Raw genomic sequence first — 57139 nt, 5'->3', positions numbered from 1 at the left:
GTCCACCGATTCGTCCGCCGCCGTTCTGCCGGCCGGTGCGACATCGCCGCCCGCGCGCCTCGTGCTCTCCCCACGCCCGGGGGTCGAAGCCTCCGACGGTGTCTGGTGGCCGCGAACGATCGACCTCGCGACCGAGGTGCCCCTGCTGGACGTCGCGGTCCAGGAGCGCGTGCATGCCCGCATCGCCCGGATCGGCTACGAGCGATCCCACTGGAGCGCGGCACCCGGCCGGATCCGCACGTCGCTCGGCATCACCCACCTGGGCTGGTTCGAGCACAGCCGCTACCCCGACCAGATCCTGCTGTCGCTGAGCAACTACCAGCGTCTCGTCCTCACGGTCCTGCTCCCGGGCTCCGACGAGGTCACCGCGAACGCCGCCCTCGAGTCGGCCTCGGACTAGCCGTCGCTCGTCGCGGCCGGGGGCGGCCGTAGCCCGGTCGCGGCGGCCGTCAGCCTCCAGATCCGGAGCCGCCGATGCCGGCCACGAGGTTGATGGTCGAGGCGATGATGATCGTGCCGTAGAGGTAGGCGAGCAGCGTGTGGCCGAGCACCACCCGCCGGATGTCGGAGGTCTTGAGGTCGGTGTCCGAGACCTGGTAGGCCATGCCGAGGTTGAAGGAGAAGTAGGCGAAGTCCGAGAAGGTCGGGTCCTCGTCCTGGTTGAAGTCGATGGGCGGGCGAGGGCTCGCGTAGTAGACGCGGGCGTAGCGCAGCACATAGACGGTGTGGACGCAGAGCCAGCCGACCGCGACCGCGCCCACGCCCACGAGGGCGTCGATGACCTGCGCGACGCCCTTGGACTGGCTGCCGACGAGGAGGACCGCCACCCCGGTGAGGCTGGCCAGCCCGACGACGATCACGACGACGTCGTACCAGGCGGCGTCGCCGTCGCGGCCCATCACCTTGGCCCGCGTGGACGGTGCGTCATGACCGAGGACGTGCACGAGGAGCGGCACGGCGAAGGACAGGCCGCCGGCGACGAACCCGGTCAGCAGGTGGGTCAGCAGCTCGCCGCCCGGTCCCAGTGGCACGAACAGGCCGACGAGGACACCGACGACTACGGCAACGGCGAGACGCCGACGAATGGTGGACACGTCCGGAGGCTACCTCCGTGGGGAGCGCGATGGCTGGGTCCCGGCTGGGGGTGCGCTGGTGGTCGGCTGCATGCGGGGTGCGGGTATGTCACCGGTCAGGCCGAGCTCCACGGCCCCCTCCCCTCATGCCCTGAGCCCTAGGATCCCCCACATGCCTGACACCCCCAGCGCTCGTCGCAGCCTCACCGTCGTCTACAACCCGGTCAAGGTGGACGACCTCGACGCGGCCAAGGAGCTCGTGGCCAAGGCGGCGGCGCAGCACGGCTGGGAGGACCCGAGCTGGATCGCGACGACCGAGGACGAGACCGGCGAGAAGCAGGGCCGCGAGGCGGTCCGGGCCGGCGCCGACGTCGTCGCGTCCCTGGGCGGAGACGGCACGGTCCGCGCCGTGGCCTCGGCGCTCGTCGGCACCGACGTCGCCCTCGGCCTGCTGCCGGGCGGCACCGGCAACCTCCTCGCCCGCAACCTCAAGCTGCCCGTCGACTCCCTCGAGGACGCTGTCGAGGCGATGCTCGGCGGCGCCGACCGCCGCATCGACGTGGGTCTGGTCCGGGTGGCGGACCAGCCGATCCGGCCGCGCGAGAGCCACGGCACCCACGACGGTGGCTCTCAGGTCGACGACGACGAGGAGGTCTTCCTCGTCATGGCCGGGCTCGGCCTCGACGGTCAGGTCATGGCCGGCACCAACGAGAAGGTCAAGGCCGCCGTCGGCTGGGTCGCCTACGTCTTCAGCGGCCTGCGCCAGGTCTTCAGCCGCGGCTTCCGCGTCGACGTCAGATCCACGGGCAGCTCCGGGGTCACCGGCCAGCACGGCGACCACGAGCGCGAGCACGACGAGGCGAGCGGGGCCGTCAGCCGCCATGCCCGCACCGTCGTCATCGGCAACTGCGGCACGCTCCAGGGCGGTCTCGAGCTGATGCCCGAGGCGAAGCTCGACGACGGCGTGCTCGATGCCGTCGTCGTCGCGCCCAAGGGTGCGATCGGGTGGATCTCGGTCATCTCCGACCTCGTGACCCGCCACCGCGCCGGACACCGGCGTCTCGACCGCCTGCGGGGTCGGGAGTTCAGTGTGACCGCCGGCCGCCCGGTCGAGGCCGAGATCGACGGCGACCCGATCGGCGAGCACGTCTCCCTCGGCATTCGGGTGCTGCCCGACTCGCTGGTGGTCCGCGTTGGGTGACCGACGGCGAGGTGTGCCCCGACCCGCGGGTCGGGGCCGCCGCCTGCTCAGGGCCGTCGGCTACGGGCTGGCCTTCGCCGTCCCCGTCACGATCCTTGCGTTCGTCGTGCGTGAGAAGTTCCTGCCCGTCATAGACCTCGACCAGCGGCTCACCATCGCCGCGACCGACATCACCCGCGACAACCCGTGGCTGAGGTCGACCCTGCTCGTGTGGCAGGAGATCACGCAGCCCGTCTGGGTCTACATCGCCTCCTCGGCCGTCTGCCTCGTGCTGTGGCGCCGGCACCGCGAGCTGGCCACCCGCTGCCTCTGGGCGTTCGTCACGCTCATGGTGTCGTGGAACCTCCAGCTCGACCTCAAGGCGATCGTGCGCCGGGCCCGCCCCGTCATCAGCGACCCGGTCTCCCACGCCCCCGGCTACAGCTTCCCGTCCGGGCACGTGGCCTGTGCCGCCGCGATCGCGACCATCATGACGCTGCTGCTCTGGCCGGTGCTCACGCCGGTGGCGCGCCGGTGGCTCGTCGGCGGCCTGGCGGCATACGTCCTCCTCACCGCGCTCGACCGGGTCTTCCTCGGCGTGCACTTCCCCTCAGACGTCCTCGCCGGAGTGATCTTCGGCGTCGGACTGGGCACGGCGTCCTACGCCGGCTACCTCGGGTGGAACCCCAAAGGTCCGGACGACTCCCCTCCGCCGGAGGGGGAGTCCGGGCCCGAGTCATCGAAAGGCAGCTCGTGAACCACACCTTCGTCCACCGCTACGAGATCGACTCCTCACGACCCAGCGTCGGGTCGGCCCTGCGTGACTTCGCGCTGCGGGTGTTCGCGCCCGCCGTCATCCTGTTCGCGGCGATCGTCGGTCTCGGCTTCCTCATCATGGGCCCGCTGGGTGGTCTCCCCTCCGAGGAGAGCATCAGCAGGTCCCTCGCCGCCGGCCGCACGTCGACGATGAACTCGATCACCGCCGTGTGGTCGCACATCGGCAACACCGAGATCGTCATCGGCGTCTGCGTCATTGCCGTGGCCCTCATCTGGTGGCGCACCAAGCAGTGGTGGTATGCCGTCATCCCCGCCATCGCGATCGCCATGCAGGCCAGCGTGTTCGTGGCCGCCACGACCATCGCCGACCGCAAGCGCCCGCAGGTCCCGCACCTCGACCCGGCGCCGCCGACCTCGAGCTACCCCAGCGGTCACATGGGTGCCTCGACGGCGCTCTACCTGACGTTCGCGCTCATGGCGCAGCGCATCGAGACGGTGTGGCTGCGTCGCCTCGTCACGGTGGCCTTCGCCGTCATCCCGCTCCTCGTCGGCTACGCCCGTCTCTACCGCGGCATGCACCACCTCGTCGACGTGCTCGTCGGCATGGTCAACGGCATCGTGTGCGCGCTGCTCGCCTGGCACTACCTGCGTCGCAAGACCGGTGGCGGCCGAGTCACCGGTGCGGCTCGCGAGGCCGTGTCGCGCTGACAGCCGGCGCACCAGTGGACGGCGAACGGCCGGGAACCCTTGGGGTTCCCGGCCGTTCGCGATCGTGGAGCGAGCGTCAGACGTCCGCGTGCCGGGCCCGACCGAAGCAGTAGACGCCGAAGGCGACGAGGCCGAGGGCCACGAGGGCGAGCAGCACCGGGCCGCCGGGGGCGCCGAGCAGGTTGCGCAGGGCGCCGTCGAGGCCGCGGGCCTCGCTCGGCTTGTGGCGCACGGCGGCGAGCACGAAGAGGCCGCCCACGATGGCGAGCGCGATGCCCTTGGCGATGTAGCCGACGCGGCCGGCCTTGACGATCCACTGGCCGGGGTGGGTCTCGAGGTCCTGAAGGAACTTCTTCTTCCAGCCCTTGACGACGTGGTAGACGCCGACGCCGATGACGGCGAGGCCGACGAGCGCGACGAGCCACTGGCCCGCGGGCTGCTTCATGAGGCTGGCCGTGAAGTCGGTCGTCTGGCTCTTGCTCGACGTGCCCTTGCCGCTGGCGAACTTGAAGGCTGTCCACGACAGTGCGAGGTAGACCACGGCCTTGGCCGCGGCCTTGGCGCGGTCGCTCGTGTCCCAGCCGCCCGAGATCGCCTCGGTGACCTGCCACAGCGCGAGGCCGAGCCAGGCGACGACGGCGACCCAGAGCATGAAGAGCCCGAAGCCGTTGTCGGCCATGGAGCCCAACGCGCCGGACTGGTCGGCGCTCTTGCCCTTCGACCCGAAGGCGAGCTGGAGGGCGATGATGCCGATGACGATGTGGAGCACGCCGTTGACGGCATAGCCGACGCGCGCGGCGGTCTCGAGGGCGGGATGGTCACCGGCGCGCCGTGAGGCGGCGGTGACGTCTGTGGCGTCCATGCTGTCGATCCTGTCGGTCGAGGGGTCCCCGATGTGGGCACTGGGGAACATACCCGCGCGGGGCCCTCTCGTGGCGCTCAGAGGAGATCGAGCACGCGCCGGATCTCGGGCCAGGCCCGGTCGCCGAGGGCACGGTCGGCCGTCTCGGTGCCGCCGCGCGCCATCACCTGGCCGCCGGACACGACGGTCTCGCCGGGCAGCACGACACGGTGTCCGGCGTCCGGGTGGGTGACGAGCGTCGTCGGCAGGTCGAGGGCGGCCCGTCGCGCCTGGACGGCGCGGGCGAAGGACAGCGCGGGCCAGACCTGGTCGTCGCCTCCCGCGACGAGCAGCACGTCGCCGAAGAAGCGCTCGACGGGGATCGTGGCTGCCGCCACGCGGTCCGCCCGTGTGCGCAGGCTCTGCGCATAGACGGGGGCGTATGCCGGGGGCTGCCCGGGTGCCTCCGCGTCGTCGTCGTAGGGGACGAAGGGGACGGGCTCGCCGCCACGGCTCCACGAGGAGTGCTGCGGCCGCAGCTCGCCGTCGGGTCCGGGTCCGACGTTGGCCCACGCGACGTGGCTAGGCGCGAGCGCGACGACGGCGTCGACGGCGGGGTCGCCCACGGCATACAGCAGGAAGGCCTCGGCCGTCTTCGAGGTGCCCAGGAGCACGACGCGGTCGCACCGCTCGGCGAGCGAGGCGACAGCGGGTGCGAAGGCCTCGAGGGGGTACTCCCAGAGGCCGGCCGGCTGTCCGGGGCCGCCGAACCAGCGGTAGGTGAGGGCTGCTGACACGCCGGCGTCGGCCAGCAGTCGCGCGCGGTCGCGCTCGACGCGACCGCTCGAGCCCGAGAGCACCAGGACGCCGGTACCGTTCCCGCCGTCCTCGGGCTCGACGAGCACGCCGTCGTGCTCGCGAGGAGTCTCGACCAGCCTCACGGTCAGCCGCCCAGGCGCTCGAAGCCGGTGACGGTCAGCACGGCGGCACCGACGTCGTCGCTGGCGGCCAGGTCGACGACGGCCGAGATGCCCCAGTCCAGGTCGCCGTCGGGGTCGACGACGACCTGGCGCAGGCGCCACTCGGTCGGCGTGCGCTCGACCTGGAGCAGCGCGGGGGAGCGGGCGCCCTGGTCGGTGGCGATGGCGTCGTGGTCGTCGTAGTAGGCGCCGAGGGCGTCATTCCAGGCCTGCGCGTCCATGAGGACCTTCTGCGGCGGGTCGGTCAGCTCGGCGATGCGCGCCTCGAGCTCGCCGAGCGCCTCCCACTCGTCGCGCGAGGCGAGCTCGACGCGGTGGAACATCGCGTTGCGGATCATCACGGTGAAGGCCCGCTCGTTGGCGGTGAGGGGACGGGCCGGCGGGGCGACCTCGCTCTGCTGGGTCACGTCGTCCGAGGGGTTGACGAGGTCCTCCCACTCGTCGAGCAGGCTCGAGTCGGTCTGGCGCACCAGCTCGCCCAGCCACTCGATGATGTCCTCGAGCTCCTCCGTGCGGTGGCTCTCGGGCACGGTGCGGCTCAGGGCGCGGTAGGCGTCGGTGAGGTAGCGCAGGACGAGCCCTTCGGAGCGAGAAAGGCCGTAGTACGAGACGAACTCGTTGAACGTCATGCCGCGTTCGTACATCTCTCGCACGACCGACTTGGGCGACAGCGCATCCGGCGAGATCCACGGGTGGGTCTGCCGGTAGGCGGCGAGGGTCACCTCGAGCAGGTCGGCGAGCGGCTTGGGCCAGGAGACCTCCTCGAGCCGCTCCATGCGCTCCTCGTACTCGATCCCGTCCAGCTTCATCGCGCCGACGGCCTCGCCGCGCGCCTTGAACTGCTGGGCCCACAGGACCTGGCGCGGGTCCTCGAGGATCGCCTCGATGACGGAGACGAGATCCTTTGCGTACGAGTCGGACTCGGGGTCGAGGGTGTCCATGACGGCCAGCGCGAAGGGCGCCAGGGGCTGGTTGAGCGCGAAGTCGCGCTGCAGGTCGATCGTCAGCGCGTGACGGCGGCCGGACTCCTCGGCCGTGGCGAGCCGCTCGACGACACCCGAGGTGAGCAGCTCCTTGGCGAGCACGAGCGCGTGGCGCTGCAGGCGCCGCTGGTCCTTCGGCTCGTGGTGGTTGTCGGAGAGCAGGCGCATCGCGTGGGCGACCGGGTTGCCCTCCCGCGCCAGGATGTTGACGAGCATCGAGTGCGAGACCTTGAGGCGCGGCTGGAGCGGCTCGGGCTCGGCGGCGATGAGCCGCTCGAACGTCTCCTCCGACCAGTTGACGAAGCCGTCGGGTGCCTTCTTGCGCTGGATCTTCTTCTGCTTCTTGGGGTCGTGGCCCGCCTTCTCGGCGGCGCGCAGGTTGTCGATGACGTGCTCCGGTGCCTGGGCCACGACCCAGCCGCGGGAGTCGAAGCCGGCGCGTCCGGCCCGTCCGACGATCTGGTGGAACTCGCGCGCCTTGAGGGTGCGCTGCTTCGTCCCGTCGAACTTCGTCAGGCCGGTGAGCAGGACCGTGCGGATCGGGACGTTGATGCCGACCCCCAGGGTGTCCGTGCCGCAGATGACCTTGAGCAGTCCGTCCTGGGCGAGCTGCTCCACGAGGCGGCGGTACTTCGGCAGCATGCCGGCGTGGTGCACGCCGATGCCGTGCCGCACGAGCCTCGAGAGGGTGCGGCCGAAGCCGGCCCCGAAGCGGAACGCGCCGATGCGCGCGGCGATGGCTTCGCGCTCCTCGCGGGTCGTGATCTTGACAGCCATGAGGCTCTGCGCGCGCTCGAGCGCGGCCGCCTGCGTGAAGTGGACGACGTAGACGGGGGCGCGGTCCTTCTCGAGGAGTTCCTCGATGGTCTCGTGGAGGGGCGTCACGGCATACGAGAACTCGAGGGGGACGGGGCGCTCGGTGCCCGTGATGACGGCGGTCGAGCGGCCGGTGCGACGGGTCAGGTCGTCCTTGAACATCGTGACGTCGCCGAGCGTGGCCGACATGAGCACGAACTGTGCCTGCGGCAGCTCGAGGATGGGCACCTGCCACGCCCAGCCGCGGTCGGGCTCGGAGTAGAAGTGGAACTCGTCCATGACGACGAGCCCGATGTCGGCCGAGCTGCCCTCTCGCAGAGCGAGGTTCGCGAGGATCTCGGCAGTGCAGCAGATGATGGGCGCGTCGGCGTTGACCGACGCGTCACCGGTGATCATGCCGACGTTGTCGGCGCCGAACTGCTCGCAGAGGGCGAAGAACTTCTCGGAGACGAGAGCCTTGATCGGCGCGGTGTAGAAGCTGACGCGGTCCTCGGCGAGGGCCGTGAGGTGCGCGGCGGTGGCGACGAGCGACTTCCCGGAGCCGGTCGGCGTGGACAGGATGAGGTTGCTGCCGCCCAGGATCTCGAGGAACGCCTCCTCCTGGTGCGGGTAGAGCGTGAGCCCACGCTCGGTCGTCCACTCGGTGAAGACCTCGTAGAGGCCGTCGGGATCGGGATCCCGCGGGATGCGCTCGCTGAGGTTCTTCGTCACCTCGTGAGTATGCCGTCCGCGCACCACGTGCTCCCAATGCGGCCGTGGGTGACCCGGCCGCCTGTGCCCGCAGACCGCGTGACGGGGCTCAGGCGTCGGGCCCGGGGGGCCGGTCCGGGACGAGGAGCAGCACGACCGCTCCGACGAGCGCGCCGAGCACCGTCTCGAGGAGCCGGTCGCGCAGCAGCGGACCGACCGGCGCCTCGTGGGCGAGCTGCCCCATGAGCAGCGCGAGCGGCGTGATGAAGAGCAGCGCCACGGCGTAGTTGCGACCGACGAAGAGCTCGGTCAGGACCTGGAGCACGACGATGACGAGCACCGCCGTCACCCCCTGCGGGTGCCAGGCGAGGACCAACGCGGCCACCCCGAGGCCGAGCAGGGTGCCGACGACGCGCTGGACCCCACGGGTCAGGCGCGAGAGCAGGTCCGGACCCGAGAGGACCACGACGGCCGCGACCATCGCCCAGTAGGGGTGCTGCCAGTCGAGGGCGGTCGCCACGCCCCCGGCGACCGACAGCGCCAGCACGTGGCGCAGCAGGTGGGTCACGGCGCCCTGCGGCGCAAGGGCGTCCCGGAACCGTGGCGCGGGCAGCACCGGCGGCGCCCACGACGCCGGCTCACGCAGCACCCCGACCTGGGCGACGGCCAGGGAGAAGAGGGCGCTGAGGGCGGCGACGCCGGCTGCCACGGGCAGCGTCGCCGCCGTGGCAGGCACCATGGCGCTCACGGCGAAGCCGAAGACGAGGAAGAGCGGCCCCGGTGGGTGCCAGCCGTAGGCGTCGGACGCGAGCGAACCGCCGGCGGCGAGCAGCGCGCCCACGGGGACCACGAGCCAGCGTGAGTCCGGAGCGAGGGAGACGAGGACGCCGAGCGTCACCGACAGCGTGAGGAACCCGCCAGCCACGACCTGCATCCCGGCGCGCTCGGCGCGGGCGTGGTTGCGGCCGTACAACGAGGTGAAGGCGCCGAACGCGGCATACGCCGTCCACTCGACGCGGCCCGCGAGGACGAGCACCAGCAGCGGCATGAGCACCGACAGCCCTGCCCGGAGGGCGACGCGATGGGCGCCCCGGTGCGGGCCCAGCGCGACCAGGCCCCGGGTCACGGCCCTGGCGCCGCGCGGGCGACCGCCGGGTCCGCGGTCGGCTGTGGGTTCCGGCTCGCTCGTCATCTGCGGTCGAGTCTAGCCAGCGGGGGAGAGCGACTGTGAGTGGCGACGCCCGAGTGGGTAATGCTCCTATGGCGTCTCCCAGACAGTCGTGCTGTCATGGTCCCGTCGCCCAGTCCAGAGAGGTGCAGCGGTGGATCCCAAGAAGACGTTCTTGTCCTGGCCGGTCGTCCGGCAGGTGCGCTCCGGCGACTTCCTCGGTCGCGGTCCGGCCGTCACCTCCGCCCACACGCGTGAGCTGACGCCCCGCACCGCGACGGCCGACAAGGTCGTCCAGAGCGTGTGCCCGTACTGCGCCGTCGGCTGCGGTCAGCGCGTCTTCGTCAAGGACGGCCGCGTCGTCCAGATCGAGGGAGACCCGGACTCGCCGGTGTCGCGAGGCCGTCTGTGCCCCAAGGGATCCGCGAGCGAGCAGCTCGTCAACAACCCCGGGCGCCAGCGCAAGGCGCTCTACCGCCGACCCGGCGGCACCGACTGGGAGTCGATCGAGCTGTCGACCGCCGTCGAGATGGTCGCGCAGCGGTTCGTCGAGTCGCGGCGCCGCACCTGGCAGGACCACGACGAGCACGGGCGCCCGCTGCGGCGCACCATGGGGATCGCCTCGTTGGGCGGAGCGACGCTCGACAACGAGGAGAACTACCTCATCAAGAAGCTGTTCACCGCCGCAGGCGCCATCCAGATCGAGAACCAAGCGCGTATTTGACACAGCTCCACGGTCCCCAGTCTGGGGTCCTCGTTCGGGCGCGGCGGCGCCACGCAGTACGTGCAGGACCTGTCCAACGCCGACTGCATCGTCATCCAGGGATCGAACATGGCCGAGTGCCATCCGGTCGCCTACCAGTGGGTGACGGAGGCGCGGCTGAAGGGCGCCCGGGTCATCCACGTCGACCCGCGGTTCACGCGCACGTCGGCCACCGCCGACAAGCACATCCCGATCCGCGCCGGCAGCGACGTCGTGCTGCTCGGCGCCCTCATCAAGTTCATCCTCGACAACGACCTGTACTTCAAGGACTACGTCGTGGCGTACACCAACGCGGCCACGATCGTCAGCGACAAGTTCCAGGACACCGAGGACCTCGACGGCCTCTTCTCGGGCTACGACGACGAGAAGGGCAACTACTCCCAGGAGACGTGGGCCTACGCCAGCAGCGACGGCGAGGACGACGAGACGCCCGGCACCATCGGGGGTCCCGCGGCCGTCCACGAGCACGGCCACACCCAGTCCGAGCGGTCCGCCGGTGACCAGCACGGCTCCGGTGGTCCGGCGCTCGAGCACGCCCGGGTGCTGCGGGACGAGACGCTGCAGGACCCCAACACGGTCTTCCAGATCCTGAAGCGGCACTACGCCCGCTACACCCCGGAGATGGTGGCCGACACGTGCGGCATAAGCGTCGAGGACTTCGACTACCTCGCGCGCTCCGTCACCGAGAACAGTGGCCGGGAGCGCACGACGGCCTTCGTGTATGCCGTGGGCTGGACCCAGCACACGCTCGGTGCGCAGTTCATCCGCACCGCCGCCATCGTGCAGCTGCTGCTCGGCAACATGGGCCGCCCGGGCGGCGGCATCATGGCGCTGCGCGGACACGCGAGCATCCAGGGCTCGACCGACATCCCGACGCTCTACAACATCCTCCCGGGCTACCTCGCGATGCCCGTCGCGGGCCTGCACGACACGTGGGACGACTACCTCGGGGCGATCGGCAACAAGGAGCAGAAGGGCTTCTGGGCCAACGCCGACACGTATGCCGTGAGCCTGCTCAAGGCGTGGTGGGGCAAGGCCGCGACCGCCGAGAACGACTGGTGCTTCGACTACCTGCCGAGGCTGACCGGCGCGCACGGCACCTATCAGACGACGATGGCAATGCTCGACGACCAGGTCGAGGGCTACTTCCTGCTCGGCCAGAACCCCGCCGTCGGCTCGGCGCACGGCCGCATGCAGCGCCAGGCCATGTCGCACCTCAAGTGGCTCGTCGTGCGCGACTTCAACATGATCGAGTCCGCGACCTTCTGGAAGGACGGCCCCGAGATCGCGTCCGGCGAGCTGAAGACGGAGGACATCGAGACCGAGGTCTTCTTCCTGCCCGCGGCCGCGCACACCGAGAAGAGCGGGTCGTTCACCCAGACCCAGCGGATGCTCCAGTGGCACCACCAGGCGGTCCAGCCCGAGGGCGACTGCCAGAGCGAGCTGCAGTTCTTCTACGAGCTCGGGCGTCGGGTGCGCGAGCTGCTCGCCGACTCCACCGACGAGCGGGACCGCCCGCTGCTCGACCTGACGTGGGACTACCCCACCGACGAGCACGGCGACCCCGACGCCGAGGCGGTGCTCGCCGAGATCAACGGCCGCCACCTGACCGGTGACAAGGCGGGTCAGCCGCTCTCGGCCTACACCGAGATGAAGGCCGACGGCTCCACCGACGGCGGCTGCTGGATCTACACCGGCGTCTACGCCGACGGCAAGAACCACGCGGCCGACCGCAAGCCGGGCCGCGAGCAGGACCTCACGGCCCTCGACTGGGGCTGGGCGTGGCCGGCGAACCGCCGCATCCTCTACAACCGTGCCTCGGCCGACCCCGAGGGCAACCCGTGGAGCGAGCGCAAGCGCTACGTCTGGTGGGACGCCGAGGCCGGGAAGTGGACCGGTCACGACGTGCCGGACTTCGTGCCCGACAAGGCACCGTCCTACCGACCCGAGCCCGGGACGGGCGGCCCGGCCGGTCTCGCCGGTGACGACCCGTTCGTCATGCAGGCCGACGGCAAGGGGTGGCTCTTTGCCCCCAAGGGCATGCTCGACGGGCCGCTGCCGACCCACTACGAGCCGCAGGAGTCCCCGGTCAGCAACCCGCTCTACACCCAGCAGTCCAACCCGGCGCGCAAGGTGTTCCCGCGCAAGGACAACCTGTGGAGCCCGTCCGGCAACGCGCCGGGTGCCGACGTCTACCCGTACGTCTTCACGACCTACCGGCTGACCGAGCACCACACGGCCGGCGGCATGAGCCGGTGGCTGCCCTACCTGTCCGAGCTCCAGCCGGAGTTCTTCTGCGAGGTCTCGCCGGAGCTGGCGGCCGAGCGGGGCCTCGAGAACGGCGGTTGGGCGACCATCGTGTCGGCACGAGCCGCCATCGAGGCCCGCGTCATGGTGACCGAGCGCATGACGCCGCTGGTGATCCGGGGCCGCACGATCCACCAGATCGGGCTGCCCTACCACTGGGGCGTCGGCAGCAACGCGATCGTGAGCGGCGACGCCGCCAACGACCTGCTCGGTGTCGCGCTCGACCCGAACGTGCAGATCCAGGAGAGCAAGGCCGGCTCCTGCGACATCACTCCCGGTCGCCGCCCGGCGGGCGAGGAGCTGCTGCGCCTCGTCGCCGAGTACCAGTCGCGCGCCGGCAGCACCGTCATGACGAGCAACGAGCTGCGCACCGGGCACCCGGAGTCCACCCCCGACACGAGAGGAGGCTGACGATGGGCTTCTGGCGCAACCAGCTCTCCGGCCCCACCGACCCGGCGGCCGACGCCGCGTGGGAGACGCACGAGCCACGCAAGGGCTTCTTCACCGACACCTCGATCTGCATCGGCTGCAAGGCGTGCGAGGTGGCCTGCAAGGAGTGGAACGGCATCCCCGAGGACGGCCTCGACCTGCTGAGCCAGTCCTACGACAACACCGGCGCCCTCGGCGCCAGCACGTGGCGCCACGTCGCCTTCGTCGAGCAGACGAGCGACCGCATCGAGCAGGCCCGCGAGTCCGGACGCAAGCTCGTCTCCCTCGGTATGCCGTCGGTGCGCTCGGGTGAGGAGCCCGCCCTCGCGGGTGGCGGGGGCACGGCGACCGCGACGCTCACGGACACGCTCACGGACACCCCGGTGCCGGACGTGCGCTGGCTCATGGCCTCCGACGTCTGCAAGCACTGCACGCACGCGGCCTGCCTCGACGTGTGCCCCACCGGTGCCCTCTTCCGCACCGAGTTCGGCACCGTCGTCGTGCAGGACGACGTGTGCAACGGCTGCGGCTACTGCGTCGCCGCCTGTCCCTTCGGCGTCATCGAGCGCCGGAGCGGCAACGAGGGCCACGAGAAGGGCCCGCAGTCCCACGGCATCAGCATCAAGGGGTCCGGGAGCAGCGGGTCGGCGGGAAACGCGGGCGGTGGCTCGCACCAGAACCCGCCGTCGCACGCCGAGACCAACGGCGAGGTCAAGAACGTCGGCATCGCCCAGAAGTGCACCCTCTGCTACGACCGGCTCGGCGCCGGCCAGACCCCGGCGTGCGCCCAGGCCTGCCCCACGACGTCGATCAAGTTCGGCGACCTCGACGAGATGCGGGCCACGGCCCGCGCCCGTGTCGCGCAGCTGCACGAGCTCGGCTACAGCGAGGCGCGCCTCTACGGCGTCGACGACAACGACGGGGTCGGTGGCACGGGCTCGACCTTCCTGCTCCTCGACGAGCCCGAGGTCTACGGCCTGCCGCCGGACCCGCGCGTCACCACGGCCGACCTGCCCGACATGTTCCGCAAGGCCGGCTACGCGGGGCTGACCATGCTCGCCATGGCGGCAGCCTCCTTCGTCGGGAGGCGAAAGTGACGACCAACCCCTTCGACGCAGACCGCCCGCCGGAGCGCCGGAAGCGCCGGCGTGACGAGTCCGGACCCGACGGTCCGGGCGGTGGTCAGGACGCCGGGCGCCGACGCCGCGACGAGTCGCTCATGGTCCCCGACGTCAGCTTCGACAGCTACTACGGGCGCCACATCGTCAAGCCCGCGCCCTGGGAGAAGGAGGTCGCGGCATACCTCTTCCTCGGCGGTATCGCGGGCGGCTCTGCGCTGCTCGGCGCCGGCGGCAGGGCCCGCGGCTTCCCCGCGCTGCAGCGCGCCGGACGCATCGGTGCCGTGGCCGGGGCGGCCCTCGGTGGAGCGGCGCTCGCCAAGGACCTCGGCAAGCCGAGCCGTGCCCTCAACATGATGCGCACCGTCAAGCTCACCTCGCCCATGTCGGTCGGCTCGTGGATCCTCACCGCCTTCGGCAGCTTCACGGGCGCGGCGCTCGCGATCGAGCTCGGCCGCCCGATGCTCGAGCGACGTTCTCGCGCCAACGGTTCCGGCGCCGTCGCCCTCCTGTCCAAGGCGCTGGAGCTCGCCGACGGCCCGGCCACCGTGGGCTCGGCGTTCTTCGCGCCCCCACTCGCCGCCTACACCGCGGTGCTGCTCGCCGACACCGCCACCCCGACGTGGCACGAGTCCTACCGCGAGCTGCCCTTCGTCTTCGTCAGCTCCGCCAACCTCGCGGCCTCCGGCCTCGCGCTCGTCACCGTCCCGTCCCGCGAGAACGGTCCGGCGCGCAAGCTCGCCGCCGTCAGCGCGCTCGCCGAGCTGGTGGCCTTCGAGCGCATGCAGGACCAGCTCGGCCCGATCCTCTCGGAGCCGCTGCGGACCGGCAAGGCCGGACGCCTGCTCAAGGCGAGCCGTGCCCTGACGATCGGCGGCGCCCTCGGCGCCGTCGCTCTCGGCGGCAACCGCGTCGCGGCGGCCCTGAGCGGGGCGGCACTCATGGCGGCCTCCGTGTGCACCCGCTTCGGCGTCTTCGAGGCTGGCATGGTCTCGGCGATCGACCCGAAGTACACCGTCGAGCCGCAGCGTGAGCGGCTGGAGAAGCGCCGGGCTGCCGGCGTCGTCGACGACTCCATCACCACGGCGCGCTGACGCGCCAATCCACCTGCACCACCAGGACGAGAAGGGGAGCCTCATGAGCACCAGTGCGGTTCGGAACGACACCACCGCCTCACCGGGCGGCAACCGGTGGCTCATCCTCGTGGCCGGGGTGCTCGTGCAGCTCGCCATCGGGGCCGTCTACGCCTGGAGCGTCTTCGCCAAGGCGATCCAGAGCCACGACGCGTTCGGGTGGTCCAAGGCGCAGGCCTCGGTGCCGTTCGAGGTCGCCATCGGCATGATCTTCATCGGCAGCTACATCGGCGGCCGCATCCAGGACCGCCGCGGTCCGCGCACCGTCGCCCTGACCGGCGGCGTCATCTACAGCCTCGGCGTCATCCTGGCCTCGTTCGCCGGCAAGGACCAGTTCTGGCTGCTCATCCTCGGCTACGGCATCCTCGGCGGCTTCGGGCTCGGCATGGCCTACATCGTCCCGATCGCCATGCTGCAGAAGTGGTTCCCGGACAAGCCGGGCCTGATCACCGGCATCGCGGTGGCAGGCTTCGGCTTCGGCGCCGTCATCACGGCGCCCCTCGGCCAGCGCCTCATCGCGGCCGACCCGTCAGTGCCCACCAAGGCGTTCCTGCCGCTCGGCATCGGCTACCTCGTCGCGGTCGTCATCGGCGCGAGCCTCTTCCGCAACCCGCCGGCCGGCTACGTCCCGCCGGGCATGGTGGCCGCGGACGCCGACCACGCCGTCGAGGCCCACACCAAGGACGCCGCCCCCGAGGCCGACTTCACGGCCGCGGAGGCCCTCGGCACCCGCCAGTGGTACTTCCTCACCGCCATCCTCACGCTCAGCGTGACGGCCGGCATCTCGCTCATCTCGGTCGCCGCCGGCAGTGCGAGCGACGTCGCCGGCTACTCCGCCGCGGCCGCCGCCAGCCTCGTCGGCGTGCTCGGCCTCTTCAACGGTGGCGGACGCATCCTCTGGGGCTGGCTCTCGGACCGCATCGGCAAGATGCCGGCTTTCATGGGCATCCTCGGCATCCAGGGCGTGTGCCTGCTGCTCATCCCGCACGTCGCGTCGCCCATCCTCTTCGCCGTGCTGGCCGCGCTCGTCTACACCTGCTACGGCGGTGCGTTCGGCACGATGCCCTCGACGGCGGGGCGCTTCTTCGGCGTCCGCAACGCCGGCGCCATCTACGGCCTCATGCTCATCGGCTGGAGCCTCGGCGGCATCGTCGGGCCCCTGCTCATCTCCTCGCTCATCGGCGAGCAGAAGGCCTACACGCTCGGCTTCACCGTCGTCGGCATCATCGCGCTCGTCGGCATGGCGCTGCCGCTCATCACGAAGAAGCCGGCGCCCAGGACCGGGACGTCGTCGGCGTCCGGAGCTCCCACCGCGCCGGCGGGTCGCCACTGACCGACCGTCCCGTCGCCGTATGCCGTATGCCGTATGCCGTGGGTCCGGGGGAGCCGGTCAGCGCACCTGCATGATGTGCTCGCCCCGGGGGACGAGCTCACCGATGACCGTGCCACCGGGCACCTCGCCGGCGACGAGCAGGCCACCGCTCGTCTGGGCGTCGGCGAGCAGCAGCAGCTCGTCGTGGTCGACGGTGGCGGCCAGGTGCGGGCTGACCCAGTCGAGGTTGCGCTGGCTGCCGCCGGGCACGAAACCGGCCGCCAGCGACGCGCGTGCCCCGTCGAGGTAGGGGACCGCAGCCGCGTCGACGACGGCGGTGACGCCCGAGGCGCGGGCCATCTTGTAGAGGTGCCCGAGCAGCCCGAAGCCCGTGACGTCGGTGGCGGCCCGGATGTCGCGCGCGACGGCGTCCCGGCTCGCGACGTCGTTGAGGGCGACCATCGACGCGACGGCCTCGGGGAAGACCTCGCCGGTCGCCTTGTGCCGGTTGTTGAGGATGCCGACCCCCAGTGGCTTGGTCAGGCTGAGCGGCAGACCAGCCGCGGCAGAGTCGTTGCGCAGCAGGCGGTTCGGGTCGGCGACACCGGTCACGGCCATGCCGTACTTCGGCTCGGGATCGTCGATGCTGTGGCCGCCGGCGACCGGGCAGCCGGCGAGGCGGGCGACGTCGAGACCCCCGCGCAGGACCTCCGCGGCCAGCTCGGGCGGCAGGACGTCACGAGGCCAGCCGAGCAGGTTGACGGCGAGCACCGGACGCCCGCCCATGGCATAGATGTCGGAGAGCGCGTTCGCGGCCGCGATGCGGCCCCAGTCGTAGGCGTCGTCGACGACCGGGGTGAAGAAGTCGGCCGTCGCGAGCACGGCGAGCCCGTCGGCGACCATGACGGCCGCCGCGTCGTCGCCGTCGTCGAGGCCGACGAGCAGATCGGCGTCGGCGATCCCCGTGAGGCCGCGCACCATCTCCTCGAGCTCGCCGGGAGGGATCTTGCACGCACAGCCGCCGCCGTGCGCGTACTGGGTCAGTCGCACCGTGTCCACGCCAGCAGTCTTACCCCACCCACCCCGGGCCTATGCCGTCCGCCCCCTCGGGCCCCCTGCGACCCGCGGGCGCGCGGTGGGTACGGTGGGCCGTGGAGGTGTCTGGGCACCTGGTGGTCCCCCCGGTCTTCAACACCGGTGAGGCCGAGTATCTCGGCCTGGCGGGTTCGATTCCCGTCCACCTCCGCCAAGCCCGTGTGAGAGAGGACCTCGGTGTGGCGCAGTCGGATCCGCGGCGGGCGGTGCCTCGCACCGACGTCCTGATGGCCCACCCCGACCTCGTCGCCGCCGCGGCGCGTCACGGCGTCGCGACGGTCAAGGCGGCGGTGCGCTCGGCGCAGTCGCGGGCCCGCAGCGGCGAGATCGCACCGGATGACGTCGTCACCGCTGCGCGGGCGGCCCTGCCGGCGCGGAGCACGTCCCTCCGGCCGTTGCTCAACGCCACGGGTGTCGTCGTGCACACCAACATCGGGCGGGCGCCCCTCTCGGACGCTGCCGTCGACGCGGTCGTGGCGGCGGCGGCATACGTCGACGTGGAGTACGACACCGCCACGGGGGCCAGGGCCCGGCGTGGGCGGGGGACGCTCGAGGCGCTCCGCGCGGCCGTGCCCGCGGCGGGGGACGCGCTGGTCGTCAACAACGGCGCTGCGGCGCTCGTGCTCGCCACGACGGCGCTGGCGGCCAGCCGTGAGGTCCTCGTCAGCCGGGGCGAGATGGTCGAGATCGGGGACGGCTTCCGCCTGCCCGACCTCATCGCCTCCACCGGGGCTCGCCTGCGCGAGGTGGGCACGACGAACCGCACCCGGCTCGCCGACTACGCCGACGCGCTCGGCCCCGACACCGGCTGCATCCTCAAGGTGCACCCGAGCAACTTCCGCGTCGAGGGCTTCACGAGCGCCGCGTCGGTCCGGGAGCTGGCGAGCCTCGGCGCGCCGCTCGTCGTCGACATCGGCAGCGGGCTGCTGCGTCCCGACCCCGTGCTCCCGGACGAGCCTGACGCGACGACGGCGCTCACCGACGGCGCCACCGTCGTCACGGCGAGCGGCGACAAGCTGCTCGGTGGTCCGCAGGCCGGTCTGGTCCTCGGCGAGGGCGCCACGGTCGAGCGGCTGCGACGTCATCCGCTCGCCCGCGCGCTGCGCGTCGACAAGCTGACCCTCGCGGCCCTGGAGGCGACCCTGCGCGGACCCGTGCCGCCGGTCACCGACTACCTCCACGTGGACCTCGACCGGTTGCGGGCCCGCACCGAACGCCTGGCCGCCGCGGTGGGCGGCGAGGTCGTCGCGGTCGAGGGACGCGTCGGCGGTGGCGGTGCCCCGGGGCTGCCGCTGCCCGGCTGGGCCGTCGCGCTGCCGGAGGAGTGTGCCGAGCGACTCAGGCAGGGCGAGCCCGGCGTCGTCGCCCGCGTCGAGCGCGGCCGCTGCCTCGTCGACCTGCGCTGCGTCCCCCCGGGGCGCGACGTCGACGTCGAGCGGGCCGTCCTCGCGGCCCGCGGCGCCGACCTGCCGAGCGGCGACTGACCGTGCACGTCATCGCGACGGCCGGTCACGTCGACCACGGCAAGTCCACGCTGGTGCGGGCCCTGACCGGGATCGAGCCTGACCGGTGGGCCGAGGAGCGTCGCCGGGGGATGACGATCGACCTCGGGTATGCGTGGACGTCCCTCGCGTCGGGCGCCGACGTCGCGTTCGTCGACGTTCCCGGACACCAGCGCTTCATCGGCAACATGCTCGCCGGGCTGGGGCCGGCCCCGGCGGTCGTGCTCGTCGTCGCCGCCGACGAGGGATGGCGCCCCCAGTCGGCCGAGCACCTCGCGGCCGTCGACGCGCTGGGCATCTCGCGCGGGCTCGTCGTCGTGACGCGCAGCGACCTCGCCGACCCCGGACCCGCCATGGCCGAGGCGCTCGACCACGTCTCCCGCACCAGCCTCGCCGGCAGTGTGGCGCTGGCCGTCTCGGCGCGCACCGGTCAGGGTCTCGACGACCTGCGCACCGCCCTCGACGACCTCGTCGCCTCCCTGCCTGCTCCCGATCCCGATGCCCGGCTGCGCCTCTGGGTCGACCGCTCGTTCTCGGTGCGTGGCAGCGGCACCGTCGTAACGGGCACGCTCGGCGCCGGGACGGTCCGCGTCGGCGACGAGCTCGTCGTGCACCGCACCGACGGCACGTCGCAGTCGGTCGCCGTCCGCGGCCTGCAGAGCCTCGGTCGCGCCCGCGACGACGTGACGGCCGTCGCGCGCGTCGCGGTCAACCTGCGCGGGGTCGGCGTCGACGACGTGGCGCGGGGCGACGTCCTGCTGACCACCCGGGCCTGGCGCGTGACGACGACGCTCGACGCGCGGATCGTCGGCACCGTCGGCGACGAGGGCCTCGGCGCGGGTGCTGCAGGTCCCGACGCGCTGCCGTCGCACGTCATGCTCCACCTCGGCACGCTCGCCGTCGAGGCCCGCGTGCGCCCGCTCGGGCCGGGGGCCGTCCGGCTCGCGCTGCCGTCGGCGCTGCCCGTCGTCGCCGGCGACCGCGTCCTGCTGCGCGACCCCGGCTCGCGTCGGGTCGTGGGTGCCGTCGTCGTCGACGCCGACCCACCGGTGCTCGAACGCCGCGGCTCGGCCGCCCGGCGTGCCGAGGTCGTCCGAGCGTTGGAGGGCGCGCCCGACCTCGGTCGGGAGGTCGCACGCCGCGGGTGCATGCGTCAGGCCGAGGCCGAGGCCCTCGGGATCGTCGTGCCGGCCGGCGCGCGACCGGCCGCGACCGTCGCGAGACGGGGTGCCTGGCTCGTCGACGACGACGCCTGGGCCGCTGCGGCGGTCCGGCTCCGCACGGCGGTCCAGGCGCGGGCCGACTCCGCCCCGATCGACCCGGTGCTCGCCCTCGAGGCGGCGCGGGCCGCGGCCGGCGTGCCCGACCGTGCGCTCGTCACGGACCTCGCCGCGACCGCCGGGCTCGAGGTCCGTGACGGTCGCGTCGGACTCCCGGGACGCGCGGCCGTCCTGTCGACCGCGGCCGAGGCCGGTCTGAGCAGGATCGAGGAGCGCCTGCGGCAGCACCCGTTCACGGCCCCGGAGCAGCACGAGCTCGACGCCGCCGGGCTCGGGCCGCGTGAGCTGGCGGCCGCAGAGGGGACCGGCCGGATCCTGCGCCTTCCCGGCGACGTGGTCCTGCTGCCCAACGCCCCGGCGCTCGCGATGCGCGAGCTGGCCGCGCTGCCGCAGCCGTTCACGACGAGCGACGCCCGGCAGGCCCTCGACAGCACGCGCCGGATCGTCATCCCGCTGCTCGAGCACCTCGACCGGCGGGGGTGGACTCGCCGCGTCGACGGCTCGCACCGCGAGGTGAGGCGCTGAGCCCACACGGCATACAAGCCCGTATGCCGTGGCGCGCAGGGGACCAACGGCCCTTCCCGGTCGCCTCCCGGCCCACGACGCTGGAGGGAGACGAGAGGACGCGGACGATGACCGAGGGCACGGCGCAGCAGGGCGAGACGAAGCAGGACGTAACCCACGCCCCGGCGCCGGGACGCATCGTCGTGGGGGTCGACGGGTCCGAGTCCTCGAAGCAGGCGCTGCGCTGGGCGGCCCGCCTGTCCGCCGCCGACGGGAGCCGGATCCAGGCCGTCACCGCCTGGGAGTACCCCCAGGTCTTCAACGCCCCGGTGGACGTCAGCTGGCGCCCCGACGTCGACGCCGACACCGTGCTGAGGGAGACGCTCGACGAGGTGTTCGGCGGCGACCGTCCCGAGGGGCTCGAGCCGGTCGTCGTGCACGGACCCGCGCGCACGGCGCTCATCGAGGCGAGTCGCGGGGCGTCGCTGCTCGTCGTGGGCAGCCGCGGGCACGGGGGCTTCGCGGGGCTCCTGCTGGGCTCCGTCAGCTCGGCGTGCTCGGAGCACGCGCACTGCCCGGTGCTCGTCTTCCACGACCGGGACTGAGCCGGGACCGAGGCGGACCGAGGGCTCGCCCTCCGGTGGCGCCGGTGGCGCGCCGGTGGCGCCGGTGGCGCGCCGGTGGCGCCGGTGGCGCGCCGGTGGCGCCGGTGGGTGATGTCGGTGCGGGGTGGCAGGCTGGCCCCGATGGCAAAGGGCAAGCAGTCCGACGTGCTCGATCGCTTCTCCCCGGCGACGGCGGCCTGGTTCCGGGGCAGCTTCAGCGCGCCCACGACCGCCCAGGCAGGCGCGTGGGACGCCATCAGCTCGGGTCACCACACCGTCGTCGTCGCCCCCACCGGCTCGGGCAAGACGCTGTCTGCCTTCTTGTGGGCCATCGACCGGATGGCGAGCGAGCCGGTGCCCGAGGAGCGGCTCGAGCGGTGCCGCGTGCTCTACATCTCGCCGATGAAGGCGCTCGCGGTCGACGTCGAGCGCAACCTCCGGGCCCCGCTCGTCGGCATCGGCCACGCCGCCGCCCGGCTCGAGCTGGCGCCGCCCGACATCACCGTCAGCGTCCGGTCGGGTGACACCCCGGCCAACGAGCGCCGCGCCTTCGCCCGCACGCCCACCGACATCCTCATCACGACGCCCGAGTCGCTCTTCCTCATGCTCACCTCGTCGGTGCGCGAGGCGCTCAAGGGCGTCGAGACCGTCATCCTCGACGAGGTCCACGCCGTCGCCGGCACCAAGCGCGGCGCGCACCTCGCGCTCAGCCTCGAGCGGCTCGACGCCCTGCTGCCCAAGCCCGCCCAGCGCGTCGGGCTGTCGGCGACGGTGCGCCCGGTCGAGGAGGTCGCGCGCTACCTCGCCGGCGGTCGCCCGGTCGAGATCGTGCAGCCCGAGTCGACCAAGCAGTGGGACCTCGACGTCGTCGTGCCCGTGCCCGACATGGGCGAGCTCGGCAGCTCGCCTGCGGAGATCTCGCCGGGGGTGCCCGACCTGTCGGGGCCCGCCGCGGGGCAGGCGCCGCAGGCGAGCATCTGGCCGCACGTCGAGGAGCGCATCGTCGATCTCATCGCCGACCACCGCTCGACCCTCGTCTTCGCCAACTCGCGTCGGCTCGCCGAGCGGCTGACCTCGCGGCTCAACGAGATCTGGGAGGAGCGGCTCGCCGAGGAGGAGGGCCTGCCGGTCCCGAGCCTCGCGGCCCTCTCGACCCAGCCGCCCGCGCAGGTGATGGCCCAGGCTGGAGCCTCGCGGGGCGCCCCCGCGGTGCTGGCCCGCGCCCACCACGGCTCGGTCAGCAAGGAGCACCGCGCCACCATCGAGGAGGACCTCAAGGCGGGGCGGCTGCCCGCCGTCGTCGCGACGAGCAGCCTCGAGCTCGGCATCGACATGGGCGCCGTCGACCTCGTCATCCAGGTCGAGAGCCCGCCGTCGGTCGCGAGCGGCCTCCAGCGCGTCGGCCGCGCCGGCCACCAGGTCGGGGCGGTCAGCCAGGGCGTGCTCTTCCCCAAGTTCCGCGGCGACCTCGTGCAGACGGCGGTCGTCGTCGAGCGCATGCGCGCCGGGGCGATCGAGTCGCTCCGCATCCCCGCCAACCCCGTCGACGTGCTCGCGCAGCAGGTCGTCGCGATGTGCGCCATGGACGACTGGTCGGTCGCCGACGTCGAGGCCCTCGTGCACCGGTCGGCGAGCTTCGCCTCGCTGCCGCGGTCGGTCCTCGAGGCCACCCTCGACATGCTCGCGGGCCGCTACCCGTCCGACGAGTTCGCCGAGCTGCGCCCCCGCATCGTCTGGGACCGCGTCACCGACACGCTCTCCGGGCGTCGCGGTGCCCAGCGCCTCGCCGTGACGAGCGGCGGCACCATCCCCGACCGGGGGTTGTATGCCGTGTTCCTCGCCTCCGGCGAGGGGCCCGGCCGCCGGGTCGGCGAGCTCGACGAGGAGATGGTCTACGAGTCGCGCGTCGGTGACGTCTTCACCCTCGGCACGTCGACGTGGCGCATCGAGGACATCACCCACGACCGCGTGCTCGTCACCCCGGCGCCGGGGCAGGCGGGCAAGCTGCCGTTCTGGAAGGGCGACCAGCAGGGGCGCCCCGCCGAGCTCGGCCGCGCCCTCGGTGGCTTCGTCCGCGAGATCGTCGGCCTGACCCCCGAGCGGGCCCGAGCGCGCGTCACCGCGGCCGGCCTCGACGAGTGGGCGGCCGACAACCTCATCGGCTACCTCACCGAGCAGAAGGAGGCGACCCGGCACGTCCCCGACGACCGCACCATCGTCGTCGAACGCTTCCGCGACGAGATCGGTGACTGGCGCGTGGCGGTGCTCTCGCCCTTCGGCGGCCAGGTGCACGCGCCGTGGGCGCTCTGCGTCGCGGCCCGCATGCGCGAGCGGTTCGGCATCGACGTCCAGGCCATGCACGGCGACGACGGCATCGTCTTCCGGCTGCCCGACCTCGAGTTCGAGGACGGCGCGGCCATCGGCCAGCAGCTCGTCGAGCTCGTCACCCTCGAGCCCGAGGAGGTGAGCGAGCTCGTCACGCAGGAGATCGGCGGATCCGCCCTGTTCGCGGCGCGGTTCAGGGAGTGCGCGGCCCGGGCCCTGCTGCTGCCGCGCCGCCGGCCCGACAAGCGCCAGCCGCTCTGGCAGCAGCGCCAGCGCGCCGCGCAGCTGCTCGAGGTCGCCAGCCAGTACCCCTCTTTCCCGATCGTCCTCGAGGCCGTGCGCGAGTGCGTCCAGGACGTCTTCGACGTGCCGGGCCTCGTCGAGCTGATGGGCGACATCCGCTCGCGCGCCGTCAAGGTCGTCGACGTCGAGTCGAGCCAGCCGAGCCCCTTCGCCAAGTCGCTCGTCTTCGGCTACGTCGCGCAGTACCTCTACGAGGGCGACTCGCCGCTCGCCGAGCGACGGGCGGCTGCCCTCGCGCTCGACCCGTCGCTGCTGTCCGAGCTGCTCGGCCAGGGCGAGGCGCTCGCGCTGCGCGACCTGCTCGACCCCGAGGCCGTGGCCCGCACCGAGGCCGAGCTCCAGCGGCTGACGCCCGAGCGCGGTGCCCGCGACGCCGAGGACGTCGCCGACCTGCTGCGCGTGCTCGGCCCACTGTCGGTGCGTGACGTCGTGGCCCGCTCAGCCGAGGGTTTCGAGCCGGCGGCCGTCGAGGCCGCGCTGGCCGAGCTCGAGGCCGCCCGCCGGGTCATCGCCGTGCGCGTCGGCGGCGAGGACCGTTGGGCCGCCATCGAGGACGCCGCCCGGCTGCGCGACGCGCTCGGCACCTCGTTGCCCGTCGGGGTGCCGCAGGCCTTCCTCGACCCGGTGCCCGACCCGCTCGCCGACCTCGTCGCGCGCTTCGCCCGCACCCACGGTCCGTTCGCGGTGCAGACCGTCGCCGCGTGGTGGGGCGTCGGCCCGGCCGTCGTCCACGACGCCCTGCGCCGGCTCGTTTCGTCCGGTCGCGTCGTCGAGGGCGAGCTGCTGCCCACCGAGAACGGCGGCGGCCACGGTCCCGAGTTCTGCGACGCCGAGGTGCTGCGACTGCTGCGTCGGCGCTCGCTCGCCGCGCTGCGCCACGAGGTCGAGCCCGTCGACCAGTCCGACCTCGCGCGCTTCCTGCCGCAGTGGCAGGGCGTCGGAGGCGGGCTGCGCGGACGCGAGGGCCTGCTCCGCGCCGTCGAGCAGCTGACCGGCGCCGAGGTGCCGGCGAGCGCACTCGAGTCGCTCGTCCTGCCCGCGCGCGTCGCCGACTACCGCCCCGCTCTGCTCGACGAGGTCATGAGCTCGGGCGAGGTGGTCTGGCGCGGCCACGGGTCGCTGCCCGGCGACGACGGCTGGGTCAGCCTGCACCTCGCCGACGCCGCGCACCTGACGCTGACCCCGCCCGAGGTCGTGGAGCTGACCGACGACGAGCAGGCCGTGCTCGACGCGCTCGAGGGCGGCGGCGCCTACTTCTTCCGCGCCCTCTCCACCCGGGTCGGCCTCGGCGACAGCGAGCTCAACGACGCCCTGTGGTCGCTGATCTGGTCGGGCCGCATCACCAACGACACCATCGCGCCGCTGCGGGCGCTGCTCGCCGGCGGCCGCACCGCGCACAAGCGCACCACGAGCGGTCCCCGCTCGACGAGGTATGCCGGCCGGCGCGGTTCGCTGGGCCGCTTCGGCTCCCTGCGCGGCCCTCTCGCGGGCACGAGCCCGGCCCAGGTCGAGGCGGCCGAGGAGGCCGCCACCGGCAAGGCGATCGCGGCCGGACGGGCCGTCGGGTCCGGTCCCTCGACCGGGGTCGGGCGCTGGACCGCGCTCCCGCCCGCCGAGACCGACCCGACGGTGCGCGCCGTCACCAACGCCGAGCTGCTCCTCGACCGCTACGGCGTGCTGACCCGCGGGTCCGTCGTCACGGAGGACGTGCCCGGTGGCTTCGCCGCGGTCTACCGCGTCCTGGCAGCCGCAGAGGAGGCCGGCAAGGTCCGCCGTGGCTACTTCGTCGAGGGCCTCGGAGCCTCGCAGTTCGCGTCGACCGGCGCCGTCGACCGGCTGCGGTCGATGTCACGCCTGCCCGGCGGAGACGAGTCCGGAGGAGGCGGACGGGTCGACGCCGCCGAGGGCGAAGAGTGGCTCGCGCCCTCCTCCGCCGGGCCCGGAGGGCCGGGTCGCCATGGGCAGCGCGGTGGTGGGCGCGACGGGCAGCGTGGTCGCGAGCGCACCGGTCCTCCGGCGCTCGTGCTCGCCGCCAGCGACCCCGCCAACCCCTACGGCGCCGCGATCGGCTGGCCCGAGCGAGGTCTCACCGATGCCGCCGCCGACGAGCCGGCGGCCAAGAGCGAGGCCGACGAGGCCGCCCCCAGGTCCTCGCGGCGCAAGGGCCACCAGCCCGGCCGCAAGGCAGGGGCCCTCGTCGTCCTCGTCGACGGCGAGCTGGTGCTCTACGTCGAGCGTGGCGGCAAGACGATGCTCTGCTGGTCCGACGACCCCGAGCCCCTCCAGGCCGCAGCAGACGCCCTGGCGCTCGCCGTCCGCGAGGGGGCCCTCGGCAGGCTCACCGTCGAGAAGGCCGACGGTGCCTCGGTGCTCGGCTCGGACCACCCGCTCGTGCAGGCGCTGTCCAACGCCGGCTTCCACATGACCCCGCGGGGCCTGCGCCTGCGCCGCTGACGACCCACCGCATGGCCCGTCGCCCACGAGTCGGTGGGCACCTCGGCCGCGACGGGTCAGGCCGGCGACGCTGCCGCGGTCTGCGGTCGAGCGTCGGTGGCGGGCTCGTCGTCGCGGCCGAGGAGCGTCGTGGCGGGGTCGGCATCTCTCTGGGCTGCGGGCAGGACCGCTCGGACACGGCCCTGCTGCCATGGAGCGGGCGACCGTCGCGGCGGTGCGACCGTCGCCAAGGTGCGACCTCCGCGGTGTCTAGGCTGAGTGGCGCCGACGTCGCGCGGGGTACGAACCAGAGCGACGGAGCCGAGACGAGGGAGGGTGGCGTGCCCGAGGGAGACACCGTGTGGCGCACGGCCACCCGCCTCAACGAGGCGCTCGCCGGGCGCGAGATCATCGAGTCCGACCTGCGCTGGCCCGAGATCTCGACCGCCGACCTCACCGGCCGGACCACGCTCGAGGTCGTGAGTCGCGGCAAGCACGTGCTCCACCGGGTCGAGGGTGGCCTGACGCTGCACTCGCACCTGCGCATGGAGGGGCAGTGGCGGGTCGAGGCCACTCCGGGGCTCGCCGCGCGCTGGCGACGCAACCCGCAGCTGCGCGCCCTCCTAGCCGCGCCGGACTGGACGGCCCTCGGGCTGCGGCTCGGCATGCTCGACCTCGTGCCGACGGCGCGCGAGTCCGACGTCGTGGGGCACCTCGGCCCCGACGTCCTCGGTCCGGACTGGGACCTCGCGCGAGCGGTCGACAACGTCGCGGCCGGCCACGTGCCGGTCGGACAGGCGCTGCTCGACCAGCGCAACCTCGCCGGGATCGGGACCATGTGGTGCGCCGAGGCGCTCTTCCTCGAGAAGGTGCCCCCGTGGTCGCCGGCCGACGAGCTCGGCCGTGACACGGTCGAGCGCGTCGTCGCCCGCGCCCACCGCCTCATCGACAACGGCCGGCGGCACGCGGTCCAGTCGGGCACCGGCAGCTACCGGCTCGACGAGGCGCACTACGTCCACGCCCGCAGCGGACGCCCCTGTCGTCGCTGCGGCACGACGGTCCGGGTCGCCATGATCGGCGAGCCCACGCGCGAGCGCACGATGTTCTACTGCCCGGGCTGCCAGGGCGGGCTGGGACCCACGGACGACGGCCGGCCCCAGGCGCCGCTGGGCTCCAACCGCGGCGCGGCCCGCTCGCGCCGCTCGTACTGAAACGCCTGTGCCTGCCAGGAGGCGGTCCTACGGTGGTGGGGACCCACCCCACCGAGAGGAGCACAGCCATGGCGTCCCGCCTCAACCCCTACATCGGTTTCAAGGACAGCGCCCGAGCGGCGATGGAGTTCTACCAGTCGGTTTTCGGTGGCGAGCTCACCGTGTCGACCTTCGGCGAGTTCGGCCAGCCCGGCCCGGGCGCCGACAACGTCATGCACGCGCAGCTCGAGACCCCGAGCGGCTACACCATCATGGCCTCCGACACCCCGGAGGGGATGCCCTACGAGGACGGCTCGCGCATCACGGTGAGCCTCAGCGGTGACGACGGCGACGAGCTGCGCCGCTTCTGGGATGGCCTCGCCGAGGGCGGCACCGTGACCATGCCGCTCGAGAAGCAGATGTGGGGCGACGAGTTCGGCATGGTCAACGACAAGTTCGGGGTGGGCTGGCTCGTCAACATCTCCGGGCAGCAGTCGGGCGACGCACCCGCCGGATGACGCCCCTGCTGCATGACACGCCTGGGTGACACGGCTGGTGACGCACCCGGGTGCCGGATCCGTCAGGCGGTCACGGCCGGGCGGCCAGCTGGCGAGCGAGCTCGTCCGGCCCGATGAGGCTCGAGTGCGTGCCGGCGGTGCCGCACGCCCAGGCGCCGGCGACAGCCCCGTTCGTCGCCGCGGCACGGGCGTCGCCGCCGGCAAGCCAGGAGTGCAGGAACGCCGAGACGTAGGCATCGCCGGCACCGTTCGAGTCGACGGCGGGTCGGCCCGGGATGTCGATCGCGGGCACGGCGAACGAGCCGCCCTCGCGCACGGTCACCCGGCTGCCCCGCGCCCCGTCCATGACGACCACGAGCCGGGCGCGGCCACGGTCGATCACGTCGGCCACGACCTCGCCCTCGATCCCCGAGAGCCGGGAGCCGGAGACGAAGACGAGGTCCGCGGCATACGCGAAGGGGCGGTGGTGCGGGTTGTGCCCGTCCCAGTCGTGCAGGTCGGTAGAGGTGGTGACGCCGGCGGTCGTCGCGTCCTCGAGCGCGCCCACGGTCCACGGCATGATCGAGGCGTGCACATGGCGTGCCTGCTCGAGCGGGCCGCGCCACAGGGCGGGGTCCGGCGCGAGGTCGTAGGGGTGACGCGGGTCGTAGAACGACATCCGCCGGCCGGTCGCGTCGACGAGGTTGACCGCGCGCCGCGTCCCGCTGGGGTGGACCACGTGGTCGAACGGCAGTCCCTCCGCCTCGAAACGGTCGAGCAGCATGCGGCCCTCGTGGTCGTCGCCGATGACGTCGACGAACCGGGTGGCGAGGCCGAGCCGGTGGCAGCCGAGCGCGACTCCGCTGCCCGTGTGGCCCACGACGGTGTCGATCGGCGGGACGACGTGCGAGTCGGCGAAGGGCACGGGCAGGTCCTCGACACGCACGATGGTGTCGACGCCGGCGCCGCCGACGACGAGGACGTCAGTGGTCGGTGATGTCACCGGCTCATTCTGCACATCAGGGACGGGTGACGCTGAGCAGCCCCAGGCACATCTCGTCGGTCGTCCCCTCGCCCCACACGACGTAGCGCTCGGGCAGGCCCTTGAGGTCGGGCAGCTTGTCGCGCCACGCCTGGTCGTGGGTGCAGCTGACCTTGATGGAGTCTCCCGGGCCGATCTGCGTGGCCGGGATCGGCACGGAGCCCTGGTTGTCGAAGTCCCATACCTTGATGTCGAGCAGCGTCCGCGCCTTGGCCGTGCCGGGGTCGAGCTCGATCTTCAGCGACGAGCCCAGCAGGTGCATGTGGCCGGCGACGGCCCGGATGGTCGCGGCGGAGTCGACCCGTCGGGTGCACGACTGGGTCGGCCCGGGCGTCGGGATGACCGTGCCGTTGCACACGAGCAGCAGGCCGTTGACGATCGGCGCCGACATGGGCCCGAAGCGTGCGGTGACGTCGGCGACGGCTGCGGAGCGGTCGCAGAGCGGGCCGGACTTGCCTGGGCGACAGGGCAGCTCGACGGGCGCCGGGTAGAGCATGGTCTCCAGCGGCTTCAGCTCGGTCGAGGACGACAGGCGCAGCTTCACCGACGTGCGGTCGGGTGTCGTGCCGTGCCGGAGGTTGTAGTGCACCTGCATGATGAGCAGGGAGCCGCGCTGCAGGGGGATGCCGACGTCGGAAGGCAGGACGTTCTCGCGGCCCCCGGGGGCCCAGGCACCCACCCACGGTGCGTCGTCGAGGCTGGCGCCGCGCGAGCCGAGCCCGGTGCCGCCGAAGCAGGTCCAGCCGTTGCCGCCGGTCTGGGCATCCCTCGCGCGGGCGGACGCGGCAGCCGACGGGGGCACCCGGAAGAGGATGACGTGGTGCACCTCGGCGGGCTGCCCCGGAGCGATGTCGAAGCCGGTGACGAACGAGTCCCGGGCGAGCTTCGGGTCGAGCACGAAGCAGCGGTAGTCGTCGGTGCCGGTCGTCGGGGCCTTGGGCGTGTAGGCGACCGGTGACGTGACGGTGCGCATCGTCTCACCGCGGCGCAGGGCGACGGGCGCGGCCGGAGTCGTCGGCGTGGGCGCGTGAGCGGTGCCGCCCGTGGAGCCCGCGGCCGACGTCGGCCCGGGCGTGTGGTCGCCCGCGTGTCCGGTCGAGTGCCCGTCGAGCCGCGCCTGGGCCGCCTGGTTCGGCGTGCCGCACCCGGCAGCCAGCAGTGCGACCGCCGTCAGCGCGGCTGCGATGGCGGGCACGCCGCGTCGGGTCCTCATCCCGTCAGTCTAGGAAGCCCTGTCGTCGTTGGGCTCGTTGTCGAGCCTTGGCCCCCGCGCCACCTCGCGCGAAGGCGCGGGGGCCAAGGCTCAGGCGCCCTCGGGAGCGCGGCTCACGGGGATGCGTCGCGCGTCGGGCGCGCTCAGGCGCTCGGCGTTGGCCTCGGAGTCGGCGAGCTCCTTCTGCGACTCCAGCTCTGCCTCGACGCGGGCGGTGTAGCCCGCGACCTCGGCCTCGAGGCGCTCGGCGTCCCAGCCCAGCACAGGCGCGACGATCTCGGCGACGGCGCGGGCGCTCTCCACCCCTCGGCTCGGCGTCTCGATGGAGATGCGGGTGCGGCGGGCGAGCACGTCGTCCAGGTGGAGCGCTCCCTCGTGCGTCGCGGCATACAACGCCTCGACCTTGAGGTACTCCTCGGCGCCGGGCAGCGGCTCGTAGAGGGAACGGTCGTCCTCGGCGAGGGCGAAGAGCTCGTGGACGAGCGAGCCGTAGCGCTCGAGCAGGTGGGTGATGCGCCAGACGGGCAGCCCCTGGTGGCGGGCGAGCCGGTCGATCTGGTTGACGAGGGCGACGTAGCCCTCGGCACCCGAGAGCGGGATGAACTCGGTGACGCTGTCGGAGACGTCGCCGCCGACGTCCTCGCGGGCGGCGTCGACGGCGTCGGCCGCCATGACCCGGTAGGTCGTGTACTTGCCTCCCGCGATGGAGATGAGCCCCGGCTGCGGGCGCGCCACGGCGTGCTCGCGCGAGAGCTGGCTCGTGTCCTCGCTCTCGCCGGAGAGCAGCGGGCGCAGGCCGGCGTAGACGCCCTGGATGTCGTCGTGTGTCAGCGGCACCTTGAGCACGGTGTTGATGTGCTCGAGGATGTAGTCGATGTCGGCGCGGGTCGCCGCCGGGTGCGCGAGGTCGAGCTCCCAGTCGGTGTCGGTCGTGCCGACGATCCAGTGCGTGCCCCACGGGATGACGAAGAGCACGGACTTCTCGGTGCGCAGGATGAGGCCGGTCTCGGAGTTGATGCGGTCGCGGGCGACGACGATGTGCACGCCCTTGGACGCGCGCACGTGGAAGCGTCCGCGGCCGCCGGCCATCGTCTGGATGTCGTCGGTCCACACGCCGGTGCAGTTGATGACGGCGGACGCGCGCACCTCGGTGCGCTCGCCGGTCTCGACGTCCTCGACGACCGCGCCCACCACGCGCTCGCCGGCACGGAGCAGGTCCACGACACGTGCCGAGGCCACGACGGTGGCGCCGTAGGCCGCGGCGGTGCGCACCGTGGTCAGCGTGTGCCGTGCGTCGTCGGCCTGGGCGTCGTAGTAGAGCAGGCCGCCGGTGAGGGCGTCGCGCCGCAGGGCCGGGGCGAGCTTGAGGGCGCCGGTGCGGGTCAGCTGCTTGTGCCGCGGGACGGAGCGGGCGCCGCCCATCGAGTCGTAGAGCGTCAGGCCGGCGGTGACGTAGGGGCGCTCCCAGCCGCGGTTGGTCAGCGGGTAGAGGAAGGAGACCGGCTTGACGAGGTGCGGGGCGATGCGGCTCAGCATGAGCTCGCGCTCCTTGAGCGCCTCGCGCACGAGGTCGAAGTTCATCTGCTCGAGGTAGCGCAGGCCGCCGTGGAAGAGCTTGGACGACCGCGACGACGTGCCCGAGCCGAAGTCGCGCTGCTCGACGAGGGCCGTCGACAGGCCCCGGGTCGCCGCGTCGAGCGCGACACCGCCGCCGGTCACCCCGCCTCCGATGACGAGCACGTCGAAGTGCTTGGCGGCGAGGCGCTTCCACGCCTGCGCCCGGTACTCCGTGTCCAGCCGCACTGCGCTCGTCATCGGTTTCCCTTCACGTCGCTGCCGAGGAGGCCACTCTATCGAGCGGCGCCCGCACCCCGTATGCCGTAGTACCGGGTGCGCCGCCGCCGGGACCCTTCCCGGGGCGCGACCGCCACGACGAAGTCCGAGCTCCCCGTCTGCATGGTCAGGCGGATGTCCCGGGGGACCGGGAGGAGTCGTGCGGCGTCCTCGTCGCGGTAGAGCACGGTCGTCTGGAGCCGGTGGCCCAGCTCCCGCTCGTCGTCCTTCGACAGGGGCACGAGCCGCTCGCGGACCGTCGCCGCGGCGCTCCGGAGGCTCTCGGGCGTGACTCCGGGGGCGCCGACGAGCACGACGGTGTCGACGTGCTCGTCCGGCTCCCCGGAGGTGATCGCGGTGTCGCGCCGCAGCCAGCTCGTGGAGTCGCCGGACTCGCGGACGAGACCGCTGGGCACCTGCGCGGTGACCCAGCCCCGCTCGAGGTAGGCGGCGTGGATCCATCGCAGGCGCACCCGCTCGTGGAGCAGTCCCACCGCGATGAGGGCCAGACCGACCAGCGCCCAGGCGACGAGGCCCGGCCACATGGTGGCCCGGTCCCGCTGGAAGAGCACCGCCACGGCGACGAGCACGAGCACGAAGAGGATGCCCCCGCCGAAGTTGCGCAGCCCTCGCGGCGGCACGACCCGGGCGGCGAACCCACGCCTCGAGGCCAGCTCTGCCTTCAGCCCTTCGATGGTCACCGCGCAAGGCTAGTCACCGGCGCGACCACGCTCGGCACGGCCCGCGCGACCCCGTGACGGCCGACGGCCGCGACGGTACGGTCTGCTCATGCCGACGGAGCAGCGAAGCCATGTCGTCTCGATCGACCAGGGCACCACGAGCACCCGGGCCATGGTCTTCGACCGCAGGGGCCGTGTCGTGGCCGTCGACCAGCAGGAGCATCGCCAGATCTTCCCGCGCGCCGGCTGGGTCGAGCACGACGCCATGGAGATCTGGGAGAACACCCGCCTCGTCGTCGGCGGCGCCCTCGGCAAGGCCAACCTCAACGCCACCCACGTCGCCGCTGTCGGCATCACCAACCAGCGCGAGACGACCGTCGTGTGGGACCGCGCGACGGGCCGGCCGATCCACAACGCCATCGTCTGGCAGGACACCCGCACCCAGGCGATCTGCGACGAGCTGGCGCGTGACGGCGGGACCGACCGCTTCAAGGCAGTGACCGGGCTGCCGCTCGCGACCTACTTCGCCGGGCCGAAGGCGCGCTGGATCCTCGACCACGTCGACGGCGCCCGGGCGCGGGCCGAGGCGGGGGAGCTGCTCTTCGGCACGATCGACACGTGGCTGCTGTGGAACCTCACGGGCGGGGCGGACGACGGCGGCATCCACGTCACCGACGTCACCAACGCCTCCCGGACCCTGCTGATGGACCTGCGGACGCTGCAGTGGGACGCCGCGGCTGCCGAGGCGGTCGGCGTCCCGCTCGCGATGCTCCCCGAGATCCGGTCGTCGTCCGAGGTCTACGGCACGTGCAAGCCCGGCATCCTCATCGACGTGCCGGTGGCCGGCATCCTCGGCGACCAGCAGGCGGCGACCTTCGGGCAGGCCTGCCTCGATGTCGGCACGGCCAAGAACACCTACGGCACGGGCAACTTCATGCTGCTCAACACCGGCGAGGAGATCGTCGCCTCGACGCACGGGCTGCTGACGACGGTCTGCTACCAGCTCGGTGACGCCAAGCCGGTCTACGCCCTCGAGGGCTCGATCGCGGTGACGGGCTCGCTCGTGCAGTGGCTGCGCGACAACCTCGGGCTCATCACGGACGCCAAGGAGGTCGAGACGCTGGCGGCCTCGGTGGAGGACAACGGGGGCGCCTACTTCGTCCCGGCCTTCTCCGGGCTGTTCGCGCCGCACTGGCGCCCGGACGCGCGTGGCGCGCTGGTCGGGCTGACGCGCTTCGTCAACAAGGGTCACATCGCGCGAGCGGCCTTGGAGGCCACGGCCTTCCAGACGCGTGAGGTGCTCGAGGCGATGAACGCCGACTCGGGGGTGCCGCTCACGGAGCTCCGGGTCGACGGCGGCATGGTGGTCAACGAGACCCTGATGCAGTTCCAGGCCGACCTGCTCGGGGTCGACGTCGTGCGTCCCGTCGTGGCCGAGACCACCGCCCTGGGAGCCGCGTATGCCGCGGGGCTGGCCGTGGGCTACTGGCGCAGCACCGACGAGATCCGGGAGAACTGGGGCGAGGACCGTCGCTGGTCGCCGCAGCTCGACGAGAAGGAGCGCGAGCGACTCTTCCGCACGTGGAAGAAGGCCGTGCAGCGCACCCTCGACTGGGTCGACGAAGACACGCCCTGAGCCGGTCGGTCGCTCAGTCGTCACCCTCGAGGTGCAGCACGACCTTGCGCAGCAGGCCGTTGAGCGTCACGAGCTCCTTGGCTGTGAGACTCGAGAAGGCTGCCTGCTCACGCGCCATCCCTGCCTCGATCCCCTTCTCCCACATGGCTCTTCCGGAGCTGGTGGGGCGGATGAGGATGCGACGACGGTCCACCGGATCGACCTCACGGGTGGCGTGGCCACGCTGGACGAGCCGGTCCAGGCGGGACGTCATCGCCGCCCGGGTGACGCCGCACGCGTCGGCGAGCTGCGCCGGGGTCGCCTCCTCGGGATACGGCTGGATCATCAGGGCGTGGAGCGTGTGGTAGTCCTCGATCGTGTCGTCGGTGCCCGCATAGCTGGCGTGGTCGCCGGCCTTGAGCCGCTTGGTGATCGCCTGCATGCGGGTCACGGCTCCCTCGACCTCGGGGTCCATGTCCTCGAGGAGGCCGCTCCAGCGCGCGACGTGCCGGTCGACCGAGTCCTGCCGCGCTCTCGCCATGGGTCCAGTCTCGCAGAGGTTGGGGTGCCTTGAGTCCTGCCTCTGACTATTCGTTGACAGATAGTCAGACGTCTAACTAATCTCGACGCATGACCTTCCGTGCGCTCGTGGGCATCCGTGACGTCCGGCTCCTGCTGGTCGGGCAGGGGCTCTCGTGGGTCGGCGACGCCTTCAACCCGGTCGCCCTCTCGGTGGCCGTGGTCCTCTCGGGCGGGGGAGCGGGAGAGCTCGGCGTGATCCTCGCGAGCGGCGTCGTCGCCCGCCTGCTGTGCAGCCTCGTCGGTGGCGTCTGGGCCGACCGGGTCACGCCGCACCGCATCATGGTCGTCGCCGACCTCGTCCGGGCGACCTCCGTCGGTGCGACGGCAGTCGCCTTCGCGGTCGTCGGTGACCCGCCCGTGGCGGTCCTCGCCGGCCTCGCCGCGGTAGCAGCCGGTGCCGGGGCCTTCTTCTTCCCCGCGTTCGTGTCGCTCCGGCCGCTCATCGTGCCGGAGGAGGGTCTTCAGTCGGCCAACGCCGCGATCAGCTTCCTCCAGTCGAGCGCGCAGATGGCGGGACCGGTCCTGGCTGGAGTCGTCGTCGCCGCGTTCGGCTCCGTGCCGGGCTTCGCCGTCAACGCCCTGACCTTCGCGTGGTCGGCGGTCTGCGTCGCCCGGCTGCAGGCCCGGTCGGCGCCCGGGGCGAGCCGCCGCCCGATGGTCGCCGAGGTCCGGGAGGGTCTGGCCGAGATCCGCAGCCGCGACTGGCTCTGGACGGGCCTGGTGTCAGCGGCGCTGTTCCACGTCGCCAGCGGCGCGTTCATCGTCCTCGTCGAGGTGACGGTCGTGCGTGACCTCGGCGGCGCCCATGCGCTCGGCCTCGTCACCGCCTCGCTCGGCGTCGGCGGTCTCGTCGGAGGCCTGATCGCCATGCGGGTGCAGCCACGTCGGATGCTGCTGTGGGCGTTCGTCTCGCTCGCCCTCTTCCCGCTCTTCCCCCTGGCCTTCGCGTGGCCCGGCGGGCTCTGGGCCGTCATGGCCCTGGGTCTCGTCGCCCAAGCGGGGCTGCTCTACTTCGACGTCGGCTGGCAGACCGCCGTCCAGCAGGGCGTGCCCCGTGACCGGCTGGCCCGGGTGGCCTCGTGGGACGTGCTCATCTCGTTCCTCGCGCTGCCGGTCGGCAACGTCCTCGCCGGCCCGTTGAGCGAGCGCGTTCCCACGGCCGACCTCATGACGGGCATCGCGGCCTGGATGCTGCTCGCCGGCTGCGCGCCGCTCCTCGTGCGCGGCGTCCGGGGCTTCGTCCGTGGCGGCCGCCCCCGCTCGGACGCCACGGACGAGGGCGTCGGTCAGGCCAGTGCGGCGATCGCGGCGTCGTAGTCGGGCTCCTGGCCGATGGCCGGGACGAGCTCGGTGTGCATGACGGTGCCGTCGGTGCCGACGACGACGACGGCGCGGGCCAGCAGCCCGGCGAAGCCGCCGTCCTCCATGCGTACGCCGTAGTCGTAGCCGAAGCCGGACCGGAACGACGACGCCGCCACGACGTTCTCGATGCCCTCGGCGCCGCAGAAGCGGTTCAGGGCGAACGGCAGGTCGGCCGACACGCAGACGACGGTCGCGTTGTCGAGACCGGCAGCGAGCTCGTTGAAGCGGCGCACGCTCGAGGCGCAGACGCCGGTGTCGACGCTGGGGAAGATGTTGAGGACCACGCGCTTGCCCTCGGGCAGCGTCACGTCGTCGCGCAGGTTGGTGCCGGTCAGCGTGTATGCCGGGGCGGGGGAGCCCACGGCCGGCAGCTCGCCGATGGTGTGGACGGTGGTGTCTCCGAGAGTGGTGGTGGCCATGGACGTATCTAACACGGCCCGGCCGCCGGCCTGTTCCCGCCGGCCCTCCGGCAGCGAGGCCGACGACCCGTAGGTTGGAACCATGAGCGAGTCACCGCCGAGCACGCGGCAGCAGGAGCAGGAGCAGATCGTCGCGGTCGCCATGGACCTGGCCCGTGACGGGCGCACCGCCGACCTCGTGGAGTTCCTCGACCACGGCTACCCCGTCGACCTGCCGGACCCGGCCGGCAACACGCTGCTCATGCTCGCCGCCTACCACGGCCACCTCGACACGGTCTCGACGCTCGTGGCCCGCGGCGCCGACGTCGACCGCCGCAACGACCGCGACCAGTCGCCCGTCGCGGGGGCGATGTTCAAGGGCGAGGACGAGGTCGTCCGCGCCCTGGTCGCTGCCGGCGCCGACCTCGACGCGGGCTCCCCGACGGCTCGCGAGACGGCCCGGCTCTTCGGGCAGCAGCACCTCGTCGACGGGCAGGAGTGACCGTGGCCCAGCCCCAGCGGCCCCAGCCGGACGACACCGGAGCCCGCACCCGCTTCGTCATCAACCTCGTCGGCGTCGTCGGCCTCCTCTTCGGCGTGCTGCCGATCGTGCGCTACCTGCTCGACCTGTCGCTCTTCGACTTCACCGTGGCGCCCTACGAGTGGCTGAGGCTCGAGGGGGCAGCGCGCTACCTGCCCCCGGGCATGCTGCTCGTCGTCTGCATCGCCGTGGCCTACCTCCTGGAGAAGCGGCTCCCGCGCGACTGAGGCTGGACACGCGGTGACGGTCCGGCGCCGACCCCGTGGTGTGATGTGGGCATGTCGGTCCGGGCCTCCTTCCTCGCCGCGCTCGTCGTCGGGTCGAGCCTGGCGCTGACGGTCGCCCCGTCGCCCTCGGCGCTCGCCGCCCAGCGGCCCACCGCCCAGCAGCCCGCAGCCCAGCAGCCGGCGGCCCTGCCGGCCGCCGACCCGGTGACGCCCCAGGCGAGCATGGTGCCCGTCGGCCCGGAGCCCGACGGCACTCCCGTCAGCCTCGACGTGTCGATCTGGCCCCAGTCGAGCGGCCGGCACCCGGTCGTGCTGCTCGCCCACGGCTTCGGCGGCACCAAGGACTCGGTCACGAGCCAGGCGGCCGACCTCCACGACCGCGGCTACGTCGTCATCGCCTGGAGCGCCCGCGGCCACGGTGCGTCGGGCGGCCGCATCCACCTCAACGACCCGGCCTACGAGATCGCCGACGCCCAGAAGCTGCTCGACCTCGCCGCCAAGCGGTCAGACGTCGAGCTCGACGCGCCGGGTGACCCCCGGGCCGGTGTCATGGGTGCCTCCTACGGCGGCGCGCTCGGGCTCATGCTGGCCGGCGCCGACCGTCGCGTCGACGGCGTCGTCTCGGCGATCACGTGGAACGACCTCGCCGACGCCTTCTTTCCCCAGGCCGCCGTCACGCAGCCGGCGACCACGGCGGCCGGCCGCTCCCCGATCGACGTCGCCGGACCCTTCAAGCAGGTCTGGGCGACGAACTTCTTCCTCTCCGCCCTGCGCGGCAGCGGCCGCGGGGCCGCGTCCCAGGCGGGTGGCGGTCAGGGCGCCGCGGGCCAGTCCGCAGCCGCCGCCGGCGCGGCCCGTTGCGGCCGCTTCGACCCGACCATCTGTCGCCTGTTCGTCCAGGCGTCGGAGTCCGGCGCCGCCTCACCGCAGCTGACCGCGATCCTCCGGGCGCACAGCCCCAAGCCGACGATGAACGCCGTGACCGCCCCGACCTTCCTCGTCCAGGGCGTCGGTGACTCGCTCTTCGGGCTAGACCAGGCCGACGCCAACGCCTCGGCCCTCGCGGCCAGGCGCACCCCGTATGCCGTCCGGTGGAGCGACGGCGGCCACGACGCCGCCAGCACCCACGAGATCGAGGAGCTCGACGCCTCCTACACGTGGCTCGACCACTACGTGCGCGACAAGCCGTCGGCGAGCAGGAGCGAGTCCGCCCTGCCCACAGCAGCCTTCACGTACGGCACCCCTGCCGGTCGCCCGGGTCAGCCGACCACGCTGCACACGCTGACGGCATACCCCGGCCTGTCGGGAGCGCCGCTGCAGACCCGCGAGCTGCCGCTGGCGACGACCTCCGGCGCGCTGCTGCACCCGCCGGGCGGTCAGCCGGCCTCGCTCATCGCGGTGCCGGGCCTCGCCGCCCTCGGGATCAGCCTGTCGACCTACCAGATCGCGGCGCTGCCCGGTCAGTCGACCGCGCTCGACACCCAGCCGTCCACCGAGGCGGCCACGGTCGTCGGCTCTCCCACGATGCGGCTCACCGTCACGTCCGACAGCCCCGACGTCACGCTCTTCGCGTCGGTGTGGCGGGTCACCGGGGGCTCGGTGACGCTGACCAACCCGCTCGTCGCGCCGGTGCGGCTCGCGGTGACGCCGGGCCGGCCGACGCCGGTGACGATCTCGCTGCCCGGCGCGACCTACGACATGCCGGCCGGCACCAGGTGGCGCGTGCTGCTGACCAGCACCGAGGCGACCTACTCCAACTCACGCACCCCGAGCTCCATCCGGATCTCCGGCGCCTCGGCCCTGACGCTGCCCGTCGCGACCGGCACCGCCGTGGGCGGCACCGTCGCCGGCGGCGTCGACACCGAGACCCTGCTCGCGTCGGGGGCGCTGCTGCTCCTGCTGGCCGTCGCGCTCGGCGGGTGGGTCGTCCGTCGTCGCCGACGTCGTCACCTGCCCGCGCGGCCCGACCTCGCCGACGTCCCGCTCGTCGTCGAGGGGCTCGTCAAGACGTATGCCGACGGGCACCGCGCCGTCGACGACGTGACCTGGCGTGCCGAGAAGGGCCAGGTCGTCGGCCTGCTCGGCCCCAACGGCGCCGGCAAGACGACGACGATGCGCATGGTCATGGGCCTCATCTCCTCCGACGCCGGCAGCGTCCACGTGCTCGGCGAGCCGGTCTCCGCCGGCTCGAGGGTGCTCGGACGGGTCGGCGCGCTCATCGAGGGCCCCGGCTTCCTGCCGCACCTGACGGGCCGGCAGAACCTCGAGGCCTACTGGTCCGCGACGGGCCGGGCCGCCGAGGACGCCCACTTCGACGAGGCCCTCGACGTGGCGGCCCTCGGTGGGGCCGTCGACCGACCGGTCAAGTCCTACAGCCAGGGCATGCGCCAGCGCCTCGGCATCGCCCAGGCCATGCTCGGCCTGCCCGAGCTGCTCATCCTCGACGAGCCGACCAACGGCCTCGACCCGCCGCAGATCGCCGCGATGCGCCCGATCCTGCGGCGCTACGCCGAGACCGGACGCACCGTCGTCGTGTCGAGCCACCTGCTCGCCGAGGTCGAGATGACGTGCACCCACGTCGTCGTCATGCACGCCGGACGGGTCATCACCCAGGGGCCCGTCGCCGAGCTCGTCGACAGCGACGACACGACGATCCTCGACCTGCCCGAGCACGTCGACCACGACGTCGTCAGCGCCGGGGTGCACGCCCTCGAGGCGGCCGCCGGCGTCACCGAGGTGCGCGTCGACACCCCGACCCGCATCGTCGTCGTCGCCGAGCGCGGGCGGGCCGAGGTCGTCGCGGCCGCCGTCACCGCCGGGCTGCCCGTCGTCGGTGTCAGCAGCCGCCGCCACCTCGAGGAGGTCTTCCTCGGGGTCATCTCCTCGGCCTCCGCCCCCGGCGCGAGCGCCGAGCCCGGAGACGAGGGCGCCTCCCTCGTCGAGCGACTGAGGCAGGTGAGGGCGCGATGAGCGAGACCACCCGACCCACGGGCGCGACGACGCCCGACCGGCACGAGCAGCAGGAGCCGCAAGGGCATCACGAGCACACGCCGGGCGAGGCCCTGCTCGACGTCATCGAGCCGACCTCGGCGGCCGCGAGCAGCGAGATCCACCAGGTGCGCGACCCGCTGTCGTGGCGCTCGGAGCTGCGCCGTCAGTGGGGGAGGCGGCGCACCATCTGGGCCTTCGGGCTGCTGCTGGCACTCCCGCTCGTGCTCGTCGGGTCGTTCGCCTTCGGGCAGCGCTCGGGCAACAGCGGCCGGGGCAGCGCGTCGAGTCGGATCTTCGACCTCGCCCAGAGCGGCGCGGCCAACTTCAGCCTCGTGCTCGTCTTCCTCGCCTCCGAGCTGCTGCTCGTGCTGCTCGCCGCGCTCTTCTGCGGCGACGCGGTGCCCGCCGAGGCGTCGTGGTCGTCCCTGCGCTACCTGCTCGTCGCGCCCGTGCAGCGGGCCCGCCTGCTCACGAGCAAGCTCGTCATCGGGATCGCCTCGACCCTGCTCGCGACCGTGCTGCTGCCGGCGTGGGGCCTGCTCGTCGGCGGCATCGCCTACGGCTGGGACCCGCTGACCAACCCGTTGGGCGAGAACCTCACGTGGGGCCAGTTCCTGCCGCGGCTCGCGCTCGCCATGGCCTACATCTTCGTCACGTTGCTGCCCGTCGCCGCCATCGCCTTCTGGATCGGCACGCGCTCGGACGCGCCCCTGGCAGCGGTCGGCGGCGCCGTGCTCGTCAACATCCTGTTCAACATCCTCGACCAGCTCGACGCGCTCGACCCCTACCGCAACGCCTTCCCGGGCCACTACTCCCGGGCCTGGCAGGACGCGCTGGCGGTGTCGCCGGACTGGACCGACATGGTGCACGGCGCGCTGTGGGCGCTCGTGTGGGCGGCCGGCTTCACGATGCTCGCCTACCGCCGCTTCCGCCGCAGCGACATCCTCAGCTAGCCGCCGACCCGGCCGGGACGCACCCGGCCGGGCCACACGGCATACGTCAGAACTTCGCAGCCTCGGGGATGATCCGCTCGCCGATGAGCTCGAGCACGTCGGTGCTCGAGCCGTCGCCGACGCCGAGCTGCACGTGCGTCACGCCGAGGCCGGCGAGGTCGCGCAGGTGCTCGAGCGTCGCGTCGACCTTCTCGCCGTTGGGCCCCGGGTCGACCGGACCCATGACGGTCTTCTCGATCTCGTCGTAGTCGCGGCCGAGCGTCTCGCAGTGCCCGCGGAGCACGTCGAGCTTGTGCGCGAGGTCGGGGCTGTCGAAGAGGTTGCAGGCCTGGGCGTACTGCGCCACGAGCCGCAGCGTCTTCTTCTCGCCGCCGCCGCCGATGAGGATCGGCGGGTGGGGGCGCTGCACGGACTGGGGCGAGTTGAGGGTGCGGCCGAGCTGGTAGTGCTTGCCGGCATACGGCCCGTCGTCGTCGCTCCACATCTGCAGGCAGATCTGCAGGGTCTCCTCGAGGCGCTCGAAGCGCTCGGCGGTGCCGGGGAAGGGCAGGCCGAGCCCGACGGACTCCTCCTCGTTCCAGGCGGCGCCGATGCCGAGCATCGCGCGGCCCCTGGAGAGCACGTCGAGCGTGGTGACCTCCTTGGCGAGCAGTCCCGGCTCGCGGTAGACGGCGGCGGTGACCCACGCGAGCAGCTGGACGCGCTCGGTGACGGCGGCGAGGTAGCCGAGCGCCGTGTAGGCCTCGAGCATCTCGTGCTCGGGCGGGCCGATCATCCCGATCTGCCAGACGTGGTCCATGACCGAGATCTTGGTGAAGCCGACGTCCTCGGCGGTCTTGGCGGTGCGGCGGAGGTCGTCGACGAAGGTGGCGGAGCCGCCGCTCCAGGTGAAGTTGGCGATGTGCAGTCCGAGGTCCATGCCTTGCACACTACGACTGCCCGCTGGGATCAGTCGGTGATGAGTGCCTCGATCTCGCGGGCGAGCACGCCGGGGACCTCGAGCGGTATGCCGTGTCCCACCCCTTCCAGGGCCACCTCCCTCGTGGCGCCCCCGGCGGCCGCGTAGGCCGTGAGCACGGCGCGCATCTGGGCCACCATCGGCTGCGACGGGAGCACGTCCGGCCCCGGCCAGCCAGGGACGGCGCCGAGCGAGCCGAGCGTCGCGAGGTCGAAGAGGGAGGCGTCGCTGACGACCTGGTCGGCGGTGCCGTGCACCCACGTGACCGGCGGCTTGCGCTCGAGGTCCACGATCCCCGTGGCGTCGAAGTGGGTGGGGGCCATGGTGTTGAGCACCCCACGGGTGCCAGGGGCCAGGCCCGGCCAGTTCGGCGACGGCGTCGAGTCGCCGGGGTAGAAGTCGTCGCCGGTCCGCGTCAGCAGCACCTCGTCGACGAGGAAGTCCTCGTCGACGTCGCCGGCGTTGGCGCCCGGACCGTAGAAGGTGCGCATGACGACGCGGGGGCTCGTCTGCGGGTCGTCCTCGCCGGCGTCCTTGGCGGCGAGGCGGCGCACGAAGTCGGCGTTGGCCGCTCCACCGCCGGTGCTCGCGGCGTCGGCGAAGGCGGGCGTGCCTGCGGCATCGACCGTCCCACCGAAACCGTGCGGTGAGAGGGGCGCCACGAGGACCACGGCGGCGAGGTCGTCGGGGTGCTCGACCATCAGCTGCTCGAGGACCCCTCCGCCCATCGACCAGCCGGCCGCGACCACGCGGCAGTCGTCGGCCAGGCCCAGCGCCTCGAGGAGGGCGTGCACGTCCTCGACCATGTCGCCGAGCCCCCGGGTCGCGTCGATCGGGCGCGCCTCGGTGCGGCCGAAGCCGCGGAGGTCGGGGGCGATGACCCGGACGTCGTCGGCGAGCTCGGAGAGGGCGTCGGCGACGTAGCGCCAGTAGCCGCCGGTCGAGAGGTTGCCGTGCACGAGCAGGATCGGCACGCCGTCGTCGGGGCCGCTCGACCACACGTTGGTGGCCAGGCGCGAGGTCTCGACGAGGGTGCAGGTGAACGACGACGTGGTCATGGCGGGTCCTCTCGGAGGGCGACCTGCCCTGTCTAGCACCGGCGCGCGTCGTCAGTGTGTCGGCGCCCCACCCTTCGGCGCCTTCGCCGGCATCAGCGGGTCAGTCGGCGGCGGGGTCCGCCGTCACCTGCGAGCCCGACACCGGCGGCTCCGCGGACCACGGGAAGACGATCCAGCGGTCGGTCTCGCGCCACACGTAGTCCGGCGCCACGATCGAGCGAGGCTTGCCGTAGATGACGGCGCTGCGAGCCTCGGCGCCGTGCTGCTGGAGCAGCTCGAGCACGAGGGCGAGGGTGCGGCCCGAGTCCGCGACGTCGTCGACGACGAGGATCCGGCGGCCCCGGATGCTGTCGGTGTCGAGGTGCGGCGCGAGCAGGACGGGGTCGGGCAGGGTCTCCTCGACGTCGGTGTAGAACTCGACGTTGATGGCATCGGTCAGCTTGACCCCGAGGGCGTAGGACAGGCCCCCACCGGGGATCAGCCCGCCGCGGGCGACGGCCACGAGGATCTCGGGACGGAAGCTCGAGTCGGCCACGAGCTGGGCCAGCTCACGCACGGCGGTGCCGAACGCTTCCCACGTCAGCACCTCCTTGTCCACGAGGGTCGAGGCGTCTGCGTGGTAGGCGGTCGTCATGCGGACGAGGCTATCGACGTCGGGTGAACGGCGTGTTTCGGGTGTCGAGGGTTCGGGCAGACTGAGGCGGTGACCCGTCAGAGCTCCCGCCCGGCCCGACCGCTCCAGCCCTCCCGGCGCTCCCAGGTGGCGCCCTTCCAGGTCATGGACGTGCTCGACCGGGTGGCGGTGCTGCGCGCCGAGGGGCGCGACGTCGTCTCGCTCTGCGCCGGCGAGCCGTCCGGCGGTGCGCCGAGCCTCGTCTCGGAGGCCGCGGCGCGGATCCACGGATCCGGGCGCGCCCTGACCTACACCTCGGCCCTCGGCATCCGTGAGCTGCGCGCCGAGATCGCGGCCCACTACGGCCGCTGGTACGGCCTCGACCTAGACCCGGCGCGGGTCGCGGTCACGACCGGCTCCTCGGGTGGTTTCGTCCTCGCCTTCCTCGCGGCCTTCGAGGCGGGCGACCGGGTGGCGCTCGCCCGACCCGGCTACCCGGCATACCGCAACATCCTCACCTCGCTCGGCTGCGAGGTCGTCGAGCTCGACTGCGGTCCCGAGACGCGCTACCAGCCGAGCCCGGCGCTGCTCGACGCGGCGCAGGCCGAGGGTGCTCTCGCCGGCCTCATCGTCGCCTCCCCCGCCAACCCCACGGGCACGATGGTCGACCGGGCCGAGCTGGCTGCGATCACCGGTTGGTGCGCCGCCAACGGCGTGCGTCTCGTCAGCGACGAGATCTACCACGGCGTCACCTATCCCGAGCCGGGGGCGCCCGACCCCCGTGGCGTGTGCGCCTGGGAGAGCGACGACACGGGGGTCGTCATCTCCTCGTTCAGCAAGTACTGGGGGATGACCGGCTGGCGCCTCGGCTGGATGCTGCTGCCCGAGGACCTCGTGCGCCCGGTCGACGCGCTCGCCGGCAACGTCGCGCTGTGCCCGCCCGCGCCGGCGCAGTATGCCGCGGTGTCGGCCTTCGCGGAGGAGTCCTACCGCGAGTGCGACGAGGCCGTCGCCGAGTTCGCCCGGACCCGGAAGCTGTTGCTGGACAACGCGGCCCGCCTCGGCTGGGGAGAGTCCGCCCCGCCCGACGGCGCGTTCTACTACTGGGCCGACCTCGGAGCCCAGCTCGGTCGCTGGGGCGGCTCGGCGGCCTACGCCAAGGCCCTGCTCGAGGAGGTGGGCGTGGCGATCACGCCCGGTGGCGACTTCGACGACCGGGCCGGGGCGCACTCGGTACGGCTCAGCTTCGCGGCCGGGCTGACGGCCGTCGGCGAGGCGATCGACCGGATCGAGGCGTTCAACCGGGGCTGACGCGGCTGCCCGACCCGGCACGCACCGGAGCCGCCGGCTGCCGGCGGCTCCGACCTTCCGTCACCTCTTTCCCGTGACTAGATGATGAGCACGACCGCGGCGGCGACCGCTCCGGCCACGCTGAGCGTGCCGAGCACGAAGCTCATCACGGCTTCCCCGGTCCAGTGGCCGGACCGGTCACGCACGCTGGCACCGAGCAGGCCGAACCCGGCGGTGAGGAGCACCCCACCGGCGATCCAGCTGCCGAGGTACCAGGCTTCAGCCTGGCCGGCGAGGAACCATCCGGCCGGCACGAGGTAGGCATACGCACCGAACCCCGCGACCAGGGCGCCGACGACCAGGAGCGTGTAGTCGAGCGTGCGGTTGCGGAAGAACCTCGGGAGATGCTCCGTTTCCACGCGCTGCTTCTCAAGGAGCTGCGACATCGTCTTCACCTCCTTCCTGTTCTCACCTCCAGCGTGACCCGCGGGCTGCGCGGGCGTAAGAGGCATTGGTCCCTACGTCGCCGAGTTCTGCTGGGGGTGCGGCAGATCGGCGCGCTCGGGGCGTTCGAGCGAACCGGGTGTCGCACCTGGTGCGAGCCGCTAGCGTCGGGCCATGGGGTGGTTCACCGAGACCGTCACCTGGGTGCGCACGCACCTCGGCGGGTCGGCGGCGCCGGGTGCGCCGGCGCCCCGGCCGACCCCCACGCCCGCCCCGGCCGTGCCGCCCGGCCAGCCGTCGTCGGTCGACGCGCTCGTCGCGCGGATGCAGGAGATCGACACGACGTTGCCGGCCGACGACGGCGTCGCGGACTTCAACCGGATGTACCTCCGGGTCACCGAGCTGGTGCGGGACCGGCTGGTGGCCGGGTGGTTCACCAACCCGGTCTTCGTGACGCGCCTCGACCTCGTCTTCGCCGGGCTCTACCTCGACGCCGTCGATGCGGCCGACCCCGACCCGTCCTGGGCGCCGCTCTTCGCGGCACGGCTCGAGCCGGGACGGGTGCCGATCCAGTTCGCGCTGGCCGGGATGAACGCGCACATCAACCACGACCTGCCCGTCGCCGTCGTCACGACGTGTCGCCAGCTCGGCCTGACCCCCGACAGTCCCGGCGTCGAGGCGGACTACCAGCGCGTCAACGACCTCCTCGCCGGCGTCCAGGACGAGGTGCGGCGCTCGTTCCTCGACGGCATCGCCCTCGCCGTCGACGAGCGGTATGCCGGACCGGTGGCCGACCTCGTCGGTGGCTGGAGCATCACCCGGGCCCGTGACGCCGCGTGGACCAACGCCCGCGTGCTGTGGTCGCTCGACGGTGCCGAGCCGCTGCGCACGGAGTTCCTCGCGACGCTCTCGCGCACCGTGGGCATGGCCGGCCGCTACCTGCTGACGCCCGTGGCCGACCTCGCCCCCGGCGGCGGGTCGGGCAGCGGGCCGGGGTGAGACCTCGCGCCGGAGCGCGACGGCCCATCCCGACCCACTGCCGGTGAGACGTTGAGACGTCGAGCCCCTGAGCCGGTGGGCGCTCAGGCGGTGGCCGGGACCGGCGCGAGCGTCGGCTCGGTGACGGTGCGGGGGCCGGCGGACCCTGCCGTGACCTCCGCAGCGACCTCCGCCGTGACCTCCGCGGCCCGGCGGCGCTCCTCGACCCGGCGCTCCTCGACCCGGCGTGCCCGCAGGGAGGCCCGCAGGCGCCAGGCGCCGTAGACCGCCACGAGGCTGATGACGACGTGCAGGGCGAGGAAGCCGTTGGCCAGACCCATGCCGAGCAGGGCGCCGGCCACGAGCGGGCCGACGGCCGAGAAGGTCGTCTGGATCGCGGTGAACGTGCCGAGCGTCGTGCCGACGAGGCCGCGCGGTGCGAGGCTCGCGGTCAGCGGGTTGAGCACCGGCGCATACATCGTCTCGCCGACGGCGAAGATGCCGAACGTCGTGACGAACAGGGCGGAGGCGACCTCCGGCGTCAGCTGCGCGACGGAGAGCACGACCCACGACAGCGTCCAGATCGCGCCGACGACCATGAGCAGGCTGGCGGCGTTGCGCCGGGCCGTGACCCGGACGACGACGACCTGCAGCAGGACGATGACGACGCAGTTGACGGCGGCGGCCAGGCCGATGGCGGACTCGTCGACGTCGAGCACGGTCAGGGCGTAGGCCGGCAGGCCCGACTCGAACTGGGCGTAGAAGCCGAGGGCGAGGGCCACCGCGACGACCGCGGTCCAGCGCAGGGCGGGCACGGCGAAGATGCGGCGCAGGGCGTCCATCGTGCCGAGGCGCGTCTCCGCCTCGCCGGCGGCGAGGTCGGGGGCGACCTCGCTCGGCGCGCCGATGCCGGCGACGTGGATGAGCACGGCCGAGATCGCGAAACCGGCGCCGGCGGCGACGAACGCGAAGGTCATGCCGTCGGTGCGGGAGAGGTCGACGAACTGGCCGGCGACGAAGGCGCCGACCGCCATGCCGATGGCCTCGGCCGTGAACTTGTAGGCGAAGACCTTGCGGCGGTCGTCGCTCCCCGCCCACCGCAGCACGAGCACCGAGGCGGCCGGTCCGGCGGCGGTCAGGCCGAAGCCGAAGACGAACATGCCGATGAGGAAGGCCGGGGCCGACTGCGCCCAGACGAGGCTCCCGACACCGACCGCGGCGAGCAGCTTGGCCACGACGGCGACGGCGACCGGGTTGAAGCGGTCGCTCAGCCGGCCCGCGAAGGGCGCGGCGACGAGGGCGCCGACGGAGAAGAGGGTGCTGGCCAGAGCGGCAGCGAGCGCGCCCCACCCGCGGGTGTTGGCGGCATACGCGTACTGGTACGGCAGCACGGTGCCCCATCCGAGCATGCCGATGGACGACGCGAGGATGAGCAGCTTGGTGCGCATGGGTTTCACACCCTTTCGGGGACGGGGAGGCGGACCGGGGAGTCAACGCAGCTTCGGTGTCGAATATTTCGTCATCGAAGTTCGACTTCGAAAGAGTAGCATCACGACGGGTCGGTGCGACAATGCGTTCCCATGGCAGCCAAGCGACGACAGACCGCCCAGCAGGAGCACGCCGCGGACGTCGCGACCTACGTCGCCGCCGGCGGCGAGGAGTCGGTCCAGCGGGTCATCACGGCGCTGTTCTCGGTGACGAAGAAGCTCGACCAGTGGTACGTCCGGCAGTTCGCCGACCTCGACCTGACCCAGGGGGAGTGGTCGGTCCTCGCCGCGCTCGCCCGCGCCGGCGACACGTGCCTGACCCCCAGCCAGCTCGCCGACCTCTCCAACGTCGCGCCGTCGTCGATGACGCACCGCCTCGACAAGATGGCCGGCCGCGGGCTGCTCCAGCGGCGACCCGACGAGTCCAACCGCACGCGCACCCTCGTCTCGCTGACCCAGGACGGCTGGGCCCTCTTCAGCGCCGCGGTGCGCGAGTCCAACGTCGTCGAGAGCGACACCCTGCGCGGCCTCTCCGACGGCGAGCGCCACGAGCTCGCCCGCCTCCTCGAGATCGTCATCGCGGGGCTCGACGACATAGACGCCGGACCCACCCAGCCGGGCCAGGGCTGACGCTCCCCGGCCGGGACGGTCCGGTGCGGTGGGTCAGGCGCCCGGGCCGACCACCGAGAAGACCAGGGCGTCCGAGGGCCGGCCCCCGAGCGTGAGGATGCTGCGCAGGCGACCCTCCAGCGCGAAGCCGGCGCTGAGGAGGGTGCGCTGGGAGGCCAGGTTGTCAGGCTCCACCCACGCCTCCAGGCGCTGCAGGTGGAGTGCCTCGAGCGCCCACGGGACGACGAGACGGACGGCGGCTGTCGCCACGCCCCGCCCTCGGGCCGGCGGCACGACCCAGTAGCCCAGACCGCCCACGTGCTGCTGTGGCCGCAGGGCCACCCAGACCAGCCCGACGGCGCGGTCGTCGTCGACGTCGACGACGGCCAGTGACACGCCCTCGCGCTCGTCAGCACGGCTCCACTGCCGACGGATGAAGGCGATCGCCTCCTCGGGAGTGCCCTCGACCGGGACGGTCGTGGCCGCCGTGATGCGCGGGTCGGTGCCGGCGAGGCGGATGCACTCGACGTCGGACTCACGCCATCGCCGCAGGCCCACCTGACCGTCACCCAGGGCTGGGTCCGGGTAGGGCAGGGGCGTGTCGGTCACGAGACGGCCTCCGAGGCGGTGCGCGAGCCCGACGAGCAGGGCCCTGGGGCGTCTCGACCGGCCCGGGTGAGGGTGAGCCAGTGCTCGTCCACGTGGAAGCCCAGGTCGACGTTCGCCGCGAGGATGCGTCGGTTCTCGTCCGACCCGCCGGTGCGGACGACCGTCACGCCGTCACCGGTCAGCGCCAGCAGCGACGCGGCCTTGACCGCCCGCGCGAGGCCCTGCCCGCGCCGGTGTCGAGCGACGACGGTGAAGTCCACCTCGGCCTTCTCATCGTCGACGTCTGCGAACGTCATGGCGACGAGGTTCGCCCCGTCATCGAGGACGCCGAACCCGCGGCGACCTGAGGTCGGTGTGGCCCGAGCCACCGTCAGGGGCTCATGGGCGGTCGAGACGCCGCCGGGGTAGTCGGTGGCCGTGGCCGCATCCAGCTCGAGCGCCGCGGGGACGTCGGCGGCCCGTAGCTCCCGGCAGGTTTGGGTGGGGGGAAGGCCGGCGAGAACCTCCGCCCACCGGGGCGCGTGCCCCGGTGTCACGTCCAGCTGTGCCGCCCAGGACCGCGCGGTGACCGTCCACCCGTCGTCGAGCAGGGACCTCAGGCGCTCGTCGTCGTCGCGGAGGACCACTGAGTCGGTCGGCACGGGCAGCGGCCGTTCGGGTGCTGGCTGCCACTCCCGCCTGATCAGCCCGTAGACCCACGAGTCGGACACCTTGCCGTCGACGACGCAGTCCTCCCGGAGGGTCCCCTCCCGCACGAACCCGAGCTTCTCCAGGACGCGCGCGGACGCCACGTTGCGGGTGTCGGCCTCGGCCTGCACCCGGTTGAGGTCGAGCGTCTCGAACGCCCACCCGAGGAGCGCCCGCGCGGCCTCGGTCGCGTAGCCGCGCCCCCAGGTCGACGGCTCGAAGCAGTAGCCCAGCGACGCGCTGCGGTAGTCCGGATTCCAGCGGTTCAGGGTGCACCAGCCGATGAACGCCCCGTCGGGGAGGCGGTCGACGGCCAGCCGCACGCCGGTGCCGTCCTGCTCCATCTGCCGACAGGCCCCGATGAACGACTCGGCCCGTGCCCGGTCGTTCCACGGCGGCGAGTCCCAGTAGCGCAGCGCATGGGCGTCGCTCTGCAGGGCGTAGATGTCGTCGACGTCCGTGTCGCCGAAGGGGCGGAGCCGCAGGCGCGGCGTCTGGAGCGTCGGGGCGGGCAGCGACATGGAGCAGGCCTCCCTCTCGGGTGCGGTGGTGCCTCAACCAGACCGGATGCGTCCAGCATTCGCAACGGCTTTCCCCGAGGCCGGCGCCCGTCGACCTGACACACTGCCGTGGCATGACCTCCGAGTCGCAGATCGCCGAGCAGCAACCGGACCACTACGACGCCTTCGCCGAGGCGTACGCGCGGGCGAACGAGCACGGCCTGTTCAACCGGTGGTACGCCCGGCCGGCGGTGCTGGACCTGCTCGGGGACGTCGCCGGGCGCCGGATCCTGGACGCCGGCTGCGGTTCGGGGCCGCTGCTCGCCGACCTGACGGAGCAGGGCGCCAGCGTCGCCGGGTTCGACGCGAGTCCGGCGATGGTCCGGCTCGCCCGCGAGCGGCTCGGGGACGAGGCCGATCTCGCCGTGGCCGACCTGACCCGACCGCTTCCGTATGACGACGAGGCGTTCGACGACGCGGTGGCGATGCTCGTGCTGCACTACCTCGAGGACTGGTCGCAGCCGCTGGCCGAGCTGCGCAGGGTGCTGACCAGCGGCGGCCGGCTCGTCGTCGTGGTCAACCACCCGGTGATCCCGCCGGTGATGTATCCCGAGCTCGACTACTTCGCGACCGTGCCGAACGCGGAGGACTACGACTTCGACGGCGTGTCCGCGACCCTCACGATCTGGTACCGCTCGCTGAGCGCGATGTCGGAGTCTTTCACCGCTGCGGGCTTCCGGATCCTGGCGATCAGCGAGCCGCCCGTGTCGCCCGAGACGCCGCCCGAGCTGCTGCCACCGAGCGAGACCGACCCCAGCCGGTTCATCGGCTTCATCTTCTTCACCCTCGAGGCCGTCTCGTAGGGCGCGCCTGTCGTCGTCGAGGTCTAGCGTCGGGATGGGCCGATGGAGAGCGGCGGACGGCGCCGGCGCGGCAGGAGGGACCGGGACCGATGACCACGGTGCGTGTGGTGCCGGCGACTGCTGAGGCCTGGCCTCGACTGGGACGGGTGTTCGGCCCTCGGGAGAAGAACCCGGACTCGTGCTGGTGCCAACGTTTCCGTCGGCACGAGGAGCCCACGAACCGGGACGCGCTGCGTCGTGAGGTGCACGAGGCGGATCCTCCGGTGGGTCTGGTCGCCCTGCTCGACGGCGACGCGGTCGGCTGGACGCGAGCGGTGCCGCGGTCGACGCTGCCGGCGATCACCGAGCACCGGCTGCTGTCCCGCATCCTCGATGAGGACCCGCAGGCGTGGTGGGTCACGTGCTTCGTGGTCCGCCGTGAGCACCGGGGCCGCGGCGTCGGGGTCACGCTGCTCGAGGCTGCCGTCGACTGGGCTGCGCAGCACGGCGGCTCGGTGCTCGACGGCCACCCTGTCGACACCGACGGCCTGGCCCGCGTCCCCTCCCCGTCCGCGGTCTTCACGGGAACCCTCGCGATGTTCCGGCGGGCGGGGTTCGCCGAGCTCGGGCGCACCCACCCGACTCGGCCCGTGATGAGGCGCGAGCTCCTGCACCGTTGACGGTCGGGGTCGCGTCGCAGCGGATGTGGACGGTGCGGGGCCGGTCGGCCCAGGCGTAGCGTCACCCGCATGGACACCAACGGGCAGCCGGTCGCCCTCGTCACCGGAACCTCCTCGGGCATGGGCCTGCACGCCGCCGTCGAGCTCGCCCGTCGCGGGCTCACGGTCGTCGCGACGATGCGCGACACCTCGCGCGCCACCGCCCTCACCGATGCCGCCGCCGAGGCCGGCGTCGAGCTCGACGTGCGGGCCCTCGACGTCACCGACCACGAGGCCGCGCGCGCGTGCGTCGACGGCGTCCTCGCCGACCACGGCCGCCTCGACGTCCTCGTCAACAACGCGGGCCGGGGCGCCGTGGCGACCGCCGAGCAGCTGAGCCTCGACGAGATCCGCGACCAGCTCGAGGTCAACTACCTGGGCCCGGTCGCCCTGACCAAGCTCGTCCTGCCGCGCATGCGCGAGGCCGGCCGCGGCACGGTCCTCACCGTCACGAGCGTCGGCGGCGCCGTGGGCCAGCCGTTCGCCGACGCCTACTGCGGGGCGAAGTTCGCCGTGGAGGGCTTCATGCAGTCCCTCGCCGTCGTCATGCTCCCGCACGGCGTCCGCGTCTCGGTCATCGAGCCGGCCGCCGTCGCCAGCGACTTCGTCGGCAACGTGGCGCGTCCCGAGACCTCCGCGGCCACCGCCGAGGACCCGTATGCCGCGCAGCTCGACGCCTATCGCGCGCGGTCCGCGGGTGCCTTCGCCAACGCCCAGTCCTCCCGCGACGCGGCCGCCGCGATCGCCGACGCCGCGACCTCGACCGACTACCGCTTCCGTTGGCAGACGTCCGAGGGCGCCACGGCCTTCGTCGGGATGTCGCTCGCCGACACCGACGGCAGCCGCGTGCTCGGCGTGACCCGATCCTGGATCGAGCCGGCCCCGAACTAGGCTCTGTCGGGTGAGCTACCGCAGGCCCGTCCCGACGATCGGCGACCCGTCGTCGGCTGCGGAGCGGGCCGCGGCACCCGACGCCTGGGCGCTGCCCGACGACCTCGCCTCGCTCGAGCGCGTCGTCGGCGCCCGCCGCGACATCCGCCGGTTCCGGCCCGACCCGGTGCCCGACGACGTGCTCACCGCCGTGCTCACCGCGGGCCACCGTGGCCCGTCGGTCGGGCACAGCCAACCCTGGCGCTTCGTCGTCGTCACCGAGGCGGCCACCCGCGACGCGGCGGCCCTGATGGCCGACCGCTGCCGCCTGCGCCAGGCCGCCGGCATGGCCGAGGAGTCGGCCCGCGGCCTGCTCGACCTGCGCCTCGAGGGCATCCGCGAGGCGCCCGTCGGCGTCGTCGTGGCCTGCGACCGCCGCACCCCTGCGGCCGGGGTGCTCGGCCGTGCCACCTTCCCCGACGCCGACCTCTGGTCGTGCGCCGCCGCCATCGAGAACATCTGGCTGACCGCCCGCGCCCACGGCCTCGGCCTCGGCTGGGTCACCCTCTTCGAGCCGGCCGAGCTCGCCGAGCTGCTCGGCCTGCCCGACGGCGTCGAGACGCTCGGCTGGCTCTGTCTCGGCTGGCCCGACGAGCGCCCTCCCGAGCCTGGGCTCGAGCGTGCCGGGTGGAGCCGGCGCCTGCCCCTCGAGCAGGTCGTCATGCGAGAGCGCTGGACCGAGCGCGACGCCCCCACCTCGCACCTGCGGGCCCCCGAGCCCGCCGACGTCGTCGCCGCCCGCGACCGCTCCGACGACCTGCTCACCGTGCCCGGCTCGCTCGGGGTGCTCGACACGGTGCTCGACCGCGTCACCGCACTGCCCGCCGTGGACGGCCGGGGCACCCTCGTCGTCGCGGCCGCCGACCATGCCGTGACGGCATACGGCATCTCGGCGTTCGACCCGTCGGTCACCGCAGACGTGGCCCGGGCGACCAGCGAGGGCGCCTCGATGGGCGCCGTCGCGGCCCGCGCGGCCGGACTCGGCGTCGAGCTGATCGACGCCGGGATCGGTTGCAGCAGAGGCGATCTCGTCATGACGGACGCGCTCGACGAGATGGCGTATGCCGGTCTGCTCGGTCTCGGGCGCACGCGTGGTCGCGCGCTCGCCGGGTCGGGACCGGTGGCCCTCGGCGAGATCGGTGTCGGCAACACGACCGTGGCGGCAGCCGTGGCCGCTGCCCTGCTGGGAGTGCCCGCCGAAGAGGTCGTGGGCCGCGGCTCCTCAGCGGACGCCGCGATGCTCGACCGCAAGCGCGACGTCGTGGCCCGGTCGCTCGACCGGGTGGGTCCGGCGACGACCGACGAGGCCGTGCGGCGGCTCGGCGGGGGAGAGCTCGCCGTGCTGACGGGAGTCGTGCTCGGAGCGGCGGAGGCCGGGGGTGTCGTCGTGCTCGACGGGCTGGCCACGTCGGTGGCGGCGCTCGCGGCCGTGCGGCTCGAGCCTGCCGTCGCCGCGCACCTCGTGGCGGGCCAGCGCTCCCGTGAGAAGGCCCACGCCCTCGTGCTGCTCGAGCTCGGTCTCGAGCCCCTCCTCGACCTGCGGATCCGTGCTGGTGAGGGCGTCGGAGCGGTCCTCGCCACGGGTCTGCTCAAGGACGGCCTGGCCCTCCGGAGCGGGGTCGCGCGCACGTCGCGGGTTTGAGTTGACCGGGCACCGCCCCTAGTTTTGGGGGGTTGTCCAACCGTCGAACTGCCCTCACGAGGGGCTGGGAGAAACCGCATGTCAACACAGACACAGGGCCGGCCGCCCACACCGCAGCCCGGTTCCGGCACCGGCGACCGCGCCTTCCTCGGACACCCCAAGGGCCTGTCGACCCTCTTCTTCGTCGAGCTGTGGGAGCGCTTCTCCTACTACGGGATGCGCGCCATCCTGCTCTACTTCCTCATCGACACCGCGGCCAACGGCGGCCTCGGCATCGACGAGACGACCGGCACCGCCGTCGTCGCCATCTACGGCGCGTCCGTCTACCTGCTCTCGATCATCGGCGGCTTCACCGCCGACCGGCTCTTCGGGGCCCGGCGCTCGACGCTCTACGGCGCCGTCGTCATCATGGCCGGCCACGTCTGCCTCGCCATCCCCGCTGCCGCGACCGCCTGGCTCGGCATCGCGCTCGTCGCCCTCGGCACCGGCCTGCTCAAGCCCAACGTCTCGGCCATGGTCGGCACGCTCTACAAGCCCGAGGACGCGCGCCGCGACGGCGGCTTCTCGATCTTCTACATGTCGATCAACATCGGCTCGTTCTTCTCCCCGCTCGTCGTCGGCTGGCTGCGCGAGCACTATGGCTACCACGCCGGCTTCTCCGCCGCCGCGGTCGGCATGGCCGTCGCGATCACGTGGTTCGTCCTCGGCCGCAAGGCCCTCGGCTCCGCCGTCGACGACGTGCCCAACCCCCTCTCGCCCGAGGAGCGCGGTCGCGTCACGGCCCTCGCCGTGGGTGCCGTCGTCGCCTTCGGCCTCGTCGTCGTGCTCGCCGGCCTGTGGCGCGACACCGTGCTCGACCAGGTCATCGACGCCATCTCCATCGTCGCCGTGCTGACGCCGATCGCCTACTTCACGATGATGTTCCGCAGCCCCAAGGTCGAGCGCGAGGAGAAGTCGCACCTCGCGGCCTACCTGCCGCTGTGGATCGGGGCCATGCTCTTCTGGATGATCTTCGAGCAGGCCGCCGGCAAGATGGCGATCTTCGCGGCGAAGAACACGGTCACGGAGACGGCCGGCATCACCGTCAACCCGGAGTGGTTCCAGTCGATCAACCCGCTCGCCATCGTGCTGCTCGCGCCGGTCTTCGGCTGGATCTGGACCAGGCGCGCCGGTCGCTCGCCGTCGACCCCGATGAAGTTCGTCCTCGGTGTCGCGATCATCGGCCTGTCGGCGCTCGCCATGTCGTGGGCCTTCGCGACGTTCCAGGGCAACACCGCGCCGGTCTACATCCTCGGCGGCGTCTTCGTCATGCAGACGATCGCCGAGCTCTGCCTGTCGCCGGTCGGCCTGTCCGCCACGACCCGGCTCGCACCGCGTGCCTTCGCCAGCCAGGCCATGGCGCTGTGGTTCCTCGGCAGCGCCGCGGGCCAGGCCATCGCGGCCCAGCTCATCCAGGCGATGGGCGGCCTCAGCGACGCGGCCTACTACCTCGTCAACGGGGTCATCACGCTCGTCGTCGCCGCCGTGCTCCTCGCGCTCGTGCCGTGGATCCGACGCAAGATGTCGTCCGCCGAGGTGCACACGTCCGGCGGCGTCCCCGCCGACGCGGTCTCGGCGCACTGACGTGATCATCACCATCGCCGGCGTCACCCCGGTGGTCCACGAGACCGCCTGGGTGGCGCCGAGCGCCGACCTCGTCGGGGCCGTCGACCTGCGAGCCGGCTCGAGCGTCTGGTACACCGCGGTGCTCCGCGCCGACTTCGACCCGATCGTGCTCGGCGAGCGCAGCAACCTGCAGGACGGCGTCGTCGTGCACACCGACGCCGGGCACCCGACGACCATCGGCGCGGGCGTCTCCGTCGGTCACCGCGCGGTGCTGCACGGCTGCACCATCGAGGACGACTGTCTGATCGGCATGGGCTCGGTCGTGCTCAACGGCGCGCACATCGGGACCGGCGGCCTCGTCGCGGCGGGCGCCGTCGTGCCCGAGGGCGCGGTCATCCCGCCGCGGTCGCTCGTCGCCGGTGTGCCCGGGAAGGTCCGCCGCGAGATCGACGACCCCGGACTCGCCCGCATCCAGGCCAACGCCGAGGTCTACCTCGAGCTGGCCCGCCGCCACCGCGAGGCCACGGGCGCCTAGGAGCCGGCCACCCGGCATACGCCCTCGGTTCGAGGTGATCCCGGCAGCGACGTGGGTGGTGTCCTGTGAAGGGACATTCCTGTCAAGGGTGAAGGGTCATGCCTGACAGTCAGGGTTGGTGACTCGGTGGTAGGTCCGATTGCCTGGCGTGTGGTCGATGCGGGTTTCGGGGTCCAGGCGAACG

48 protein-coding genes and 1 tRNA gene (1 of these 49 cut by a window edge) are annotated in these 57139 nt (G+C 72.9%); 30 read left to right on the top strand and 19 right to left on the bottom strand.

What is annotated here, in order from left to right; translation table 11 throughout:
• Nucleotides 1-400, top strand: the 3' portion of a protein-coding gene (locus tag ABD297_RS20755; protein WP_344257028.1) for a DUF5994 family protein. Its footprint begins 50 nt before the window's first position; 400 of the gene's 450 nt are visible here — the last part of the coding sequence; the start codon falls outside the window, past its left edge; it ends in the stop codon at nucleotides 398-400.
• A 49-nt stretch (nucleotides 401-449) separates the two neighbouring features.
• Here the strand turns inward: ABD297_RS20755 and ABD297_RS20750 are convergent, their stop codons facing one another.
• Complete coding sequence (locus ABD297_RS20750; protein ID WP_344257022.1) at nucleotides 450-1094, bottom strand: DUF1345 domain-containing protein; 645 nt, start codon at nucleotides 1092-1094, stop codon at nucleotides 450-452.
• A 151-nt stretch (nucleotides 1095-1245) separates the two neighbouring features.
• Here ABD297_RS20750 and ABD297_RS20745 point away from each other — a divergent pair, with 151 nt between their 5' ends.
• The 3 genes from ABD297_RS20745 to ABD297_RS20735 are packed head-to-tail and all read left to right on the top strand — an operon-like array spanning nucleotide 1246 to nucleotide 3738.
• Entirely contained in the window at nucleotides 1246-2274 is a 1029-nt protein-coding gene (locus ABD297_RS20745; RefSeq protein ID WP_344257021.1) for a diacylglycerol/lipid kinase family protein, read from the top strand.
• A 13-nt stretch (nucleotides 2275-2287) separates the two neighbouring features.
• A complete protein-coding gene (locus ABD297_RS20740; RefSeq protein WP_344257020.1) occupies nucleotides 2288-3010 on the top strand; it encodes a phosphatase PAP2 family protein in 723 nt (240 codons plus the stop codon).
• Nucleotides 3007-3738 (top strand): phosphatase PAP2 family protein, encoded by a 732-nt coding sequence (locus tag ABD297_RS20735; protein ID WP_344257019.1) that lies wholly within the window; start codon nucleotides 3007-3009, stop codon nucleotides 3736-3738. Before ABD297_RS20740 ends, ABD297_RS20735 begins: the two co-directional genes overlap by 4 nt.
• Before the next feature lie 76 nt (nucleotides 3739-3814).
• Here the strand turns inward: ABD297_RS20735 and ABD297_RS20730 are convergent, their stop codons facing one another.
• From ABD297_RS20730 to ABD297_RS20715, 4 genes are all read right to left on the bottom strand, one after another.
• Complete coding sequence (locus tag ABD297_RS20730; protein ID WP_344257018.1) at nucleotides 3815-4600, bottom strand: DUF1206 domain-containing protein; 786 nt, start codon at nucleotides 4598-4600, stop codon at nucleotides 3815-3817.
• Between the two features lie 77 nt (nucleotides 4601-4677).
• The gene (locus tag ABD297_RS20725) at nucleotides 4678-5520 is read right to left on the bottom strand and encodes an acyl-CoA thioester hydrolase/BAAT C-terminal domain-containing protein (protein ID WP_344257017.1); all 843 of its coding nucleotides are present in this window, start codon (nucleotides 5518-5520) and stop codon (nucleotides 4678-4680) included.
• Between the two features lie 2 nt (nucleotides 5521-5522).
• A complete protein-coding gene (locus tag ABD297_RS20720; RefSeq protein ID WP_344257016.1) occupies nucleotides 5523-8069 on the bottom strand; it encodes a DEAD/DEAH box helicase in 2547 nt (848 codons plus the stop codon).
• An 88-nt stretch (nucleotides 8070-8157) separates the two neighbouring features.
• Nucleotides 8158-9240, bottom strand: coding sequence for an FUSC family protein (locus ABD297_RS20715; RefSeq protein WP_344257015.1), 1083 nt, complete (start codon nucleotides 9238-9240; stop codon nucleotides 8158-8160).
• Nucleotides 9241-9370: 130 nt separating this feature from the next.
• Between ABD297_RS20715 and fdh the strand changes: the two genes are divergently transcribed.
• The 4 genes from fdh to ABD297_RS20695 are packed head-to-tail and all read left to right on the top strand — an operon-like array spanning nucleotide 9371 to nucleotide 16299.
• Nucleotides 9371-12697, top strand: a complete 3327-nt coding sequence (gene fdh, locus ABD297_RS20710) for a formate dehydrogenase (RefSeq protein ID WP_344257014.1) — start codon at nucleotides 9371-9373, stop codon at nucleotides 12695-12697.
• 2 nt (nucleotides 12698-12699) lie between these two features.
• Nucleotides 12700-13812, top strand: a complete 1113-nt coding sequence (locus ABD297_RS20705) for a 4Fe-4S dicluster domain-containing protein (protein ID WP_344257013.1) — start codon at nucleotides 12700-12702, stop codon at nucleotides 13810-13812.
• Nucleotides 13809-14927 (top strand): NrfD/PsrC family molybdoenzyme membrane anchor subunit, encoded by a 1119-nt coding sequence (gene nrfD / locus ABD297_RS20700; protein WP_344257012.1) that lies wholly within the window; start codon nucleotides 13809-13811, stop codon nucleotides 14925-14927. The genes ABD297_RS20705 and nrfD overlap by 4 nt, the downstream gene beginning before the upstream one ends.
• Before the next feature lie 43 nt (nucleotides 14928-14970).
• Entirely contained in the window at nucleotides 14971-16299 is a 1329-nt protein-coding gene (locus ABD297_RS20695; RefSeq protein ID WP_344257011.1) for an L-lactate MFS transporter, read from the top strand.
• 57 nt (nucleotides 16300-16356) lie between these two features.
• Here the strand turns inward: ABD297_RS20695 and selD are convergent, their stop codons facing one another.
• Nucleotides 16357-17337, bottom strand: coding sequence for a selenide, water dikinase SelD (selD, locus tag ABD297_RS20690; RefSeq protein WP_344257010.1), 981 nt, complete (start codon nucleotides 17335-17337; stop codon nucleotides 16357-16359).
• Nucleotides 17338-17431: 94 nt separating this feature from the next.
• Here selD and ABD297_RS20685 point away from each other — a divergent pair.
• The 7 genes from ABD297_RS20685 to ABD297_RS20655 all read left to right on the top strand — a co-directional run bounded on the left by ABD297_RS20685 (nucleotide 17432) and on the right by ABD297_RS20655 (nucleotide 28033).
• Nucleotides 17432-17527: transfer RNA gene (locus tag ABD297_RS20685), tRNA-Sec, on the top strand.
• Nucleotides 17528-17552: 25 nt separating this feature from the next.
• Nucleotides 17553-18857 carry an L-seryl-tRNA(Sec) selenium transferase gene (gene selA / locus ABD297_RS20680; protein WP_344257009.1) on the top strand — a complete coding sequence of 435 codons (1305 nt, stop codon included), beginning with the start codon at nucleotides 17553-17555 and terminating at the stop codon, nucleotides 18855-18857.
• Between the two features lie 2 nt (nucleotides 18858-18859).
• Entirely contained in the window at nucleotides 18860-20680 is a 1821-nt protein-coding gene (selB, locus tag ABD297_RS20675) for a selenocysteine-specific translation elongation factor (RefSeq protein WP_344257008.1), read from the top strand.
• Between the two features lie 107 nt (nucleotides 20681-20787).
• Nucleotides 20788-21264, top strand: coding sequence for a universal stress protein (locus ABD297_RS20670; RefSeq protein WP_344257007.1), 477 nt, complete (start codon nucleotides 20788-20790; stop codon nucleotides 21262-21264).
• Nucleotides 21265-21405: 141 nt separating this feature from the next.
• Nucleotides 21406-26346 carry an ATP-dependent helicase gene (locus ABD297_RS20665; RefSeq protein WP_344257006.1) on the top strand — a complete coding sequence of 1647 codons (4941 nt, stop codon included), beginning with the start codon at nucleotides 21406-21408 and terminating at the stop codon, nucleotides 26344-26346.
• Nucleotides 26347-26666: 320 nt separating this feature from the next.
• Nucleotides 26667-27536: a DNA-formamidopyrimidine glycosylase family protein gene (locus ABD297_RS20660; RefSeq protein WP_344257005.1), complete on the top strand. Its 870-nt coding sequence runs from the start codon at nucleotides 26667-26669 to the stop codon at nucleotides 27534-27536.
• A 68-nt stretch (nucleotides 27537-27604) separates the two neighbouring features.
• Nucleotides 27605-28033 (top strand): VOC family protein, encoded by a 429-nt coding sequence (locus tag ABD297_RS20655; protein ID WP_344257004.1) that lies wholly within the window; start codon nucleotides 27605-27607, stop codon nucleotides 28031-28033.
• A 70-nt stretch (nucleotides 28034-28103) separates the two neighbouring features.
• On the opposite strand, the gene ABD297_RS20650 is transcribed toward ABD297_RS20655, so the two are convergent.
• From ABD297_RS20650 to ABD297_RS20635, 4 genes are all read right to left on the bottom strand, one after another.
• Complete coding sequence (locus ABD297_RS20650; RefSeq protein ID WP_344257003.1) at nucleotides 28104-29015, bottom strand: carbohydrate kinase family protein; 912 nt, start codon at nucleotides 29013-29015, stop codon at nucleotides 28104-28106.
• A gap of 16 nt (nucleotides 29016-29031) precedes the next feature.
• Nucleotides 29032-30267, bottom strand: a complete 1236-nt coding sequence (locus tag ABD297_RS20645) for a hypothetical protein (RefSeq protein WP_344257002.1) — start codon at nucleotides 30265-30267, stop codon at nucleotides 29032-29034.
• A 90-nt stretch (nucleotides 30268-30357) separates the two neighbouring features.
• Nucleotides 30358-32082: a glycerol-3-phosphate dehydrogenase/oxidase gene (locus ABD297_RS20640; protein WP_344257001.1), complete on the bottom strand. Its 1725-nt coding sequence runs from the start codon at nucleotides 32080-32082 to the stop codon at nucleotides 30358-30360.
• Between the two features lie 35 nt (nucleotides 32083-32117).
• The gene (locus ABD297_RS20635; protein WP_344257000.1) at nucleotides 32118-32801 is read right to left on the bottom strand and encodes a hypothetical protein; all 684 of its coding nucleotides are present in this window, start codon (nucleotides 32799-32801) and stop codon (nucleotides 32118-32120) included.
• An 88-nt stretch (nucleotides 32802-32889) separates the two neighbouring features.
• Here ABD297_RS20635 and glpK point away from each other — a divergent pair, with 88 nt between their 5' ends.
• A complete protein-coding gene (glpK, locus tag ABD297_RS20630) occupies nucleotides 32890-34416 on the top strand; it encodes a glycerol kinase GlpK (protein WP_344256999.1) in 1527 nt (508 codons plus the stop codon).
• Nucleotides 34417-34429: 13 nt separating this feature from the next.
• On the opposite strand, the gene ABD297_RS20625 is transcribed toward glpK, so the two are convergent.
• The gene (locus tag ABD297_RS20625; protein WP_344256998.1) at nucleotides 34430-34936 is read right to left on the bottom strand and encodes a MarR family winged helix-turn-helix transcriptional regulator; all 507 of its coding nucleotides are present in this window, start codon (nucleotides 34934-34936) and stop codon (nucleotides 34430-34432) included.
• Between the two features lie 89 nt (nucleotides 34937-35025).
• On the opposite strand from ABD297_RS20625, the gene ABD297_RS20620 reads away from it, so the two are divergent.
• On the top strand, nucleotides 35026-36294 hold the full coding sequence (locus ABD297_RS20620) for an MFS transporter (protein WP_344256997.1): 1269 nt from the start codon (nucleotides 35026-35028) through the stop codon (nucleotides 36292-36294).
• Here ABD297_RS20620 and tpx read toward each other — a convergent pair.
• Nucleotides 36264-36758, bottom strand: coding sequence for a thiol peroxidase (gene tpx, locus ABD297_RS20615; RefSeq protein ID WP_344256996.1), 495 nt, complete (start codon nucleotides 36756-36758; stop codon nucleotides 36264-36266). The genes ABD297_RS20620 and tpx overlap by 31 nt on opposite strands.
• A gap of 82 nt (nucleotides 36759-36840) precedes the next feature.
• Here tpx and ABD297_RS20610 point away from each other — a divergent pair, with 82 nt between their 5' ends.
• Genes ABD297_RS20610 through ABD297_RS20595 form a run of 4 tightly spaced genes read left to right on the top strand, consistent with a single transcriptional unit; the run spans nucleotide 36841 to nucleotide 41449 of the window.
• On the top strand, nucleotides 36841-37239 hold the full coding sequence (locus ABD297_RS20610; protein WP_344256995.1) for an ankyrin repeat domain-containing protein: 399 nt from the start codon (nucleotides 36841-36843) through the stop codon (nucleotides 37237-37239).
• A gap of 2 nt (nucleotides 37240-37241) precedes the next feature.
• The gene (locus ABD297_RS20605; RefSeq protein ID WP_344256994.1) at nucleotides 37242-37505 is read left to right on the top strand and encodes a hypothetical protein; all 264 of its coding nucleotides are present in this window, start codon (nucleotides 37242-37244) and stop codon (nucleotides 37503-37505) included.
• 51 nt (nucleotides 37506-37556) lie between these two features.
• Nucleotides 37557-40475 (top strand): alpha/beta fold hydrolase, encoded by a 2919-nt coding sequence (locus tag ABD297_RS20600; protein ID WP_344256993.1) that lies wholly within the window; start codon nucleotides 37557-37559, stop codon nucleotides 40473-40475.
• Nucleotides 40472-41449, top strand: a complete 978-nt coding sequence (locus tag ABD297_RS20595; RefSeq protein WP_344256992.1) for an ABC transporter permease subunit — start codon at nucleotides 40472-40474, stop codon at nucleotides 41447-41449. The genes ABD297_RS20600 and ABD297_RS20595 overlap by 4 nt, the downstream gene beginning before the upstream one ends.
• 46 nt (nucleotides 41450-41495) lie before the next feature.
• On the opposite strand, the gene ABD297_RS20590 is transcribed toward ABD297_RS20595, so the two are convergent.
• The 3 genes from ABD297_RS20590 to ABD297_RS20580 all read right to left on the bottom strand — a co-directional run bounded on the left by ABD297_RS20590 (nucleotide 41496) and on the right by ABD297_RS20580 (nucleotide 44099).
• On the bottom strand, nucleotides 41496-42368 hold the full coding sequence (locus tag ABD297_RS20590) for an LLM class F420-dependent oxidoreductase (RefSeq protein ID WP_344256991.1): 873 nt from the start codon (nucleotides 42366-42368) through the stop codon (nucleotides 41496-41498).
• 29 nt (nucleotides 42369-42397) lie between these two features.
• Entirely contained in the window at nucleotides 42398-43465 is a 1068-nt protein-coding gene (locus ABD297_RS20585; protein ID WP_344256990.1) for an alpha/beta fold hydrolase, read from the bottom strand.
• Nucleotides 43466-43565: 100 nt separating this feature from the next.
• Nucleotides 43566-44099 (bottom strand): phosphoribosyltransferase, encoded by a 534-nt coding sequence (locus ABD297_RS20580; protein ID WP_344256989.1) that lies wholly within the window; start codon nucleotides 44097-44099, stop codon nucleotides 43566-43568.
• Nucleotides 44100-44243: 144 nt separating this feature from the next.
• On the opposite strand from ABD297_RS20580, the gene ABD297_RS20575 reads away from it, so the two are divergent.
• Entirely contained in the window at nucleotides 44244-45389 is a 1146-nt protein-coding gene (locus ABD297_RS20575; protein WP_344257027.1) for a pyridoxal phosphate-dependent aminotransferase, read from the top strand.
• Nucleotides 45390-45466: 77 nt separating this feature from the next.
• On the opposite strand, the gene ABD297_RS20570 is transcribed toward ABD297_RS20575, so the two are convergent.
• On the bottom strand, nucleotides 45467-45787 hold the full coding sequence (locus ABD297_RS20570) for a hypothetical protein (RefSeq protein WP_344256988.1): 321 nt from the start codon (nucleotides 45785-45787) through the stop codon (nucleotides 45467-45469).
• A 199-nt stretch (nucleotides 45788-45986) separates the two neighbouring features.
• Here ABD297_RS20570 and ABD297_RS20565 point away from each other — a divergent pair, with 199 nt between their 5' ends.
• The gene (locus ABD297_RS20565) at nucleotides 45987-46811 is read left to right on the top strand and encodes a DUF5995 family protein (protein WP_344256987.1); all 825 of its coding nucleotides are present in this window, start codon (nucleotides 45987-45989) and stop codon (nucleotides 46809-46811) included.
• 83 nt (nucleotides 46812-46894) lie between these two features.
• Here the strand turns inward: ABD297_RS20565 and ABD297_RS20560 are convergent, their stop codons facing one another.
• A complete protein-coding gene (locus ABD297_RS20560) occupies nucleotides 46895-48238 on the bottom strand; it encodes an MFS transporter (protein WP_344256986.1) in 1344 nt (447 codons plus the stop codon).
• A gap of 132 nt (nucleotides 48239-48370) precedes the next feature.
• Here ABD297_RS20560 and ABD297_RS20555 point away from each other — a divergent pair, with 132 nt between their 5' ends.
• Nucleotides 48371-48907 (top strand): MarR family winged helix-turn-helix transcriptional regulator, encoded by a 537-nt coding sequence (locus ABD297_RS20555; protein WP_344256985.1) that lies wholly within the window; start codon nucleotides 48371-48373, stop codon nucleotides 48905-48907.
• A 33-nt stretch (nucleotides 48908-48940) separates the two neighbouring features.
• Here the strand turns inward: ABD297_RS20555 and ABD297_RS20550 are convergent, their stop codons facing one another.
• Both ABD297_RS20550 and ABD297_RS20545 read right to left on the bottom strand, forming a co-directional pair.
• Nucleotides 48941-49495: a GNAT family N-acetyltransferase gene (locus tag ABD297_RS20550; protein ID WP_344256984.1), complete on the bottom strand. Its 555-nt coding sequence runs from the start codon at nucleotides 49493-49495 to the stop codon at nucleotides 48941-48943.
• A complete protein-coding gene (locus ABD297_RS20545) occupies nucleotides 49492-50703 on the bottom strand; it encodes a GNAT family N-acetyltransferase (RefSeq protein ID WP_344256983.1) in 1212 nt (403 codons plus the stop codon). Before ABD297_RS20545 ends, ABD297_RS20550 begins: the two co-directional genes overlap by 4 nt.
• Before the next feature lie 113 nt (nucleotides 50704-50816).
• On the opposite strand from ABD297_RS20545, the gene ABD297_RS20540 reads away from it, so the two are divergent.
• The 6 genes from ABD297_RS20540 (at nucleotide 50817) to ABD297_RS20515 (ending at nucleotide 56955) form a co-directional block, all read left to right on the top strand.
• Nucleotides 50817-51545 (top strand): class I SAM-dependent methyltransferase, encoded by a 729-nt coding sequence (locus ABD297_RS20540; RefSeq protein WP_344256982.1) that lies wholly within the window; start codon nucleotides 50817-50819, stop codon nucleotides 51543-51545.
• An 89-nt stretch (nucleotides 51546-51634) separates the two neighbouring features.
• Nucleotides 51635-52204, top strand: a complete 570-nt coding sequence (locus tag ABD297_RS20535) for a GNAT family N-acetyltransferase (RefSeq protein ID WP_344256981.1) — start codon at nucleotides 51635-51637, stop codon at nucleotides 52202-52204.
• 69 nt (nucleotides 52205-52273) lie between these two features.
• A complete protein-coding gene (locus ABD297_RS20530) occupies nucleotides 52274-53134 on the top strand; it encodes an SDR family oxidoreductase (RefSeq protein ID WP_344256980.1) in 861 nt (286 codons plus the stop codon).
• Between the two features lie 10 nt (nucleotides 53135-53144).
• Entirely contained in the window at nucleotides 53145-54815 is a 1671-nt protein-coding gene (gene bluB / locus ABD297_RS20525; protein WP_344256979.1) for a 5,6-dimethylbenzimidazole synthase, read from the top strand.
• A gap of 78 nt (nucleotides 54816-54893) precedes the next feature.
• A complete protein-coding gene (locus ABD297_RS20520; RefSeq protein WP_344256978.1) occupies nucleotides 54894-56438 on the top strand; it encodes a peptide MFS transporter in 1545 nt (514 codons plus the stop codon).
• A 1-nt stretch (nucleotide 56439) separates the two neighbouring features.
• Nucleotides 56440-56955 carry a gamma carbonic anhydrase family protein gene (locus ABD297_RS20515; protein WP_344256977.1) on the top strand — a complete coding sequence of 172 codons (516 nt, stop codon included), beginning with the start codon at nucleotides 56440-56442 and terminating at the stop codon, nucleotides 56953-56955.
• The last annotated feature ends 184 nt before the right edge of the window (nucleotides 56956-57139 follow it).

The sequence above is a fragment of the Terrabacter carboxydivorans genome (assembly GCF_039532035.1).
Taxonomy (GTDB): Bacteria; Actinomycetota; Actinomycetes; order Actinomycetales; family Dermatophilaceae; genus Terrabacter; species Terrabacter carboxydivorans.
The sequence above is the reverse complement of the archived record's forward strand: the minus strand, read 5'-3'. Positions and strand labels throughout refer to the sequence as shown.

Bases quoted from the DNA above. Each gene is read 5' to 3' on its own strand.
- ABD297_RS20670 (WP_344257007.1), top strand. From the start codon at position 20,788: ATGACCGAGGGCACGGCGCAGCAGGGCGAGACGAAGCAGGACGTAACC.
- ABD297_RS20575 (WP_344257027.1), top strand. From the start codon at position 44,244: ATGGACGTGCTCGACCGGGTGGCGGTGCTGCGCGCCGAGGGGCGCGAC.
- ABD297_RS20585 (WP_344256990.1), bottom strand. From the start codon at position 43,465: ATGACCACGTCGTCGTTCACCTGCACCCTCGTCGAGACCTCGCGCCTG.
- ABD297_RS20580 (WP_344256989.1), bottom strand. From the start codon at position 44,099: ATGACGACCGCCTACCACGCAGACGCCTCGACCCTCGTGGACAAGGAG.
- ABD297_RS20645 (WP_344257002.1), bottom strand. From the start codon at position 30,267: ATGAGGACCCGACGCGGCGTGCCCGCCATCGCAGCCGCGCTGACGGCG.
- ABD297_RS20595 (WP_344256992.1), top strand. From the start codon at position 40,472: ATGAGCGAGACCACCCGACCCACGGGCGCGACGACGCCCGACCGGCAC.
- ABD297_RS20715 (WP_344257015.1), bottom strand. From the start codon at position 9,240: ATGACGAGCGAGCCGGAACCCACAGCCGACCGCGGACCCGGCGGTCGC.
- ABD297_RS20655 (WP_344257004.1), top strand. From the start codon at position 27,605: ATGGCGTCCCGCCTCAACCCCTACATCGGTTTCAAGGACAGCGCCCGA.
- ABD297_RS20565 (WP_344256987.1), top strand. From the start codon at position 45,987: ATGGGGTGGTTCACCGAGACCGTCACCTGGGTGCGCACGCACCTCGGC.
- ABD297_RS20545 (WP_344256983.1), bottom strand. From the start codon at position 50,703: ATGTCGCTGCCCGCCCCGACGCTCCAGACGCCGCGCCTGCGGCTCCGC.
- ABD297_RS20705 (WP_344257013.1), top strand. From the start codon at position 12,700: ATGGGCTTCTGGCGCAACCAGCTCTCCGGCCCCACCGACCCGGCGGCC.
- tpx (WP_344256996.1), bottom strand. From the start codon at position 36,758: ATGGCCACCACCACTCTCGGAGACACCACCGTCCACACCATCGGCGAG.
- ABD297_RS20530 (WP_344256980.1), top strand. From the start codon at position 52,274: ATGGACACCAACGGGCAGCCGGTCGCCCTCGTCACCGGAACCTCCTCG.
- ABD297_RS20590 (WP_344256991.1), bottom strand. From the start codon at position 42,368: ATGGACCTCGGACTGCACATCGCCAACTTCACCTGGAGCGGCGGCTCC.
- ABD297_RS20640 (WP_344257001.1), bottom strand. From the start codon at position 32,082: ATGACGAGCGCAGTGCGGCTGGACACGGAGTACCGGGCGCAGGCGTGG.
- ABD297_RS20535 (WP_344256981.1), top strand. From the start codon at position 51,635: ATGACCACGGTGCGTGTGGTGCCGGCGACTGCTGAGGCCTGGCCTCGA.
- ABD297_RS20625 (WP_344256998.1), bottom strand. From the start codon at position 34,936: ATGGCGAGAGCGCGGCAGGACTCGGTCGACCGGCACGTCGCGCGCTGG.
- ABD297_RS20695 (WP_344257011.1), top strand. From the start codon at position 14,971: ATGAGCACCAGTGCGGTTCGGAACGACACCACCGCCTCACCGGGCGGC.
- glpK (WP_344256999.1), top strand. From the start codon at position 32,890: ATGCCGACGGAGCAGCGAAGCCATGTCGTCTCGATCGACCAGGGCACC.
- ABD297_RS20610 (WP_344256995.1), top strand. From the start codon at position 36,841: ATGAGCGAGTCACCGCCGAGCACGCGGCAGCAGGAGCAGGAGCAGATC.
- ABD297_RS20560 (WP_344256986.1), bottom strand. From the start codon at position 48,238: ATGCGCACCAAGCTGCTCATCCTCGCGTCGTCCATCGGCATGCTCGGA.
- ABD297_RS20745 (WP_344257021.1), top strand. From the start codon at position 1,246: ATGCCTGACACCCCCAGCGCTCGTCGCAGCCTCACCGTCGTCTACAAC.
- ABD297_RS20555 (WP_344256985.1), top strand. From the start codon at position 48,371: ATGGCAGCCAAGCGACGACAGACCGCCCAGCAGGAGCACGCCGCGGAC.
- ABD297_RS20730 (WP_344257018.1), bottom strand. From the start codon at position 4,600: ATGGACGCCACAGACGTCACCGCCGCCTCACGGCGCGCCGGTGACCAT.
- ABD297_RS20665 (WP_344257006.1), top strand. From the start codon at position 21,406: ATGGCAAAGGGCAAGCAGTCCGACGTGCTCGATCGCTTCTCCCCGGCG.
- ABD297_RS20520 (WP_344256978.1), top strand. From the start codon at position 54,894: ATGTCAACACAGACACAGGGCCGGCCGCCCACACCGCAGCCCGGTTCC.
- ABD297_RS20540 (WP_344256982.1), top strand. From the start codon at position 50,817: ATGACCTCCGAGTCGCAGATCGCCGAGCAGCAACCGGACCACTACGAC.
- ABD297_RS20600 (WP_344256993.1), top strand. From the start codon at position 37,557: ATGTCGGTCCGGGCCTCCTTCCTCGCCGCGCTCGTCGTCGGGTCGAGC.
- ABD297_RS20620 (WP_344256997.1), top strand. From the start codon at position 35,026: ATGACCTTCCGTGCGCTCGTGGGCATCCGTGACGTCCGGCTCCTGCTG.